This is a genomic window from Paenibacillus sp. S-38, from assembly GCF_049942825.1.
Taxonomy (GTDB): domain Bacteria; phylum Bacillota; class Bacilli; order Paenibacillales; family NBRC-103111; genus Paenibacillus_G.
The window spans coordinates 4,529,545-4,587,215 of record NZ_CP187970.1 but is presented as its reverse complement, the minus strand read 5'-3'; the positions used below and the strand labels follow the sequence as shown (position 1 = coordinate 4,587,215).

At 59.7% G+C, this 57,671-nt stretch carries 45 protein-coding genes (2 of these 45 only partly in view); 28 read left to right on the top strand and 17 right to left on the bottom strand.

Annotated elements, in window-relative coordinates; all coding sequences use genetic code 11:
- Window positions 1–72, top strand: partial view of a response regulator gene (locus ACP26L_RS20345; protein ID WP_426445838.1) — the end only. It extends 1,548 nt beyond the left edge of the window; only the last 72 of its 1,620 coding nucleotides appear in the window; its start codon lies off the left edge, out of view; the stop codon is at window positions 70–72.
- Window positions 73–166: 94 nt separating this feature from the next.
- Here the strand turns inward: ACP26L_RS20345 and ACP26L_RS20340 are convergent, their stop codons facing one another.
- Window positions 167–1,558 (bottom strand): MFS transporter, encoded by a 1,392-nt coding sequence (locus ACP26L_RS20340; protein WP_426445836.1) that lies wholly within the window; start codon window positions 1,556–1,558, stop codon window positions 167–169.
- Between the two features lie 256 nt (window positions 1,559–1,814).
- Here ACP26L_RS20340 and ACP26L_RS20335 point away from each other — a divergent pair, with 256 nt between their 5' ends.
- From ACP26L_RS20335 to ACP26L_RS20310, 6 genes are all read left to right on the top strand, one after another.
- The gene (locus ACP26L_RS20335; RefSeq protein WP_426455027.1) at window positions 1,815–2,684 is read left to right on the top strand and encodes an AraC family transcriptional regulator; all 870 of its coding nucleotides are present in this window, start codon (window positions 1,815–1,817) and stop codon (window positions 2,682–2,684) included.
- A gap of 447 nt (window positions 2,685–3,131) precedes the next feature.
- On the top strand, window positions 3,132–5,492 hold the full coding sequence (locus ACP26L_RS20330) for an immune inhibitor A domain-containing protein (protein ID WP_426455025.1): 2,361 nt from the start codon (window positions 3,132–3,134) through the stop codon (window positions 5,490–5,492).
- Window positions 5,493–5,740: 248 nt separating this feature from the next.
- Window positions 5,741–6,298: a glycosyltransferase gene (locus ACP26L_RS20325; protein ID WP_426445834.1), complete on the top strand. Its 558-nt coding sequence runs from the start codon at window positions 5,741–5,743 to the stop codon at window positions 6,296–6,298.
- Between the two features lie 293 nt (window positions 6,299–6,591).
- The gene (locus ACP26L_RS20320) at window positions 6,592–6,822 is read left to right on the top strand and encodes a hypothetical protein (RefSeq protein WP_426445832.1); all 231 of its coding nucleotides are present in this window, start codon (window positions 6,592–6,594) and stop codon (window positions 6,820–6,822) included.
- Between the two features lie 275 nt (window positions 6,823–7,097).
- On the top strand, window positions 7,098–7,649 hold the full coding sequence (locus ACP26L_RS20315; protein WP_426445830.1) for a histidine phosphatase family protein: 552 nt from the start codon (window positions 7,098–7,100) through the stop codon (window positions 7,647–7,649).
- Between the two features lie 565 nt (window positions 7,650–8,214).
- Entirely contained in the window at window positions 8,215–9,378 is a 1,164-nt protein-coding gene (locus tag ACP26L_RS20310; protein ID WP_426445829.1) for a glycerate kinase, read from the top strand.
- On the opposite strand, the gene ACP26L_RS20305 is transcribed toward ACP26L_RS20310, so the two are convergent.
- The 5 genes from ACP26L_RS20305 to ACP26L_RS20285 form a co-directional block, all read right to left on the bottom strand.
- Window positions 9,375–9,956 carry a CBO0543 family protein gene (locus tag ACP26L_RS20305; protein ID WP_426445827.1) on the bottom strand — a complete coding sequence of 194 codons (582 nt, stop codon included), beginning with the start codon at window positions 9,954–9,956 and terminating at the stop codon, window positions 9,375–9,377. The genes ACP26L_RS20310 and ACP26L_RS20305 overlap by 4 nt on opposite strands.
- 163 nt (window positions 9,957–10,119) lie before the next feature.
- Window positions 10,120–10,230, bottom strand: a complete 111-nt coding sequence (locus ACP26L_RS20300; protein WP_426445825.1) for an LPXTG cell wall anchor domain-containing protein — start codon at window positions 10,228–10,230, stop codon at window positions 10,120–10,122.
- 38 nt (window positions 10,231–10,268) lie between these two features.
- Window positions 10,269–10,487 (bottom strand): hypothetical protein, encoded by a 219-nt coding sequence (locus ACP26L_RS20295; RefSeq protein ID WP_426445823.1) that lies wholly within the window; start codon window positions 10,485–10,487, stop codon window positions 10,269–10,271.
- A gap of 136 nt (window positions 10,488–10,623) precedes the next feature.
- Entirely contained in the window at window positions 10,624–12,060 is a 1,437-nt protein-coding gene (locus ACP26L_RS20290) for a PLP-dependent aminotransferase family protein (protein ID WP_426445821.1), read from the bottom strand.
- A gap of 18 nt (window positions 12,061–12,078) precedes the next feature.
- On the bottom strand, window positions 12,079–13,143 hold the full coding sequence (locus tag ACP26L_RS20285) for a helix-turn-helix domain-containing protein (RefSeq protein WP_426445820.1): 1,065 nt from the start codon (window positions 13,141–13,143) through the stop codon (window positions 12,079–12,081).
- Between the two features lie 66 nt (window positions 13,144–13,209).
- Between ACP26L_RS20285 and ACP26L_RS20280 the strand changes: the two genes are divergently transcribed.
- The 11 genes from ACP26L_RS20280 to ACP26L_RS20230 all read left to right on the top strand — a co-directional run bounded on the left by ACP26L_RS20280 (window position 13,210) and on the right by ACP26L_RS20230 (window position 27,236).
- Window positions 13,210–14,238 (top strand): quercetin 2,3-dioxygenase, encoded by a 1,029-nt coding sequence (locus tag ACP26L_RS20280; RefSeq protein WP_426445818.1) that lies wholly within the window; start codon window positions 13,210–13,212, stop codon window positions 14,236–14,238.
- A gap of 13 nt (window positions 14,239–14,251) precedes the next feature.
- Window positions 14,252–15,628, top strand: coding sequence for an MFS transporter (locus ACP26L_RS20275; protein WP_426445816.1), 1,377 nt, complete (start codon window positions 14,252–14,254; stop codon window positions 15,626–15,628).
- Window positions 15,629–16,022: 394 nt separating this feature from the next.
- A complete protein-coding gene (locus ACP26L_RS20270; protein ID WP_426445814.1) occupies window positions 16,023–17,345 on the top strand; it encodes a pectate lyase family protein in 1,323 nt (440 codons plus the stop codon).
- A 136-nt stretch (window positions 17,346–17,481) separates the two neighbouring features.
- Window positions 17,482–18,465, top strand: coding sequence for a phosphotransferase enzyme family protein (locus ACP26L_RS20265; protein ID WP_426445812.1), 984 nt, complete (start codon window positions 17,482–17,484; stop codon window positions 18,463–18,465).
- Window positions 18,466–18,592: 127 nt separating this feature from the next.
- Window positions 18,593–18,982: a VOC family protein gene (locus ACP26L_RS20260; protein ID WP_426445811.1), complete on the top strand. Its 390-nt coding sequence runs from the start codon at window positions 18,593–18,595 to the stop codon at window positions 18,980–18,982.
- Window positions 18,983–19,404: 422 nt separating this feature from the next.
- Complete coding sequence (locus ACP26L_RS20255; RefSeq protein ID WP_426445810.1) at window positions 19,405–21,114, top strand: sensor histidine kinase; 1,710 nt, start codon at window positions 19,405–19,407, stop codon at window positions 21,112–21,114.
- Entirely contained in the window at window positions 21,111–22,610 is a 1,500-nt protein-coding gene (locus ACP26L_RS20250; protein ID WP_426445808.1) for a response regulator transcription factor, read from the top strand. The genes ACP26L_RS20255 and ACP26L_RS20250 overlap by 4 nt, the downstream gene beginning before the upstream one ends.
- Before the next feature lie 225 nt (window positions 22,611–22,835).
- Window positions 22,836–24,539: an extracellular solute-binding protein gene (locus ACP26L_RS20245; protein ID WP_426445806.1), complete on the top strand. Its 1,704-nt coding sequence runs from the start codon at window positions 22,836–22,838 to the stop codon at window positions 24,537–24,539.
- Window positions 24,540–24,890: 351 nt separating this feature from the next.
- Complete coding sequence (locus tag ACP26L_RS20240) at window positions 24,891–25,781, top strand: ABC transporter permease (protein WP_426445804.1); 891 nt, start codon at window positions 24,891–24,893, stop codon at window positions 25,779–25,781.
- 42 nt (window positions 25,782–25,823) lie between these two features.
- Window positions 25,824–26,708: a carbohydrate ABC transporter permease gene (locus ACP26L_RS20235; protein WP_426445802.1), complete on the top strand. Its 885-nt coding sequence runs from the start codon at window positions 25,824–25,826 to the stop codon at window positions 26,706–26,708.
- A 144-nt stretch (window positions 26,709–26,852) separates the two neighbouring features.
- Entirely contained in the window at window positions 26,853–27,236 is a 384-nt protein-coding gene (locus tag ACP26L_RS20230) for a VOC family protein (RefSeq protein ID WP_426445801.1), read from the top strand.
- Window positions 27,237–27,389: 153 nt separating this feature from the next.
- On the opposite strand, the gene ACP26L_RS20225 is transcribed toward ACP26L_RS20230, so the two are convergent.
- Window positions 27,390–28,343 (bottom strand): DMT family transporter, encoded by a 954-nt coding sequence (locus ACP26L_RS20225; protein ID WP_426445800.1) that lies wholly within the window; start codon window positions 28,341–28,343, stop codon window positions 27,390–27,392.
- A gap of 158 nt (window positions 28,344–28,501) precedes the next feature.
- On the opposite strand from ACP26L_RS20225, the gene ACP26L_RS20220 reads away from it, so the two are divergent.
- Complete coding sequence (locus ACP26L_RS20220) at window positions 28,502–28,978, top strand: MerR family transcriptional regulator (RefSeq protein WP_426445798.1); 477 nt, start codon at window positions 28,502–28,504, stop codon at window positions 28,976–28,978.
- Between the two features lie 164 nt (window positions 28,979–29,142).
- Here ACP26L_RS20220 and ACP26L_RS20215 read toward each other — a convergent pair whose 3' ends face one another.
- The 8 genes from ACP26L_RS20215 to ACP26L_RS20180 all read right to left on the bottom strand — a co-directional run bounded on the left by ACP26L_RS20215 (window position 29,143) and on the right by ACP26L_RS20180 (window position 39,936).
- A complete protein-coding gene (locus tag ACP26L_RS20215; protein ID WP_426445796.1) occupies window positions 29,143–31,659 on the bottom strand; it encodes a glycoside hydrolase family 2 protein in 2,517 nt (838 codons plus the stop codon).
- A gap of 4 nt (window positions 31,660–31,663) precedes the next feature.
- Window positions 31,664–33,277: a helix-turn-helix domain-containing protein gene (locus ACP26L_RS20210; RefSeq protein ID WP_426445794.1), complete on the bottom strand. Its 1,614-nt coding sequence runs from the start codon at window positions 33,275–33,277 to the stop codon at window positions 31,664–31,666.
- A complete protein-coding gene (locus ACP26L_RS20205; RefSeq protein WP_426445792.1) occupies window positions 33,258–35,027 on the bottom strand; it encodes a cache domain-containing sensor histidine kinase in 1,770 nt (589 codons plus the stop codon). The genes ACP26L_RS20210 and ACP26L_RS20205 overlap by 20 nt, the downstream gene beginning before the upstream one ends.
- Window positions 35,028–35,073: 46 nt before the next feature.
- On the bottom strand, window positions 35,074–35,952 hold the full coding sequence (locus ACP26L_RS20200) for a carbohydrate ABC transporter permease (RefSeq protein WP_426445790.1): 879 nt from the start codon (window positions 35,950–35,952) through the stop codon (window positions 35,074–35,076).
- 19 nt (window positions 35,953–35,971) lie between these two features.
- The gene (locus ACP26L_RS20195) at window positions 35,972–36,847 is read right to left on the bottom strand and encodes a carbohydrate ABC transporter permease (RefSeq protein WP_426445788.1); all 876 of its coding nucleotides are present in this window, start codon (window positions 36,845–36,847) and stop codon (window positions 35,972–35,974) included.
- 81 nt (window positions 36,848–36,928) lie between these two features.
- Window positions 36,929–38,257 (bottom strand): extracellular solute-binding protein, encoded by a 1,329-nt coding sequence (locus ACP26L_RS20190; RefSeq protein WP_426445786.1) that lies wholly within the window; start codon window positions 38,255–38,257, stop codon window positions 36,929–36,931.
- Between the two features lie 226 nt (window positions 38,258–38,483).
- Entirely contained in the window at window positions 38,484–38,993 is a 510-nt protein-coding gene (locus ACP26L_RS20185; protein ID WP_426445784.1) for a dihydrofolate reductase family protein, read from the bottom strand.
- 64 nt (window positions 38,994–39,057) lie between these two features.
- On the bottom strand, window positions 39,058–39,936 hold the full coding sequence (locus ACP26L_RS20180; protein ID WP_426445782.1) for an alpha/beta fold hydrolase: 879 nt from the start codon (window positions 39,934–39,936) through the stop codon (window positions 39,058–39,060).
- 130 nt (window positions 39,937–40,066) lie between these two features.
- On the opposite strand from ACP26L_RS20180, the gene ACP26L_RS20175 reads away from it, so the two are divergent.
- On the top strand, window positions 40,067–40,423 hold the full coding sequence (locus ACP26L_RS20175; protein WP_426455023.1) for a winged helix-turn-helix transcriptional regulator: 357 nt from the start codon (window positions 40,067–40,069) through the stop codon (window positions 40,421–40,423).
- Window positions 40,424–40,627: 204 nt separating this feature from the next.
- The gene (locus ACP26L_RS20170; RefSeq protein WP_426445781.1) at window positions 40,628–41,380 is read left to right on the top strand and encodes a MerR family transcriptional regulator; all 753 of its coding nucleotides are present in this window, start codon (window positions 40,628–40,630) and stop codon (window positions 41,378–41,380) included.
- 81 nt (window positions 41,381–41,461) lie between these two features.
- On the opposite strand, the gene ACP26L_RS20165 is transcribed toward ACP26L_RS20170, so the two are convergent.
- On the bottom strand, window positions 41,462–42,976 hold the full coding sequence (locus ACP26L_RS20165) for a response regulator (RefSeq protein ID WP_426445779.1): 1,515 nt from the start codon (window positions 42,974–42,976) through the stop codon (window positions 41,462–41,464).
- A gap of 53 nt (window positions 42,977–43,029) precedes the next feature.
- Window positions 43,030–44,805 (bottom strand): sensor histidine kinase, encoded by a 1,776-nt coding sequence (locus tag ACP26L_RS20160; RefSeq protein ID WP_426445777.1) that lies wholly within the window; start codon window positions 44,803–44,805, stop codon window positions 43,030–43,032.
- Window positions 44,806–44,978: 173 nt separating this feature from the next.
- Between ACP26L_RS20160 and ACP26L_RS20155 the strand changes: the two genes are divergently transcribed.
- The 7 genes from ACP26L_RS20155 to ACP26L_RS20125 all read left to right on the top strand — a co-directional run.
- On the top strand, window positions 44,979–46,325 hold the full coding sequence (locus ACP26L_RS20155; RefSeq protein WP_426445775.1) for an ABC transporter substrate-binding protein: 1,347 nt from the start codon (window positions 44,979–44,981) through the stop codon (window positions 46,323–46,325).
- Between the two features lie 76 nt (window positions 46,326–46,401).
- Window positions 46,402–47,274 (top strand): carbohydrate ABC transporter permease, encoded by an 873-nt coding sequence (locus ACP26L_RS20150; protein ID WP_426445773.1) that lies wholly within the window; start codon window positions 46,402–46,404, stop codon window positions 47,272–47,274.
- A complete protein-coding gene (locus tag ACP26L_RS20145) occupies window positions 47,274–48,104 on the top strand; it encodes a carbohydrate ABC transporter permease (RefSeq protein WP_426445772.1) in 831 nt (276 codons plus the stop codon). The genes ACP26L_RS20150 and ACP26L_RS20145 overlap by 1 nt, the downstream gene beginning before the upstream one ends.
- 252 nt (window positions 48,105–48,356) lie before the next feature.
- Entirely contained in the window at window positions 48,357–51,653 is a 3,297-nt protein-coding gene (locus ACP26L_RS20140; protein ID WP_426445770.1) for a non-ribosomal peptide synthetase, read from the top strand.
- Window positions 51,650–56,299 carry a beta-ketoacyl synthase N-terminal-like domain-containing protein gene (locus ACP26L_RS20135; protein WP_426445769.1) on the top strand — a complete coding sequence of 1,550 codons (4,650 nt, stop codon included), beginning with the start codon at window positions 51,650–51,652 and terminating at the stop codon, window positions 56,297–56,299. The genes ACP26L_RS20140 and ACP26L_RS20135 overlap by 4 nt, the downstream gene beginning before the upstream one ends.
- 21 nt (window positions 56,300–56,320) lie before the next feature.
- Window positions 56,321–57,583 carry a MupA/Atu3671 family FMN-dependent luciferase-like monooxygenase gene (locus tag ACP26L_RS20130; protein ID WP_426445767.1) on the top strand — a complete coding sequence of 421 codons (1,263 nt, stop codon included), beginning with the start codon at window positions 56,321–56,323 and terminating at the stop codon, window positions 57,581–57,583.
- A protein-coding gene (locus ACP26L_RS20125) for an amino acid adenylation domain-containing protein (RefSeq protein ID WP_426445765.1) crosses the window boundary here: on the top strand, window positions 57,567–57,671 show its beginning. Its footprint extends 4,560 nt past the window's final position; the window shows 105 of its 4,665 coding nt (coding positions 1–105); it begins with the start codon at window positions 57,567–57,569; its stop codon lies off the right edge, out of view. Before ACP26L_RS20130 ends, ACP26L_RS20125 begins: the two co-directional genes overlap by 17 nt.

The window sequence follows — 57,671 nt, the reverse complement described above, 5'->3', positions numbered from 1 at the left end:
CCGCAGTATTTCAGTGTGATCTTCAAAAAATACACCGGCAGGACCCCCTCGGAGTTCCGGCAGACGAGGTAACGTCCTGCAGGCGCCCGCGAACACAGCAAAAGGCTGTTCCCCTCGTCCTGAGGGTGAACAGCCTTTTCGGTATGGGATGTATTGCCAGACATGCTTACCCGCGGGAGGCCAGCTCCCTGACGATCTCCGCGTGCTTCTTGTCCGTCAGCTTGTACAGCAGGCCGATGACCAGAATGGCGATGGAGAGAGCGACGGCCGGATAGAGCAGCAGCAGTCCCTTGATTCCAAGCAGTGTACCGGCCTTCTGGGCGGCATTCGGCACGTACCCGATGAGGCCGAGCCCGATGCCTGACAGGAAGCCCGACAGCGACTGGGCCAGCTTCCGGGAGAAGTTGAACAGGGCATACGTGGTGCCTTCCTTACGCTCCCCGGACTTCCACTCGCCGTAGTCGATGATGTCGGAGACCAGCGCCCAGGTGATGCCGTTCGGAATGGAGATCCCGATGAAGGCGATGCTGGCCAGGATTGTGAAGATGTACACATTTGACGGAACGAAGAAGTTGACGGTATCCGCCAGGATGCTCACAGCCAGACCGAAGATGGCGGTCTGTTTTTTGCCGAACCGCTTCACGAGCCGGGGCAGGGCCAGTACGCCGATGAAGGAAGAGCCGATGATGATGAAGTTCATATAGGCCATCAGTTTGACGTTCCCCAGGTTGTACTGGGCGAAGTAGATGAGCATGGCTGATTTGAGATTGTAAGCCGAGATGGTGAAGATGGTCATCAGGACGAGCACGAGCAGCGGCTTGTTCGCAACGAACGTCTTGATCACGGACTTGACCGTCAGCTTCTCCTTGGGCGCACCGGTGACGACGATGCGTTCCTTACAGTTGCGGTACGTGAAGTAGAACGAGAGCACGCCGATCACTGACATGACCGCCATCACGACCGGATAGCCTACTTTTTCGTTGGAGAATAAAAGGATGAGCGGCATGACAAGCACACTGGTGAAGAAGAGCGCCCCGAGCGAGCCGGCCTGCCGGAAGGAGGCCAGGGAGGTGCGGTCGCCCGCATCCTGGGTCATCGACGCCCCGAGCGAGCCGTACGGAATGTTCACGAACGAGTAGCCGATGCCCCAGATCATATAGGAGGCATAAGCGTAGGTCAGTTTGACTGCCGGGGAGGCATCCGGCGAGAGGAACGTCAGCACGGTCAGGATGGCCAGAATCATGCTGCCCCAGACCAGGAAGGGCCGGAATTTCCCGCGCGATCCGATGTTCTTCCTGTAGTCAATGGCGGAGCCGACGACCGGGTCGCATACGGCGGCGAACAGCTTGCTCGCCAGGAAGATGCCGCCGGCACTTGCGGCGGGGATGCCGGCCACATCCGTGAAGAACTTCAGCAGGTACAGCTGCCCGAGGTCAAACATGAACCCGTTGCCGAAATCGCCAAGGCCGTACGATATTTTCTCCTTCGTGCTCAGCTTCGCGCTCTTCCCTTCGGAGACCGCGTCCGTGCCAAGGCCTGTTTTTATGGCCAAACTCATTATCCATCACTCCTTATGTTGATCGCTTGCATGTCATCTATGCCCCTGATTATAGAGAAACCCGAAAGATGACGATAGTAAGGATCTTATGAAAAGTGTTTGTGATTTTATGGATTCATAGGGACCGAGGGAAGGACGTCCGCACAGCGTTGATCAAGATGGAAAAGCTTTGCTGCCCTGCAGTTCCGCGCACGGATTGTCGGGCAGACTCCCCCGGCTCCTGCTAAGATAACGGTAGGAGGTGGGAACAGTGGGAATGCTGGAGAGCATGAACGCAGCCATGAACTATATAGAAGAGCATCTGACGGAGCCGATCGACTATAAGCAGGTATCGCGCATTGCACTTTGCTCGGAATACCATTTTAAGCGGATGTTCTCCTTCCTGGCGGGGGTGCCGCTGTCGGAGTATGTCCGCCGCAGACGCCTGACCCTGGCGGCCTTTGATCTCCAGAACAGTGAGATGAAGGTCATCGATCTGGCGCTGAAATACGGGTACGGCTCACCGGATTCGTTCACAAGGGCATTCCAGTCCATGCACGGAGTTACGCCATCCGACGCCAGAGTCCAAGGCCGGCAGCTCAAAGCCTATCCCCGGATGACATTCCAGCTGACCATTAAAGGAGGAAATGAAATGAATTATCGTCTGGTGGACAAAGAAGGGTTTCGTATCGTGGGGATCAGCAAAAGAGTGCCGATCGTATTCCATGGGGTCAATCCCGAGATTGCTTCGATGTGGCAGAGTCTCGACGCGGAAACGATCGGGCTCCTCAAAGCGCTCTCGAACGTGGAGCCGGCGGGCTTGATCAGTGCGTCCGTGAACTTCTCGGAGGGACGGATGGAGGAGAAAGGGGAGCTGGACCATTATATCGGCGCCGCCACGACGAAGGACTGTCCTCCGGGCCTGACCGCGCTGGAGGTTCCTGCCTTAACCTGGGCGGTGTTCGAAGCCGTCGGCCCATTCCCGGGCGCGCTCCAGGAGGTTTGGGGACGAATCTATGCAGAGTGGTTTCCTTCATCAAGCTATGAGCAGGCCGAAGGACCGGAGATCCTGTGGAACGAACACAAGGATGTCAGCACGCCGAATTTCCGAAGCGAGATCTGGATTCCGGTCCGGAAAATCGGGTAAACATCGAAGACACAATCGGGTAAAGCAGGGAGTAAGAGTCAGGGGAAATTACATGATCGGGAATACGCAGGGATGCCGCTGTGAAAGTTCGCAGCGGCTTTTTGCTGCTGGCCCCTTTTACGGAACTGCTCTATTGAATTGGAACCGGGGGATGGGCTGGTCCAACGCGGAATGATAGATTCCTGGATTTAACAGAATTTTCGCCAATAAGCCAGCACTTAGATGAAAATTGAAGGCATCCCGCAGGATGAACGCCGATGAGATTGGCAAAAGATGACGAAAAATAGCCGGTTTCGAGGTAAAATTTGGTTCTACCTGCGCAGGACCAGAGGCACTTACTAGAATATTCAAACTATTATTTAATTTCAATATACCATTGGTTAAATGTTAGAAAGAGTTACATGCACCACAGCTTACATCCTGGGAGGTTATAAGTTGAAGAAGAAAATGAAAATGACCGGCATCATCTTATCCGCCTGCTTAACCGCAGGACTTCTCTCCACCTCCGCACTCGGTGCGGAAAGCACTACCGGCGGTCCGCTCCTCGATGCCCCTCCGGTCGACCCCCATATCGTCGATGAGGAGCGCCTGGCCAAAGGCCTGATGAACCGGGGACTGCTGAGCAGGAATGCGACACCCGGCCAAATCTCCAAAGCGGTACAATCGTACATAGCGGCAAAGAATAACAAAGCGTTGAAGTCCCAAGTCAAGACGGCCGACGGTCAGCATGGGGAAGAGATAGACCGCAAATCCAAGGATTGGATTGCGAAGCAAAAAGCGAAGCTGATGACGCACTTGAATAAAGGTCACGACAATTTTAAAAAAGGTAGTCCGAACGGCCTAAACGTTCCGGCAGCGAGGCCTGCACCTTACAACGGCTCCGTCCGGCAGGACAAAGTGCTTGTTCTCTTGACCGAATACTCGGACTTCAAGCACAACCAGGTCGTTCAAGAGCCCGGGTATATGTATTCGAAGGATTTCAGCAGGGAGCATTACCAGAAGCTGATGTTCGGGAAGACGGACTTTACCCTGTTCGACGGCTCCCAGATCCAGACCTTCAAGCAGTACTACGAAGAGCAGTCCGGTGGAAGCTACACGGTGGACGGCTATGTATCGGATTGGCTGACGGTTCCTGGCCGTGCCGCCGAATACGGCGACGATAACCCGGCCGGCGGCAATGACAACCAGAGCCCGCTGGGGCCGCGGGATCTGGTCAAGGATGCGCTGAAGGCGGCAGCTGCCAAAGGCGTCAACCTGGCGGAGTACGACCAGTTCGACTTGTATGACCTCGACGGGGACGGAGATCAGAACGAGCCGGACGGGCTGGTCGACCACCTGATGATCATCCACGCGGGCACCGGACAGGAAGCGGGCGGCGGTCAGCTGGGCGATAACGCGATCTGGTCGCACCGCTGGACGCTGAACGGCGTGTATCCGGTTCCCGGCACAACGGCAAAGGTCGATTACTGGGGGGGCCAGATGGCCGCCTATGACTATACGATCCAGCCGGAAGACGGGGCTGTCGGCGTCTTCGCCCATGAGTTCGGCCACGATCTCGGACTGCCGGACGAGTATGACACCCAGTACACCGGGCAGGGTGAGCCGGTGGCCTCCTGGTCGATCATGAGCGGCGGCAGCTGGAACGGGCGGATTGCCGGCACCGCGCCGAGCTCCTTCTCGCCCCAGAACAAAGAATTTTTCCAGAAAACCATGGGCGGCAACTGGGTGAATCTGGCAGAAGTCGATGCGGCGGAGATTACCAAAAACGGGATCGCAGCCGTCGTCGACCAGAGTGTGACGAAATCGAAGAATCCCGGCGTGGTGAAAGTGAATCTGCCGGACAAACCGGTGCAGGGGATCCAGCCGGCCTTCGGGAAGCAGTACTACTACAGCACGAAGGGCGATGACCTGCATACGACGCTCTCCACTCCCGAGTTTGATTTGACGGGAGCGAAGACCGCTTCCTTTGACTTCAAAACGCTGTATGAGGTGGAGTTCGAGTACGACAGCCTGACCGTGACGGCCGTAACCTATGACGGCAAAACAACCACACTCGATGTGATCGGCGACGATGACACGAACGGGGATGCCAAGGCGGAGACGACGAACGGCGCGTGGGTGGACAAGTCCTATGATTTGACTCCGTTTGCGGGCAGCAAGGTGAGCCTCCACTTCGACTATGTGACGGACGGCGGACTGGCGCTGAACGGGTTCGCACTGGACAATGCCGCTCTGACCGTGGACGGCAAGGTCGTCTTCTCGGATGACGCGGAAGGCACGCCGGCCTTGACCCTGGACGGCTTCTCGGTGACGAGCGGACTCGAATACAAGAAGCAGTATTACTATCTCGAATGGAGAAACTATGCCGGCGCGGACCGCTCCCTTGCTTACAGCCGGGGCGTGAAATACAATACCGGTCTTGTCGTCTGGTATGCGGATGACAGCTACCTGGACAACTGGGTAGGGAACCACCCGGGGCAGGGCTTCCTCGGGGTCGTCGACTCCCATCCGGAGGCTTTGATCTTCAAGAAGGACGGCGTGGACTCCGTCGAACAAACGACGCGCTACCAGGTGGCGGATGCGGCCTTCTCCATTGATAAGACGCCGGCTTGGTACATTGATAACGAAACCCGCGGCGAGTACAACTATAAGCCGCTGCCGGGCGTAACTGAATTCTCGGACAGCAAGAGCTATATCAACAGCCGGATTCCGGATGCCGGACGCCTTGTGCCGAACTTCGGATTGAAATTCAAGGTCATCGGGGAAGCGAAGGACAACTCGGCCGGACTCATTTGGATTCATAAATAATACCAAGCAGCAAACAGCGGTCTGTTCCCGGAAGGAGGGGGAGAGGCCGCTTTTTTCGTTGACTGTCCACCCATGCATGAAGCGGTCACCATTTTCCATACTAGTACAGGCAGCTCATTTTCATGCAAAAGGAGAAGAGAAAAGTGAAATCTCAGTTACATAAGGCATGCCTGCTGTGTGCGTCCCTGGCCGTTGCCGCTGCCGCAGCACCGCTTCCGGCGCGAGCGGATGCCCAGGAACAAGTACGTATGGAAAAACTGCTGCCTGGCCAGTCGAAGGTACAGCTTGCGTTCACGTTGCGAAAGCTGTGGATGGAGCATTTATTCTGGACTCGAACCTACATCGTGAGTGCGGTCGACGGGCTGGCGGACCGGGACAAAGTGCTGGCGAGACTGCTGAAGAATCAGCAGGACCTGGGGGATGCGATCAAACCCTACTATGGGGAGGCCGCCGGCAATAAACTGGCCGAGCTGCTGCGGGAGCATATATTGATCGCGGGCAAGATTGTGGAAGCTGCGAAGCAGGCGAATGGGGCGGAGCTGGACCGGCTGAATAAGGAATGGTACCGGAACGCGGATGACATCGCCCAATTCCTGAGCAGCGCGAATCCGCATTGGAAGAAAGCGGAGCTGAAGGCCATGATGGAGAGGCACCTGCAGCTTGTGGCGGATGCGCTCCAGGCCCGGTTGAAACAAGATTGGGATGCCGATATCCGGGCATTCGATCAAGGAGAGGCGCATCTCCTCCACCTGGCGGATACTCTGGCCCAAGGAATCATAAAGCAGTTTCCCAAAAAGTTTCAATAGTTAATGAGCGTAAACTTCAACACGAAAAGCTTCAACTTCAAAATCGTAAGCTTCCCCCGGTCCCTTGCCCGGGTGGAAGCTTTTTTCGTGAGCGGTCAATCTCTGCTGAACGCCCCCCTTCACGATGGGGCGGTTGGCACAGCGGCACACACACCCAGCTCGCGATTCTCTCTCACGGATTATATATATGAGAGCGGTTAGAGATAGAGCGGCGATCTGTAGAGCGCACCCTCACACTAACCTTTTTCGGAACGGCGCTCCAGCTGAGCCGGCTCCTCTCGGGCAATCTCTGGATGTGCATCGGTTATCATCTCGCATGGCTCGAGTCCGTCCGGTACATTGCTGTACCCGGGGACGGGGCCATCACGGAGGTGGAATATGCATCTCCGTTCGGCTATGATCTGGTCTACATCGGCACGATTGTTCTCAGCGTGCTCGTTCTCCTCTGGTGGTCGATCCGGCGAGAGAAGCCTCCGGTAGATTGGAAGGCCGGGGAACCGGAAGGCGGGCAGGTATCGGGTTAACCGGTTAGACTGCAAGGAAGAAGCGACAGGGACAGGCGGCAGGCGGACCGTGGGGCCGCTCTAAGCGCATACGCTTGCATTTATATCTCACCAAGGTTCAATTCCGTCATCTTATATTGCTTATTAACATGCACTGTTCTTCTAGATCGGCGAAGCCGCTTATCTTGACAGAAGAAGGGGACCTCTGCGAATATATACAAGAACATTATGACATTTTTTGGTGGGTCCATGATGAAACCATTCGATGGACAAAGAGAGAGAAAGAGTGAGCGGGCATGAAAATCGGTTTGGTCAGACATTTTAAGGTCAAGAGGGGGCTTCCCGCTAAAGGGTGGATGACGGGTGAGGAGCTCACCCGGTGGTTCATGGAATACGATCAATCGGATGTGGAGATCGGAGCAGTGGAGATGAACGGGATCGAGTGGCAGCGCTGCTATGCCAGCGATATGCCGCGGGCGCGGATTACCGCCCAGACCATCCATTCGGGGCCGATCCGCTATCTGGAAGGTCTTCGGGAGATCCCTTATCCGGCGTTCGAACGGATCTCAAGACGCAGGCTCCCGATCATCGGCTGGCTGTTGTGGATGCGGACCGCATGGATGCTGGATCATGAGGCATTCCGGGAAAGCAGGGCGGGAGTTCGGGCTAGAGCGGCCCGGGTGTTGGACGAGATTACAGCCGAAGGAGAGGGAGAGAACATTCTGCTGGTCGGCCATGCCGCGTTCATGCAGGAGCTCTCCCGTGAGCTGCGCCGCCGGGGCTTCAAGGGACCGGGATTCAGGCGTGCGGCGAACGGACAGCTGTATCTCTTCGAACGCCAAGGATAAAGGAGACGCAGGAGCAGGCCGGGTAACAACCGGCCGTGAGCAAGCGGGAGGCTCTCATAAGATGAAACGGCCAGGTCTGCGGAAAGGGCGGACTTGGTTTTTTTTGAATTATAAGAAATTATATCCCGCCAGGGCTCGATTCTGCTGGCACGGGAGCCGTCTATGAAAATAGCGGAAGCACGGTGCGTTATTCCCACTTCGCAATGGTACCCACCAGAAATAAAGGAACTCAGATTCGCTATCGTAGGGAGCGACGCGGTTTCCAGGCCCGTTTCCTTCGAATAAGGCATTTGAGTTCCGCTATGTTTCGGGAAATACCGGGAAATACTTCAATAAGATACCACACTTCCGCTATTTCAAAAACGAGCGTTGGGGCGCTCCAAGCAGGGAATAGATGAGACGGGGATGGGTAATCGGTTATCGGGTCATTGCGGGAACATTGGATTTAATCGATTCGTCCATTGTGTCAAGAAAGACGCTCTTGTCTTCATTATTCTACAAAGCAGGGGATCCGCTCCCTATTCTCGAAAGGTAAGAAGACAACCGAGTTGAGGAGGAGAAGCGCTTGCTTATTGTTGTAGCTCCGGATTCCTATAAGGGCAGCCTGAGCGCTGTCGATGCAGCGGAGGCGATGGCGAAGGGGATCCGTTCGGTGTTCCCTGAGGCCGGGATCGTGAAGATGCCGATCGCTGACGGGGGAGAAGGCACCGTACAGGCGCTCGTCGCAGCCACGGGCGGAACCCTCATGAATGAACAGGTCCCAGGCCCCTTAGGGGCTGAGGTCGACGCAGTTTGGGGTATTCTAGGGGACGGCACCACCGGTGTGATCGAGATGGCGGCGGCGTCCGGGCTGACCCTGATTGCTGCGGAGAGCCGGAATCCACTGATGACGACGACGTACGGAACCGGGCAGCTGATCCGGACGGCGCTCGATCACGGTCTGCGCAGACTGATCATCGGCCTTGGGGGCAGCGCGACCAACGACGGAGGAGCCGGGATGGCGCAGGCGCTTGGCGCAAGGCTCCTCACGGCGAGCGGGGAAGAGCTTCCGCCCGGAGGAGCGGCCTTGTCGGAGCTGCATGCGATAGACCTGTCGCATCTCGATCCCCGGCTTGCGGAGACCGAGATCCGGGCCGCCTGCGATGTCGATAATCCGCTGTGCGGACCCCGCGGGGCCTCTGCGGTCTTCGGTCCGCAGAAGGGGGCCGCGCCTGACATGGTGGACCGGCTGGATTTGGCGCTGCGGCACTACGCCGGCATCGCACGGGCGGCAACGGGACGCGATGCCGCCGAACATCCGGGCGCGGGAGCCGCAGGTGGGCTTGGAGCCGGCCTGCTCTATTTTACGAATGCCGAGCTGGTGCCCGGGATCCGACTTGTACTGGATGCCGTCAACTTCGCAGACACCGTGAAGCATGCCGATCTCGTCGTGACGGGGGAGGGCTTGACCGATTACCAGACCGCTTTCGGCAAAGCGCCGGCCGGTATAGCCGCGGCCGCAAGAGAGGCGGGTGTCCCGGTCGTTTGTCTGTCCGGGGGGCTCGGGCAGGGGGCGGATGACCTCCTGAACCACGGCATCGACGGCTTGATGAGTATCGTACCCAGACCGATGGACCTTCCGTCGTGCATCGCCGCAGCCGGAGAGTTGGTGGAGGCCGCCAGCGCACGCATGTGCCGGCTGATTGGGATCGGCACCAGACTGCAAGCCCGAGGAGGAAGCGGCAGCTAGGCCGTCCTGTGAATGACGGATCTCATCAGCCATCTGAAGATGGCGGTGAGCAGCATCGCTCCGAACATGACGAACAAATAGGCCAGGAAGAGATAAAAGAAATTCATCCATTCGTAGAGCATGAACAATCCGGCCAGCGAGAGGAGAGGCTTGATGACGAACGCGAAGATCGCACTGGTCGCCGTCAGGTACAGCAGCTTGGATTTGTGGCGGTGCACGGTCCACTGGTACACCAGCATATAAAACACCGGCACCAGAGAAGCATCGATCATGAGGCTCATCGGAAGAAAGGGGAGCACTTTGTAAGGATAATCCCAGAGCCCGCGGGTCACGCCTAAGTTATCCGTATAGAATGTAACGATATGGATACTGTATCCAAAGAACCCCATATGGAACGCCTTGCTTCGGTCGAGCATGTAATAGAGCAGAACCAAGGGGCCGATGAGCAGCACCACACAAGTCCAGAACTCCCAGGTCGTCGGGATGGAATAGTGAAGCCAATAATCCATGTGCTCCGCCGAGTACTGTTTTTTCAACTGTCTCAAGTGTTCGAAGGAGGCTTGTTGATCCGCCGTCATACCGACCATCCTTTTTTCATCAGATATGGTAAGTATTTACCAAAGGAGCCGCTTGAATTCAAAAGATTTGGCCGGAGCCCGCCCTGCCGGTGAGGACAGGCGGACATGCGGAAGAGCCGCGGAGGCAGTCCCTCCACGGCTCGGTTCAGGATGGATCCATGCTCTAGAACAGATCCTTATTTTTCTTATAGAACACCCATCCCGCCAAAAACATCAAGCCCATCAGCGTATGGACGCCGATCAGCATAAACCAGATTCCGAACGGTGTATACATTCAGCCTCATCCCTCAGCAGTCTGTCTTAAGTAGCCACTTACGAATTCGATTGGACGATATAAACGATCAAGGCCGCATAGCCGAGCAGGATGACGGCAATATAGATCCAGGTCAGCCGGGACCAATTCCCCTTCGTGCGCTGATCGTACTGCGGGTTGCCTTCCCGGTTCTTCTTGGACATGCCGACCAGCAGCGTAGCCACAACAGCGAAGAGCATGACCGTAGCGAATAAAATATAGTAGACGTACAGCTCCATTGTTCGATCCCCCGTCTGTTGATTCGTGTGTAGATTATGATTGATCCTGCCCTTACAAGAAAAACTATATCAAGAACATCCGCACGTGTAACCATCCATTCCGCCGCGAATTCCACCAGCCAAATTCAACAGTTGTTCACAAATGCAGGGCGCGAAGGGCCTGTGCGATGCCCTTAACCCCGTCCGCCACCGTACCCTCCGGTGGTCGCGCAAAACTGAGCCGCAGGAAGCCGGGTCCGGAGCCGTATACCGCTCCCGGGGTATAGATGACGCCCCGTTTGACCGATTCTTCGAGCAGCTTCAGGTCGTCGGCCGGCCGGACCAGGGAGCACCACAGATTCAGTCCGCCGCGGGCCGCCGTATACTGCACCTCACCGGACAGCTCCTCCTCCAGAGAACGGATCAGGAGCTCCTGCTTGCGGGCGAGGGCCTGCCGGAGGAAGACGAGATGCTCGGCGAGCATGCCGGTGCGCATGAACGCATTGGCGGTCCACTGCGGGAGGACGCTGAGGCCAAAGTCGATTTGCTGCCGGGCATCCGCAAGGCGCTGCACCACGCTGTTTGGGGCGATCAGCCAGCCGATCCGCAGCCCCGAGGCGGCGATCTTGGACAGGGAGCCGATGTAGAGCACCGTGCCGTGTTCATCGATGGATTTGAGGGAGGGAGGGGGCGTCCCCTCAAAATCCGTGAGACTGAACGGGTCGTCCTCGACAATCGGGATGCCGAGCTCCGCGGCCAGGTTCAACAGAGGCAGCCTTTTGTCCGGGTGAAGGGTCGTTCCCGTCGGGTTCTGGTAGTTCGGATTGAGGAAGACCATCTTGATCCGGTGCTTCCGGAACAGCGTCCCCACATCCTCCGGATCGATCCCATCCTCGTGAACAGGCAGGGGGAAGATCCGCAGGCCTGCCGATTGGAACATCGATAAGGAGCAGCAGTAGGAAGGGTCCTCTACCGCCACGGCATCCCCCGGAGCCAGCAGGCATTGAAGGATGAGGAACAGCGACTGCTGGGAGCCCGAGGTGATCAGCACCGAAGACTCTGTTGTATGTATGCCCAGTTCCTGCCGCATAAATCCTACAAGGGTTTCCCTTAGCGGGTAGTAGCCCTGAGGGTCGTCATAGCCGAGGTGCGCCTCAAACGGAACTTCCCTCATCAGGCGCTGGATCTGCTCATTCGGGAACAGGTCGGCCGACAGCTCCCCGCTCGCGAAGTTGATAACGGCGGGCCTCTCCTGCAGCACCTCCCGGATCCGCCGGAGATAAGGGAGGCTCTGCGCGAAGGTGCCGCCCTGGACATAATCCCGCCAATTCGGGGAGAGGCCCGGCCGGTGCTTCCAGACTCCCCTGCTGACCCTCGTGCCGCTGCCCACCGAGCTTTCCACGATCCCCTTGGAGCGCAGGTCCTCATAGGCCTGCACCACGGTGCTCCGGTTCACCCCCATCCGTTCGGCCAGCCTGCGTTCGGAAGGCAGGATGCTGCCGGGCGGATATTCCCCGAGATGGATGCTGCGCTCCACGTGCTCCGCGATTTGCTGATACATCGGTTTTTTGCTGCTTCGATCCGGTTTCCACATGTGTCTGTCCCCGTTTATCTACTGAAATGTATGCGGATGCTTTCCTTCCGGCGGAATCTCCGAGCTCATCCGGCGCAGCTCGTTAGGGGTCATCCCGCATCGCTGCTTGAAGAGCCGGTAAAAATGCTTCATGTCCTGCAGTCCCACTTCCTGCGCCACCGTCTGAATGCTCCAGTCCGTATCAAGGAGAAGATCGCAGCTCTTGCGGATCCGTACATCCTGCAGCATCTGCGTGTAAGTCCGGTCGGTCTCCGCCTTGAATTTGCGCTGAAAATGCCGTGCCGATATCCCGATGCTTCTGCAGAATTCCTCCACGGGCATCGGATTCTTGTAAGCCTGATGAATGTAGTCCACGGCAAACTGGATCGGATTGGCTGCGGTCCTTGGGGCTGTGGCGGCTGGCGTGGTCTGCCGGATGCGGGCCAGCATGTCCATCAAATAAATATAAAGCTTGTACCGGAACCCGGTCTGCTTCCAGCTCAGCTCGAGCTTCAGCGCATACATGAGCCTCGCGAACTCGCCCGCCTGTTCCTTCACCTTGATGCAGTCCGGGCAGCTGCGGAACAGGTCCGTGATCTCCGCCATATCCTCGAACACGAGATGGCCGGACAACCCTTGGGGAGGGACCAGCACCTCCTCCTGGAACAGGCAGTTCAGGATCTCAAGGCTCGAATTCCTTTGCGGCTGGAAGACATGCTCCCGGTCCTTCGGAATGAAGAGGAGATCGCCCTTCGCAACGGGGATGGCATCTCTTCCAGCTGCAAGCGTACCTGATCCTTCGGCGATATAGGCGATCTCGTGGAAGGGATGTGTATGCACATGGAAATGACGGTCGGCCTGCACGGGATGGAAGGAAATCGGGGTCCCGTCCGTAAACGCATGCTCTATGGGATAAGGCCGCAGGGTTGAGCCCATTCGTCTCCATTCCTCCTTTGATCTGGCCGTCTTCGGCTTTGTCGTCTTCGGCTTTGTCGTCTTCAGCTTTGTCATCTTCAGCTTTGTCGTCTTATAGTAACCAACTTTGGCGGACGGTGCAACCGGTCCCGTGTCGCAATCCCCTAATCGCCCGTCGTCCCAGACCATAGGTCGGACCGGGCTCCTTCAGGTAGACTGGGTGAGTACACCAACACCTGAGGAGGAAATGAAGGAATGACTGTCATCAGTACAAGATTGCCCCAAGAAATGAGACCTTATCTGCTGCGTTCCGGGGATGGCGAACGTTATGTCTTCGGAAGGCAGGTCGCTTCGGTGATGGCCAGCTCCCAAAGCACGGGAGGCGTATTCGAGATGGTGGTGCTCTCCGGATCCAAAGGAGAGGAATTCCCGCTGCACCGGCATGCCGGAAGCTATGAGTCCGTCATCGTGCTCGAAGGCAAGCTGGAATTCCTGCTGAACGGCACGTATCACCTGCTCACCGCAGGCGATTATGTCCACATCCCGCCGGGCACCCCGCATGCTTACCGGATGGCGGGACACCGCACGCGTCTGGCCTCTTACACGGTGCCGGGCAGCATCAGCCGGGTGTACTCGATTCTCGGCATCCCGTACGCTCCGGTGGAGCATCCCGTGAAGCCGGTCGGCGCCATTACCGGAGAGCTGCTGGAGCAGGCCTCCGCAGCTGCGGACATCGAGTTCCTCGCCGGTCCGATGCAGTGGGGCTCATCCGCCATGATAGAGGGCGGTGCTATCCCGGCGGAGGTCGCTCCCTATGTGCTTGAGAGCGGGGAAGGGGACCGGCTGCTGACGGCGGACCAGCTGCACAGCATCCTGGCGTCGCAGAAGAATACGGACGGCGGGTACATCTTCGTATCCTCCATCGGTCCGAAGGGCGACCCGATCGTCGAGCATTACCATGAGCACCACACGGAGACCTTCTTCTGCACGAAAGGGGAGATGACGATGTGGGCGAGCGGGGAGGAGATCCGGCTTCAGCCGGGCGACTTCCTGCACGTGCCGGCCGGCACCCTGCATTCATACCGCTTGGATGCGGACTACACCCAGGTCGTCGGCCTGCTCGTCTCCGGCCTGTTCGAGCCGTTCTTCCGCACGCTCGGCGACCCGTACGAGGATCATATCTTCCCGTCCGAGCCGGGCCCGCTCCGCATGGACCGCGTGCTGAGCATCATCCACGAACTGGATCTCAAGGTAGTGGCGAAGTCTCCACTGGACCGCAAGTAAAGGAAGGAACCCCATGGAAAGCAGCCATCATAGACCCGACTCTTTCAGAATCATTTGGACCCTTGCTTTCGCCATGGTCATCTCGGTGATGAACTCCACCATGTTCAACGTAGCGCTTCCCGTGCTCCGCAAGGAATTCGGCTTGACCTCCTCCGAGGTCAGCTGGGTCGTCACCGCCTACATTATCGTCTATGCCGTCGGATCGGTCACTTACGGCAAGCTGGCGGACAGGTTCCCGCTCAAGAACCTGATCACCGCGGGGCTGGTCCTCTTCGCGGCAGGCTCCCTGCTCGGGCTCTTCTCCACGAGCTACTGGATGATCATTGCCGGCCGCATCCTGCAGTCGATGGGAGCCTCGGTGATCCCGGCCTCCTCCATGCTCATTCCCATGCGGTATATCCCGGGCGAGAAGCGCGGGCGTGCGCTCGGCATCACCTCGGCCGGCATGGCGCTTGGGACGGCAATCGGACCGATCATCGCCGGCTTCATCATCGGGCTGGTCAGCTGGCGCTTCCTGTTCCTGATCTCGCTGCTCGTGCTGGTGTCGCTTCCGCTCTTCCGCAGGCATCTGCCGGAGGAGAAGAGCCAGCCGGGCCGGACGGATCTGGCGGGAGGCCTGCTGTTAGCCGCGGGCATCGCGCTGCTGCTTCTCTCGATTACCCAGCAGAGCTGGATGCTCTGCGGACTGACCGTGGTGGTGTTCGCCTTGTTCTATCTCCGCATTCACCGGGCGGGCGATCCGTTCGTCGCTCCCGGCATCTTCCGGAATAAGAAGTACACGGCCGGCTTGATCATCGGATGCATGATCCTCACGCTCAATCTGTGCGTACCGTACCTCGTTCCGCAGATGCTCAGCTCCGTGAACGGCCTGTCCTCCATGGAGACGGGGCTGGTCATGTTCCCGGGTGCGCTGCTGGCCGCGCTGCTCGGCCTGGTCGGAGGCCGGATCGCCGACTCGAAGGGGAACCGGTTCCTGGTGGCCTGCGCGCTGCTACTCCAAGCGGCGTCCTATCTGCTGTTCTCCACCTTCACCGGTACTTCGACGATGCTTGTCGCGGGGCTGCTCATCCTGACCAACACCGGGCTGACCTTCGCGCAGATCGGGATGGCGGGAACGGTGTCCCGGACGCTCACCAGCCGGCAGACCGGGGTAGGCATGGGCATCTACATGATGGCCAGCTTCATCACCGGAGCCATCGGCACGACCCTGATCGGGGCGGTGCTCGACAGCGGCGGATCGTCCGCCTCGCTGAACCCGGTGTATCAGGGACAAGGAGGCGGTGCCTTCAGCAGTGTCTTCCTGATCTTCGCCGTCTGGATCATCGGCGTTGTCGCCCTTTACTTTACGGTCTTCCGCCAGAGCAGGGAGACCGCCGTCCAGACAAGCTAGCCGCTAGGCGGACGGCAGGATGATCCGGATAATCACTCTTTTGGATTAGCTGGCGGGAGACATCCGAAGATCAGCTTGGTTTTGCAGAGCATATCGTACGAAAGAAAGCCGTATCCGCCTTCAGGGATGCGGCTTTTTTGCCGTATTAGCGGGCGCAGTACGGCAGGCTGGAATGCGGGGAGGCCGAAGTTGAAAATGAGTTATTGCTGTAATTTGCCAATTCAGGTATAAGAAAGAAGCGCCAATGGGGCCGATGATGTTCCGCCGTAACGGGCAGCCCCAACGAGCAGCCGTAACGGCGCGCCGATACTCCGGAAGAACCATCCGGAGAGAGGAGGGGAGCGGAAGAGAGCGGAAGCAGCGATGATTCTAATGAAAAGAAGGAGGAATCCCAATGATTGCATCGTTCAAAAAAGGCATGTCCCGTAAGCTCGGCACCTCGATTCTCAGCTTTGCCCTGCTGCTGACGGCAGCGACCGCAGCACCGTCCGCCCTGCTGCCCGCGGCAGCGGCGGCCTCTGTGTTTCCCGGCGCTGAAGGCTATGGGGTGGATACGCCGGCAGGACGCGGAGGGACGATCATCAAGGTCACGAACCTGAACGCCGACGGGGCGGGCTCCCTCAAGGCGGCTCTGGCTGCCAAAGGCCCCCGTATTATTGTGTTCGAGGTCGGAGGCGTCATTGATCTTGGCCGGCAGACGCTTGTCGTGTCCGAGCCCTATGTCACGATTGCCGGACAGACAGCGCCTTCCCCGGGGATCACGCTGATCCGGGGCGGGATGCAGATCAAGACGCACGATGTGCTGATGAAGCACATCCGGTTCCGGATGGGCGATGCCGGTGCGGCCAAGGGCAGCGGCTACGAGCCCGACGTATCGACGTACGGTGCCAATGCGTACAACATTGTCGTCGATCATTGTTCGTTCGCCTGGGGAGTCGACGAGACGCTGTCGGCTTCCGGTGCCCGGTTCGACGGACCGAACGGCACCTCCCGGAAGCTGACCTTCAGCAACAATATCATCGCCGAAGGCCTGCATGACTCCGTACACGAGAAGGGACCGCACTCCATGGGCACCCTGATCCATGATTATGTGACGGATGCGGCGGTCGTCGGCAACCTCTTCGCCCATAACTATGAGCGCAATCCATGGTTCAAGGGCTTCGCCACCGGGGTGATCGTCAACAACGTCATTCACAATCCCGGCAAATGGGCGATGCGGCTCGGCTATGTCCCTGGAGAGTGGACCTCGTCCACCATTACACCGCAGGGGCCTAAGGTCAGTATCGTGGGGAACTACATGAGGCATGGGGCGGATACGATCGCAGGCCTTGGACTTGTCGGCACGAATTCGAACAGCGGCGAAGCTTATATGGCGGACAACAAAGCGGTGGACCGCTCGGGACAGGCGGTGCCGCAGACGTTCGGCGGTGTGAAGCTGCTCAGCAGCAAGCCGTCCTGGCCGTCCTCCGGCCTGACGGTCCGTCCGTCGAGCGAGGTGCTGGCGCATGTGACGCAGCATGCGGGAGCCCGGCCGAAGGACCGGGACGCGGTGGACAAGCGGATCGTGTCCGATACGCTGAACGGCACGGGCCGCATCCTGAACAGCCAGAACGAGGTCGGCGGCTATCCGGCCGCCACAGCGGTCACGCGGAAGCTGACGGTCCCGGCGACCGGGATCGACGAGTGGCTGCACCAGTTCTCGGTGGAGCTGGAATAGGCTAGGAAGCGATCCGGAGCCTGACAGGGAAGATGCCTGTCAGGCTTTTTTAATTGGACCCAAAGTCTCCCTGTAAGCACGCCTTACGAAAGCGTAAGATCGAGAGGAGGAATACCAAAGTGAAGGAGGAATGCCTATGCTCCCATTAAAGTACCTGTTCCACAATGAAGACCTGGCCCGGATGCTCCTGGAGCATTGGAAGTATGACCCGGAATCCCTGGTGATGTTCAAGCACTACCGGATCTCCTCGAATGCGATTTACCCGTTCAAGTGCGAGGGGAAGACGCAATTGCTTCGGTTTGCTCCTGCGGTGGAGAAGAAGAAGGAGCAGATCTCGGCGGAGCTGGAGTTCATCGCTTATCTCCGGGAGAACGGGTATGAAGCCCTGGAGCCCGCACCTTCTCGGGAGGGCGAGGTATGGATCGAAGCGGAGACGCCTTGGGGCGGATACTACGCCTCCGTATTTCACCGGGTGCCGGGTGCGCCGATACACCGATCGAACTTCAGTGATGCGGTGATCGCCGCGCATGGGAAATCGCTCGGGAAGCTCCATCGGCTGTCGTATCGTTACACGCCATCAGGAACCCCAAGATGGTCCTGCTTCGATGTGCTGGACTGGGTGCAGGCGCTCCTGTCGAAGTTTCCATCGGAAGAAGCGGCTGTAGGGGAAGCCGCCAGGCTGAAGGAGTACTTTTACGGGCTGCCCGATACCGGCTGCCATTACGGCCTGATCCACTATGATTTTGAGTACGATAATGTGTTCTTCGACGAAGCCTCCGGTGTGTGCCATGCCATTGATTTTGACGACGCCATGTATCACTGGTATGTCATGGACATCGAACAAGCGCTCCACAGCCTGCGGGACTATATCCGGCCCGAGTGCATCTGCCGGAAAAAGGAGATGTTCATCCAGGGGTACCTATCGGAAAATGAGCTTCCCGAGGAGTGGGAGTCCATCCTGCCGGCCTGCAGGCGGTTCGCCGATCTCTACAGTTATGCACGCGTGCTCCGGGCGAGTAACGAGCAGTGGAAGCATGAACCTGAGTGGCTGCTCAAGGTAAGAGCCCAACTGTCCAAGGTCCTTGAGGAGCGTTCCGCCGACTTCGGGAAAGAGCTCTAGGTCACGCATGATGTTCCCGCGGTTGTGTCAGCTGAATAGTACAAAAGGCCGTATACACAGGAATGCCGCCGTGTTCCTTCCCGTGAGGGAAGACGTGAAGCGAGCGAATCAGGAGGATGAGGAAACCATGGAGAAAGTCAAAGCGAGAATTGAACATTCACTGACCGTGCTGCTGGTATCCGATCTGCAGCGGTCCATGAAGTATTATGAAGAAGCCCTCGGGTGCGAAGTCAATGAGCACTGGGCGGTCCGGGATGAGTTTGGGCCCGGCTTCAATCTGATTCAGGCGGCGGACCCGGGGGACGTCAGACCGAACAAGGGTACATGGAATACATACGCATACGTGAAGGCCCACGAGGAACTGGATCTGCTGTCCGAGGAGTTCCAAGCGAATGGCGCATACATCGCCACCGGGCCTAACGTGACCGAGCATGAGTGGGGAGCATGGAAGGATTTTGCGGTGCAGGATCCGGACGGCTATCTCATTGGGTTCGGTTCGGGGAGCAGGAACGGGTAAACGCATCGAAGGGGAACGGGAGAAGGACAAACGGGAAGCAGCTTCCCAGGACAATCTGACATCAACCCCATAGGGCTGCCGGTAACCACCGGCGGTCTTGTTGGCGTTTGAGGCGGACACGTGCCTATCTCAGCATAACAGCATACGTCGGACCGGCTTACAGCAATCTGGCGGTGAGCGAGAATGATTTTCTCCTTGTGACCATTTTTGCTCGATTTTGCCGCACAGACCGGGGTATCATAGAGCAGGGCAGGTGGGGGCCGAAGCCACTGTCCCATCGGGGGGACTTCGTTTCTTTATCGGCATTATTACGGTACCGAACAAACGCAATGAGGAGAAAGGAGCGGTTTATGAGCAGCACGGTACGCAGCAAATCCACAGTATACCGATACTTGCAAGGGCTTACATTGAAAAGGCGGATCATGATCCTTTTTCTGGGCAGCTCCCTGATTCCCTTCCTCAGCATAGGGGCGATCTCTTACTCTACCATCTATTCCATGCTGCAGAACAAGATTCAATCCGGGATTGTCAGCAATCTGAAGGGCGTGGAGCAGTCGCTCGAGAACACGCTGACCAACCTGAACCATGTCTCCCAGCAGCTGGCCTTTGACGGGTCGGTGGGACGGAAGCTGGATCTGCTGCTTGCGGCGAAGGAGCCCTATGAGCGCTCCAGGCTGACGGAAGAAGTGAGGAACGAGCTCAGCCTCATCACCTTTACGAATCCGAACATCGGACTGACGCTCTATTATTTTCAAAAAGAGGGTACGACGCTCTTCGAGAACATGGGCGTGAAGGACGGCTTTGCCCCGGAGAAAGCCCCGCTGCTCGGGCACTACAACGGGATCTCCTACTACGGCCCGCATCCCAGCAGCAACCGGTTCGTCAACCAGATCGTGCTTTCTGCGCTGCGCCGGGTGGAGCTGCCCGAACGGCAGGATGTGTACGTCTACATCGAATCGGGCTTCCGGCTGACGAGCGGGATTCTGACCGGGGACGGCTTCGGGGGGAAGGTGGCGCACCTCATCCTCGATCATGACGGCCGGGTCGCTTACAGCCACCTTCCGTCTGTGTTTCCGGTCGATTCAGTGTTTCCGGGCTTCACCATGGACGGGACGTCAGGCGAGCATGCGGGCCACTATTGGTTCCGGGAGAAGAGCAGCCAGGGCTGGAGCGTGCTGTCGGTCATTCCCGCGGCGGATTACAACCGGGAGATGAACCGATGGTGGACCCAGGTGCTGCTCAGCTCCCTGGTGTTCCTGGCGATCTCGCTCCTGCTCGGATGGCTCCTGTGGAAAATGGTGTACAAGCCGCTCGGCACCTTTCACGGGGAGATCGAGAGCATGGAGCAGCAGAGCGGGCAGGGGCAGACCGAGGCGGAAACGGCCGCCTCGCTGGCTCCGGCGACTCACATTCCGGAGTTCGACGATCTCCTGGAGCGGTTCCGGGGGATGCGCGGCCAGATCTGGACCCTGTTCGCGGAGGTGGAACAGAAGGAGAAGCGGCGTGCGGATCTCGAGGTCGAGAAGCTGCTGTACCAGATCAACCCGCATTTTCTCATGAACACGCTGGATACGGTGCACTGGCTGGCCGTCCTGCACGGACAGGGGGAGATTGACCGGCTGGTGCAGTCGCTCAATAAGCTCCTCTATTATAACCTCGGAAAGCTCGGCCAGCAGTCGACGATCCGCGAAGAACTGGATGCGCTGCAGCAGTACTTGACCCTGCAGGAGATCCGGTACGACTTCAAGTTCCTAGTCCGCATCGAAGCGGATGAACGGGTGCTCGGCACCCCGATCCCGCGGTTCCTGCTGCAGCCGCTCGTCGAGAATGCGCTCTACCACGGTTTGGACGACAAGGGGCGTATTGAGGTCGATGTGCGGCAGGAAGGAGACGCCGTGCAGATTGCCGTGCAGGATAATGGTGCGGGCATGAGCGAGGAAGCGGTCCGACGGCTGCTGGAGGAACGCCCGCCCGAGGAGAGGCGTGTGGGGATGGGCATAGGGATGAACTATGTCAAACGGATGATGGAGATCCATTACGGCGAGGGGGCCGGGCTCGCGATCCGGAGTGCTGCGGGTGAGGGCACCCGGATTGAGCTGAGGCTGCCGCTGACAGGGGAGGACAACACATGATAAGAGTGCTGGTTGTGGACGATGACAAACTGGTGCGCAAGGGGCTGATTGCCGCCATGCCGTGGCAGGAGTGCGGGATGGAGGTCGCCGGGGAAGCCGCGAACGGAATGAAGGCGCTGGAATTCTTGGAAGCGCATCCGGTCGATCTCGTTCTGACCGATCTGGCCATGCCGGTGATGACAGGGATCGAGCTGATCCGCGAGGTACGGCGCAGAGGCCTTCCCGTACATATGGCCGTGCTGACGCTGCACCAGGACTTTGAGTATATCCAGGAAGCGCTGCGCCTCGGGGCGATCGATTACATCGCGAAGGTGCAGCTCGAGACCGAACGCTTCGAGGAGGTGCTCGGGCGGATCGCCGCGCGGATTCGCGAGGTGCAGGCAGGGCAGCCGGCGGGCGAACCGGACGCAGGCAGGGGAGAAGGCCAGGGGGCGGACTGCGGCGCCGCCTTCCTGACACTGCTTCCCGACGCGGACGCGGCATGGCTGCCGGGGCTGCTCGCCGGCGCCGGGGAGGCGCCTGATGCGCCGCAGCTGCAGGAGCTCGAGCGCGGCCTGTGGCTGTGGCAGCCGGCCGCCGGGGCCGATGCCGAAGCGGAGGCTGCGCTGGCCCGTGTGGCGGAGCAGTGGCGGCGGCAGCGGCCTGCGCCCGGCTGGGCGCTGCTCGAGCTGGCCGGGCTGCGGCTGAGCGGCCCGGGCGAGGTGCAGCGTGCCCTGCGCGAGTACAAGGACCACTGCCTGTTCCGCGACATGCGGCAGGACGGGCGGCTGCCGGGTCCCTTCTGCCCGGCGGAGTGGGCGGCCCGCGGGATGGAGTCGGCGGGGGAGCCGGAGACACCGGCGGGCGGCGTGTCCGCCGGGCGGCCGGCCGAGCCGTGGCTCTCGCCCGAGTGGATCCACAGCACAGCCCGGTACGCGGAGCTCAAGCAGCGGCTGGCGGCCTCCCGGATGGCCCCGGCGGCGCTGTATGCCCTGCTTTACACGCTGGCCGGCTCCTGGGGCCGGTTCTACCGCGAGGTCGCCGGACTCGACATCCGGCCGCCCGCTGGCATGGTATACCGGTACGAGGCCATGCAGTGGCTGGATGAGATCCGTGCCGAAGTGCGGCAGGCGATGGACCGCTCCGCGCATTCGGAGGAGGTCGTGGAAGCCGTGATGAAGAGCGTCCACTTCATCCATGAAGAGCTGGGCGGGGAGATGACAGCACAGGAGGCCGCCCGGCGGGTGCATATGAGCCGCAGCCATTTCAGCGAATGCTTCAAGGCGATCGTCGGCTGCACCTTCAATGAATACTTGAGGAAGGCGCGGATGGCTAAGGCGGAGGAATACCTGATCCACACGGATAAGCCGGTACAGTGGATCGCCGAGAAGACCGGATACCTCGACGAAAAGTATTTTCGCCGGACCTTCCGCGAGGTGACCGGCCTGCTGCCGAGCGAATACCGGCAGGCGAGAAGGCAGGGGGGAGCCGTGTCGGCGGACGGGGGGGACAAATGACGGTACGTGCGGGCGTGAGCGGAAGATACGGTGCGCGAGGCTGCTCCGAATCCGGTGAGGCACCGGGAAGGCGGTCAAATGTCCCCCTGAACCGGAGACCCTGAGCCATCCGGAAGAAGCTAACGGATATGGTACCCTATGGATGTAAGCCTTTGCAGTGAGATGATTCTGAACCGCACGTATTTTGATCCTCCTATTCATATCGAACAGAAAGAAGGGGTATTCATGCGCAAGTTTCGAAGAGGTCTTCCTATGCTGGTAGCTGCCGGCCTCCTGACCGTCACCGCGTGCAGCACACCGGCCGAGAAGCAGCCGGCCGCGTCCTCTGAGCCGAAGCCGGCCGCAGACAAGAGCACTGCCGCTGCCGCCGATCCGTTCGGCAAGTACGACCAGCCGGTCACGATCACGATCGGCAAGAGCGTCGATCCGACGGACAAGAGCCTGCCGGCAGGCGACACGCCGGAGAGCAACCAGTACACGCGCTACGTCAAGGAGCACCTGAACATCGACTCGAAGCTTGTCTGGCAGGCCGCAGCGGGCAAGGACTACGACCAGAAGGTCAACCTGTCCATCGCGAGCAACGATCTGCCGGACACGATGGTCGTCAACGACACGCAGCTGCGCCAGATGGTCAAGGCAGGCCAGCTGGCCGATCTGACGGATGTATTCGCGCAGCATGCCTCGCCGGCGGTCAAGAGCATTATCGAGTCGACGAAGGGGCTTGCGACCAAGGCGGTTACCTTTGGCGGCAGGATGATGGCCATCCCGAACGTCACGACCGAGTCGGATATGGTTCATCTGATGTGGATCCGCAAGGACTGGCTGGATAAGCTGGGCCTGCCTGTGCCGAAGACGATTGACGATCTCGAGAAGACGGCCAAGGCGTTCGTCGAGCAGGATCCGGACGGCAACGGGAAGGCCGACACGATCGGGATCACGGGCCCGCAGGCGGGCGGACTGCTTCATGCGAATTTCATTACGCCGAACAACAACAACTATGGCTTCGACCCGATTTTCTCCTCGTTCCATGCTTATCCCGGCTTCTGGCTCAAGGGAGCGGACGGCAAGCCGGTCTACGGCTCCATCCAGCCGGAGACGAAGGAGGCGCTCGCCAAGCTCCGCGACCTCTACGCCAAGGGCCTCATCGACAAGGAGATGAGCGTGCGCAAGGACACCTCCGAACTCATCAAGGGCGGCAAGTCAGGGATCTGGTTCGGCATGTGGTGGGGCGGCTACGGTCCGCTCGGGGATGCGATCAAGAACGATCCGAAGGCGAACTGGCAGGCGTACGCGGTACCGCTGGATGCAAGCGGCGAGTTCACGCCGCACATGGGTACGCCGTCCAACCAGTTCGTGGTCGTCCGCAAGGGCTATGAGCATCCGGAGGCGGCCATGAAGATGATCAACCTGCTGCTGCGCGACGAATCGAAGTTCGACGTCAAGGTGGCGATCGCGAACTACCCGCTGCGCCTCGTGTTCGCACCGATGGACGAGATGGACGTCACGCTGAAGATGCTGCGTGAGGTGCTTGCCGGCACGAAGAAGCCGGAGGAGCTCGATCTGCCGGGCTACAAACTGCTTAAAGCCGACGCCGAGAACGTCAAGAAGGTGAAGCTTGAACCGTACGACAAGGTGGATATTCAGTACTGGAATCCGGAGGCGGATCTCGGGGTATGGAAGCGGATGTATTCGACCTTCGTCGGGGTGGCGGCGCTCGAGAAACCGTACAAGAAGACCTACAGTGTGACTTACTCGCAGACAAAGACGATGGAAAGCCGCTGGGCGAACCTAGACAAGCTCGAGAAGGAGACGTTCCTGAAGATCATTATGGGGGCCGCGCCGCTCGAGACCTTCGACCAATTCGTGACGAACTGGAAAAAGCAGGGCGGGGATCAGATCACTGCCGAGGTTGAGGAAGCATCGAAGTAAATGCTCGTAGTTTCGTTTTTGCGCTCCGTTATGCTTCGCATAAAGGTCGCTGTCAAAAACGAAATACGTCGCCGGGCAAGTAAAAGATCAAAAAAGAAATGCATCGCCTGGCGGCTAAAAAGATCAAAGATGAAGTGCTCGTAGTTTCGTTTTTGCGCTCCGTTATGCTCCGCATAAAGGTCGCTGTCAAAAACGAACTACATCGCCGGCAGGTAAAGCGAAAAACGAACTACATGCCCGGCAGCTAAAAAGATGAAAGCTAGTTATTTCAGGAAACTGTGGATGCAGTCGGGCATCCCCGCGGGGATGCCTGGCCGCTCACAGAATCTATAGCAGGAAAGGTGCTCTGCCATGAGAACGAAAGGATTCGTGAAGCATTACTACCTGATGCTGCTTCCCGGCATGATCTGGCTGACGCTGTTCAGCATCGTGCCGATGTTCGGTATCGTCATCGCTTTCCAGGACTACAATCCGGGGCTCGGGATCCTGCACTCCGAGTGGATCGGACTGGAGAACTTCCGCTACATGTTCTCGCTCGGCGACAGCGGGCTGGTGTTCCGCAACACGATTGTGATCGCCGTAATGAAAATCATCGCCAACCTCGTCGTCCCGCTGATCTTCTCGCTGATGCTCCACGAACTGCAGCTAGCCGTGATGAAGAGGTGGGTGCAGACGATCGTGTACCTGCCGCATTTTCTGTCTTGGGTGATCCTGGCCGGGATTCTGCTCGACGTCTTCGCCTACAAGGGGCCGGTCAACCAGATCCTGTCCGTCTTCGGGGTGGAGCCCATCCTGTTCTTCGCCAGGGCCGACCTGTTCCCGTTTCTGATTGTAGGCAGCGATGTCTGGAAGGAGTTCGGCTTCAACACGATCATCTTCCTCGCGGCGCTGACAAGCATCAATCCGTCGCTGTACGAAGCGGCGGCGATCGACGGGGCGACCCGCTGGCAGCGGCTGCTGAACGTTACGCTGCCCGGTATCGTCACGACGATTATTCTGCTCGCGGTGCTCAGTCTCGGGAACGTACTCAATGCGGGCTTCGATCAAATTTTCAACCTGTACAACCCGCTCGTCTACTCCACTGGAGATATTATCGATACCTGGGTGTACCGGACAGGGCTGGTCGACCTGCAGTACGGCCTGGCTACGGCCACAGGACTGCTGAAGTCAGTGATCTCCTTCATCCTGATCACCGTATCGTATCTGCTCGCCTCCAGGTTTGCGGGCTACCGGATTTTTTAATGACCGGCGTGTTATGTATGAGAAGAAAAAGGGGGGACCGTTATGGTTCGCGAAACGACCTGGGGTGACCGGGTATTCGACGGCGCACTGGTGGTGCTGCTGGCGGGAGCTGCGCTGCTGTGCGTGCTCCCGATCTGGTATACGCTGGCCGTGTCGCTCAGCGACAATGCGGCGGCGTCGGCCGGAGAGGTCCGTCTGTGGCCGGTCGGCTTCAATCTCGGCTCGTACAAGGAGATCATGGGGGACGCCAAGTTCTTCGGCTCGTTCTGGATCTCGATCCAGAGGGTTGTGCTTGGAGCGGGGCTGAACCTCATCGTCACCATCTTGATGGCGTATCCGCTGTCGAAGACGACCAAGGATTTTCCGCTGCGCAATGTGTTCATGTGGACGCTGGTGTTCACGATGCTCTTCAACGGGGGACTGATCCCCTGGTACCAGACCGTCAAGTCGCTCGGCCTCATCAACAGCATCTGGGGGCTCGTGCTCGGCAACAGCGTGCCCATGTTCAATGTCATTCTTGTCGTCAACTACTTCCGCAATCTGCCGAAAGAGCTGGAGGAGGCGGCGCTGGTCGATGGAGCAGGACCATGGTACATGCTCTGGAAGGTGTTCGTGCCGCTGGCGGTCCCCGTGCTGGCTACGGTGACGCTGTTCAGCATTGTGTACCACTGGAACGAGTTCTTCAACGGGCTGGTCCTCATGTCGAAGGCTGAGCATTACCCGCTGCAGACGTACATCCAGCAGCTCGTCGTGATCATCGACGCCACGACGATGAACGAGGACCAGATCAAGCGCATGAGCGAGCTGTCGAACCAGACGCTCAACGCGGCCAAAATTTTTATCGCCATGATTCCGGTGCTGATCGTGTATCCGTTCCTGCAGCGGTTTTTCATCCACGGGATTACGCTGGGGTCGGTGAAGGAATAACGTTATCCGCAATCCAAAAGAAATGGAGTCCCCCGCCGTATTGTATGCTGAGATGGATAGGAAATCATCGCGTGCCGATGAAGTGTCAGTCCAGTGTCAATCGAGTGTCAATCTAGTGGAGGTGTGACCGTGGGTGTTCTTGGATTGAAAAAGATCGATGTGATAACCGTATTCGTGGAGGACCTGCAGAGAACCAAGGCGTTCTATTGTGAAGTCTTCGGTATTCCATCGGTGTACGAAGACAGCAATTCGGCCGTCTTCGACTTCGGCAATATGAGCATCAATCTGCTTAAAATACCTGCAGCGAGGGAGCTGATCGAGCCGGCGGCGGTCGCAGATCGCGAAGCCGGGGCGCGGTTTCAGTTCACTATCCGCGTGGAGGATGTGGACGCCGTATGCTCCGATCTGTATGAACGAGGAGTCGCGCTTCTGAGTGGCCCGGTGAACCGGCCATGGGGCGTACGGACGGTAAGCTTCATAGATCCGGCCGGCCATATTTGGGAGGCGGCACAGGAGCTGCCTCAGTAGGGATCCGGAACGGCCTGTAGCAATACGGGCTGCTTCACAGCACAACAGCGGCAGCCGGGAGCATGGTGATGTTCCCGGCTGCCGCTGTTGTTATCGGACATCCTGATAAAGGCTGTTCGAGTAAAGGCGCCGTATCAACGGAAAGACAGATCGTCACCGCTGGGCAGAAGGAGGGGTTGTGTCAGGACGACCTCCCGCGGATAGCGTTACGGCTGCCTTGCGCTCCGCCTTCCGGGAAGGCAATGAAGCGACCGCGACGCCAAGGAGGACCAGCAGCGTCCCAAGTACCTGAACAGCAGTGATTGGCGTGCCGGACAGCATCGAGATCAGCATCGTAACGAGCGGCACGAGGTTGAAGAAGATCGCCGTGCGGCTGATCCCGAGCTCCGCAATCCCCCGGTTCCACCACAGGTAGCCGAGCACGCTGGCGAATACCGCCATGAAGGCCACCGCGCCCCAAGCGCTCCAAGGGATCGAGGAGAGGGGAAGCGGGCCGGTGCTGCCCCCTGCGGCCAGCATCAGGCATACCGCACCGACGGTCATGGTGTAAGCCGTGGTCGCCAGGCTGCTGGAGCCGCGGATGAACCCCCGGCCAAGCACCCCGTACAGCGCCCAGCACAGGTTGCCGCCGAGCAGCAGCAGGTCTCCGGCAGAGAAGGACAGCGTGCCGATCACGTGCCAGGAGCCCTGCGTAATGACGAGCAGCACGCCAACCAGGGAGAAGAGGATGCCGGTCCCCTGCCGAAGCGAAATCGGGTCACGCAGAATCACGCGTGCGAGCAGGGCCGATACCAAGGGATTCGTGGCCATGATGAGTGCGCCGTTCAGCGGCAAGGTGGATTTCATGCCCTCGAAGAACAGGATGTTGAACCCGAATACACCGACCACACCCAGCAGGACGAACATCGGCCAGTTCTTACGCAGTGCCTCCGTATTCATCCGTTCCTTGGCGAATAAGAGGACAAGCAGCAGGAGAGCGGCGAACCCGAATCTCCAGGCGGCGGCAGCCGGGGCCGCAAAAAAGTGGACGGCATACGAGGCGAGATTAAACGAAGCTCCGATGAACACGGAAACGAGCAGCAGTCTGGCGACCATGGGAACCGACATGGGTAATACCTCCTCCAATCAAAGTACACCCAGCTTACAAGTTAGAGTCAACTGGAAGTCAAGAGGCGTAAGGAAATATTTTTCAGACTTGACTTCGAGTCAGCTCTAAGTTGTATGATGGTTTCAAAACCGATTTTGGCAAAGGAGTGTCGGGTACCATGCTCACCATCAGTCAAGTGGCGGAGAAGACGGGGCTCACCCCTTATACACTGCGCTATTATGAGAAAATCGGCGTGTTGAAGGTGCCGAAGCGCCGGGAAGGCGGGGCCCGCACCTATTCGGAGAGCGAAGTGACGCTGATTCAGTGCCTGAACGGTCTCAAAAAGCTGGGGATGTCACTCGAGGAGATTACGGAGTTTTTTCGGGACGGCTGCGTGATGGAGAAAATACAGCAGGGGGAGCACCCGGCGAATCTGACCCCTTCATTGAATAATCGCATCACCATTCTGTCGAAGCATCTGGCCGGACTGGAAGCGAAGCGGCAGGAGCTGGATCACATCATTGCCCTGACCCAGGAAAGGCTGGCGGTGTACAGTGAACTGGTTGAGGAGGCCGCCGGATCATCCCGTGGGCATAACTTGAGCGAGAGGCAGATCCATCCTCCTGCTCCTAAGGGAAAAGCGGCACATCTTTGAAGGGTTGGCAGCAAAGCAGCCGCAGCCGGGGACATCGGTTCCAGTCCCCTGGCTGCGGCTGTTGTACGATAAAGAGCACCGGTTATCCAGGCGCGAAGCTTATCATTCTCATGCCTTAGCGTCCATACCAAGCTTGAGCGAAGGAGGTATGACCGGCCCGCTTGCTAGTCGCGATATAGGTTCAAGGCACTGACCCGGAGCTCGCTCCAGCGGATCGCTTCCCCGGCTGCGGAACGGATCTGCACCGTCCGGCTCTCGCCGGCGAGCAGGTCGAAGAAGTTGTCGCTGAAGCGAAGATTTCCCTGCGGCAGGTCGAGCTTCACCATGCGGACGTGGCCGCCGCCGGAGGTAATGCGGACCGAGCCCGCCGCTTCATCCCGCTGCACATCGAGCTTGACCGGGGTCAGCTGGAGATCCTTCTGATCCCGCAGGTAGACCAGATTGTCCGGCGCATCCCAATCGGCTGTGCTTACCTTGACGACGACGGAAGCCGGGTCCGCCCCCTGCAGGATGTCTTCTTCGCTAACCGTGAGGAGGCGTACCGCCGAGTTGGCACCGCAGTGCGCTTCGGCTCTGCAGCTGTAGAGCCGCTCCCCGCCGAAGGTATACACCTCAAGCTTCACCTCGCCATTCAGCGGGTTCAGGCTGTCGTTCACCACCCACAGGTGCAGCGGCCGCCCGGGCTCATGATCGACGGACAGCAGCAGGGGGTGATAGAACTTCTTCGCATAGTGAAGCGATGCCTTCGGCAGCAGCTCGTAGTCGATGAGTGACCAGCTGGTTCCCGGCCAGCTGTCGTTCAGCTGCCAGATGAGCGAGCCGCTCGTGCGGTGCTTGTTCCGGCGGTAGTGCTCGATGCCGTACTTAAGGCCTTCCGCCTGGGTCAGCATGGAGAAATTCATATACTCCTCGATATCCCGGGGGATGCCGGTATAGCCCTCCATGAGCAGGATGCCCTTCTGGTGGTTCGTATCCTTGTTGCGGTATGCCATCTCGGCGCTGTTCCAGAAGAACTGCCCCTCCGGAATGTTCTTCTCGAGGGTGTACCGGTTGGCGGAGGCATGCATGCCGAATTCGCTGCTGAAGAGCGTGAAGTCCTGCTTGTAATTCTTGAACGTCACGCCTTCCACACTGTAATCGAGCAGGGGAACCTCGCCATGCCGGCGCGGGTAGACCGAGCCGTGCCACACCTGCCAGTTGTGGCGGTCGCCGACGTCCGGATCGTTGGCATCGCTGCCGCCAAATGGGGAGGAGGGCCAATAGGCGCGGCTGTCGTCCAGTTCCTCTAGCGCCTGCGGGATGAGCTCATGATAGATCGCTTCCCCGTAAAAAGGACCGGTGATATCGCCGCCGGCCGACTTCATGTCATACAGCCAGTCGATCTCGTTATTCCCGCACCACAGCGCGAGGGAGGCGTGATTGCGCAGCCGCCGGATGTTATACTCGACTTCCCTGCGCACGTTCTCCATGAAGTCGCGGTTATAATCCGGGAAAAGGGCGTTCGCGAACGCGAAGTCCTGCCACACGAGTACGCCCCGCCGGTCGCACTCCGCATAGAACACGTCCTTCTCATAGATGCCGCCGCCCCAGACCCGCAGCATGTTCATGTTCGCTTCCACGGAGAGATCGATGAGATCGCGGTACCGCTGCTCCGGGATGCTGCCGATGAAGTGATCGGCGGGGATCCAGTTCGCTCCCTTCGCGAACAGCTTGACACCGTTGAGCAGGAAAGCGAACGCGTGCTTCCCGTGTTCATCCTTCAGCTGAAGCTCGATGGTCCGGATGCCGAAGGGCTCCTCCCGCCGGTCCACCAGCTCTCCCTCCGCGTACAGCCTCACTTCCAACCGGTACAGGTAGGGCTCGCCGAGATCATGTGTCCACCACAGCTTCGCCTCCGCGATCTCCAGCTCGAAGGCTTCCCGGCCCCCGGCATGCTCTGCTGTGCCCACGGCAGCGAGATGACCCTCCGCGTCCAGCAGCCGCACCTCGCAGCGCAGCTCGGCGTTCCTGCGGAAGGCGGCCGTCTCTACATCGACCTTCACGGTGGCACTGGTGCCTGTAATCCCCGCTGTCCTGGCGAAGACACCGTCCAGCCTGGCCAGCCGGTGACGCTCGAGACGGACGGTTCCCCAGATCCCTGTAGTCACCATCCTTGGCCCCCAATCCCAGCCGAAGTTCATGGCGGCCTTGCGCAGCCACGGCCGCTCCTTGGTATAGGAGGACCACTCGAAGAGCGTCTTATCCCGGTTGTACAGGTGGATCGGGTCGAATCGGACGGCGATCGTATTCTTCCCGTCCCGGAGAATCCGCGTCACATCAAAGACATGGGCCATGAGCATGTTATTCGTTGTCCCGATCTCCAGGCCGTTCACATAGACCGTCGCGAAGGTATCGAGGCCCTCGAAGATCAGCTCGTGCTTCTCACCGATGCCCGCACCAAGCGTATAGTCGAAGGAGCGGCGGTACCACCACTCCTTCTGCTCGATCCAGCGGCACTTGAGATCCTGATGGCCGTAATACGGATCCTCGATCAGTCCCCGTTCGATCAAGGCGGTATGCACGTCGCCGGGCACCTCTGCCGTCATCCAGAACCGGTCATCGAGCCATGCGGATGCCGTCTCAAGCGGACGGGCTTCACCCGCCTCGAAGTGCTGCAGTCTCCATAAGCCTGACAATTCCATATTCTCATCTCTCCCTTAGCTGATCTGCAAAATCAATTGCGGAGGAAGGCGCCGCATGCCGGGCCGCCGATTCCTCCCGGTATTCGCTCGGCGTCCGGCCGGTGAACTTTTTGAACACCTGGCTGAAGTATTTGATATCCTCGAAGCCGACCGCTCCGGCGATCTCGGCCACTTTGGCCGGGGAGCCCGTAAGGAGCTCCTTGGCCCGCTCGATTTTTTGTCTTGTGACGTAATCGCCGAAGGTCATCCCGGCTTCCTTCTTGAACACTTCGCTGAGGTGGCTGGGATGCAGGTGGACATGCCGGGCCACCTGCTGGAGACTGACGTCGCCTCCCAGGTGTTCCCGGATATAGGCCATCGCCCTCCGGGTATGCGCTGCACTGCCGCCGGCCAGCCGGTGGTGATACAGCTCCATTACCGACAGCAGGTGCTGGAACAAAGCGTCCTTGAGCCCCTGGCCGGGGCTGAGAACCAGCGTCCGCACCTGATCGGCGGCCGCACCGCTCTGCCCTGTAGCGGCCAGCACCCGCTCGAGCCACCGGTGGGCGGAGAGGGCGGCCGAACGGATCAAGGCTTCGATGGATTCGACGGTCGCCTGCGGATCTTCAAGCTCGGGCTGGAGATAGCGCTGCACCCAGCCGTTGAGTCCGACGGAATCCTCCTCAAGGAGGATGGCGGACAGCTCTCTTTCCTCCTCCAGCGTGCACACCGTCCGCCCGCCCCGGCGCCCGGATATCTGCGCATAGTCAATCAGCGTCTGATCCAGCAGGGTCTTGTAGCCCATGGCGTATTGGGCGGTCAAGTACGAGGCATGAAGGTCTTCGGGCCGCTGGCCGCTCCTGCCGGCAGCCACGCATACGCTGCATTTTAGCAGACGTTCGATCTTCGGCACGACGGGGAGCAGGGAGTCCAGCGGGGAAGGCACATGCCGCTCCCTTCGGAGGGCCAGGATGATCCGCTGCTTGAAGATCAGCGTCTCTCCCTGCAGAAGCTCGTTCAGCATATTATGGACTGCAAACAGGAGCAGGGAGGAGGCGGAGGGGGAAGCGCCCCAGCCAGCGGCCGTTAGAACGAACACCTGCATCCCGCCTTCCGCCGCTTCCACCGGGCCGAACAGATGAGGCAGATAAAAGGAGAGCAGACGGGGATCGGCGGCCGTGGTTTCGCCCTCCATGATCCACTGCTCGAAGAGGCGGCCCCGGATTTCTCTGTTTTTGTAGTCATCCTGGTTCCGGCTCTGCCATTTGTCCTCGATTCGCTGTTTGACCTGAAGCACGGTCTTGATGATTTCCTCGGGCCGGCTCGTCTTCAGCAGATAATCGGAGACATCCTGCCGGATCGCCTGCCTCATATAGGCAAAATCGTCGTACCCGGAGAGGATGACCGTCTCCAGCTCGGGCAGCATCTCCTTGGCTTTTTCCGCCAGCTGCAGACCGTTCATTTTCTTCATCCGGATATCCGTCATGAGGATATGGGGGCGCTCCTCCGGAATCCGCAGCAGCGCTTCCTCGGCCGAGGCCGCAGGCGTCAGGAGCTCCAGCCCGAGCTCCTTCCACTTGATGACCTTCGCCAGCCCCGTACGAATAATGACTTCATCGTCAACGATCAGGATCTTCATGGGGTTCCTCCATCACCGGTATAGAAAAAGACACGCAGGTGCCGGCGTCCGGCCGGCTCTCGATCACAAGGCCGCAGCCGGCTCCATAATGCAGCTCCAGCCGTTCATGCACGTTGCGCAGCCCGTAACCGGCATCCGCCTCACCGGCTGCCGGCCTGCCGCCAAGGCCCTCCTTCACCTCGCGCAGGCGCTCCTCCGTCATGCCGGCCCCGTCGTCCATGACCTTGAAGCTCACCACCGTGCCTTTTTGCTCCGCACAGATGGAGATGACGCCCGGGGTCGCCTTGTTCTGAATGCCGTGAATCATCGCATTCTCCACGAGCGGCTGGAGCAGCAGCTTGAGCATATAGGTCTCGTTCAGCCGCTCATCGACGATGAAATCCACTTTGAATTCATCCGGGAAGCGGATGGATTGGACCTGCACATAATTGCGGATGTGGGCCAGCTCCTGGGCGACCGTACAGAACTCCCTGCCTTTGTTCAAGCTGAACCGGAGAAAATCGCTCAAGGCCCCCACCATCTGCGCGATGCGGTGCTCCTCCGTCAGCAGGGCGATCCAGTGAATGGAGGAGAGCGTATTGTACAGGAAGTGGGGGTTGATCTGCGCCTGCAGAGCCCGCATATCCGCTTCCTTCTTGCGGGTCTCGCCCTGGATCAGCTGGGTCTTGAGCTGCTCGATGTGGGTGCCGAGCCGGTTGTAGCTCCGGGCGAGGCGGCCGATCTCATCGCGGCTCTCCTCGGGGTACCGGGGCAGCGGCGCATCCGGATCCACCTTCGAGAGCAGCCGGGTCAGCGCGCTGAGCGGATTGGTGACCCGCTGGATGACGAACAGGGTGAGGGCGGCATTCGCCGCGATGGCAATAACGATGGCAATGCCTGTGAGCAGCAGGATGTAGCGGTTCTGGGCGCTATACATCTCGGCGGGAATGACGCCGAGGATCGTCCAGCCGAACAGCGGCTCCTTGACATACAGGACGCTGGTCTCCTCCGGTCCTTCGCCTAGTGTCCTCTGTCCCTTGGGAGCGGTACCCATTCCCGCAGCCAGGCCGGGGAACAGCGACTCCGCGGAGCGGGACAGCCAGCTTTTGTCCGAGGCGGATAGGATCTCCCCCCCTCCGTTCAGCAGCGCCACCCGGCCGTGCCCCTGCGCCAGCTGCGGCTCCGACCAGATGCGGGAGAGCTCCTGCTCATCCAGCGTGATGGACAGCCAGCCCAGCGTCTGGTAATGATTGTAGCTTCGGAAAGGCCGGATGAAGGAGAAGACGTTCCGCTCCCCCAGGTAATTTTCGATCGAGTACAGGTCCGTCCACATCTTATCCTTCACCTGCCGGATGTCGACCCGATCGCCGAGCTCCGACTTATAGATCGTCGAAGTGGACAGGGGCGTCATGCCGCCGGCCGGATAGATGGTGATATCCGAGATATAGTCCTTGGAATGGACGAGATTCGTCATCGTGCCGAGAATCCGGACCTGGTCTTCGATGTTATCGTCGGGCCGGCTCATATAGGCCTGAATTTCCCGCTGACCGATGAGGAAGAGGGACATGTTCTCGACATCCTCCAGGATAAAACGAAGCTTGGCCTCCATCTGGGACAGGGTGTCGAGCCCCGCCTGCTTGGCTTTCTCTTCTGTGATGCGCGATGACGTCGTGAAAGCAAACGTACCCAGGAACAGCAGAGGCAGCAGGGTCGTGACGAGCATGATCAGCGTAAGCTTGCGCCGCAGAGATGAGCTTAACCATTGCCGCATACCTGTGTTCCTCCCGGGTCGTTGTTGTGGAATCGATGGGCTGGATTCAGCCTTTGACCGCGCCCGCCGTCATGCCTTTCATCACCTGCTCCTGGAAGGCGAGATAGACTGCGATCGTCGGCAGGATGGCTATGGTCATGGCGGCCAGCGTCAAGCCGTAGTCGGTCTGGTAGCCGTCAGCGAAGTTGGCGATGGCGAGCGGCAGCGTTTTCAACGTACTTTTGCTGATGAATACAAGGGCGAACGAAAAGTCGTTCCAAAAATGCAGAAAGCTGAGAATGATGACGGTGGACAGCGCCGGCAGCGAGATCGGCAGCATGATCCGCCAGAAGACGCCCCACAAGCCGGTTCCGTCGATATAAGCCGCTTCTTCGATCTCTTTCGGCACCGAAGTGAGATAAGCGGTCAAGACGAAGATGGCTGTCGGCAGAGCGAAGGCCGTGTAAGGAAGTATAAGGGCCCAGTACGAATTGAGCAGCCCGATCTGCTTCATCAGAATGAAGAGCGGCACCAGGGTGCTGTGGATCGGAATAAGCATGCCGATTACGAAGAAGGTCAGGACGGCCCCCTTGAACCGGAACGGAAGGCGGGCCAGCACATAGGCCGCGAGGGAGGTGACGAATAACGTCAGGATCAGCGAAGCTCCCGATACGATGATGGAATTGAAGAAGGCGATCCCCATCTTCGAGGACTGCCAGGCCGTTACGAAGTTGGTGAACTGCCAGGAAGAAGGCAGGGCGAACGGCCGGTTGAAAAACTCCGCATTCGTCTTGAACGAAGAGATAACGAGCCAGAAGAGCGGATATAACGTTAACATAGCATAAAGCGTCAGGAACGTCCAAAGGGTTCCTTGCTTCCACGCGCGGGGAAAACGGCGTCCTCCGGCAAGGGGAGCGGGCCTCGGCTGTACGGCGGTCGGATGCATGGGAGGTTCCTCCTTTCGGTTACCGGCGGGATTTGCGGCTGGTGAGCCATTGACTGAGACCGATGAAGATCAGCGAGATCAGGACAATCGACGTGGATATCGCGCTTCCGAAGCCGTAGCGGTAGGATGAGAACGTCGAGTTGTACATATAGGTCGCGAGCAGCTCCGTCGCATGCGCCGGTCCGCCCTTGGTCATCACATAGACGAGGTCGAAGGACTTCAGGCTCCCGGAAATGCAGAGGATGATCGCGATCTGCACGGTGCTCCAGATCATGGGAAGCGTGATGGAGAACAGCTTGCGTGCGCCTTCCGCGCCATCGATCTGGGCCGCATCGTGGATGTCGCCGGGAATGTTCTGGAAGGCCGAGATGAAGATGATGAGATAGAGTCCAACGAAGCTCCAGACCAGGGGAGGGGCAAGAGCAAAGATCGCAATCTTGGCATCGGACAGCCATTCGAGCTTCCAGTGCGGCAGACCCGCCTTATCCAGCAGAAAATTCAATATCCCGATCTGCGGGTGGTAGATATACTGCCAGATCATCCCGATGACCACGGAGGACAGCACCATGGGGACGAACACGGCGGAGCGGATGAACCGCTGCAGTGCATTGCTCTTATGCAGCACAATGGCGAGGACCAGGGCGACGGGGAGCTGGCCGAAAACCGAGACGAGGACAAAGATCACGTTGTTCTTCAAGGCGCGCCAGAAGATGGGATCCTGGATGATCTCGGCGTAGTTGCGGAGGCCGATGAATTTGGCCGCTCCGATCCCTTTCCAGTCGAAGAAGCTGTAATAGCTGGACCAGATGACCGGGACGAACACGAAGAGGGCATAAATGAGCAGAGCGGGGGTGAGGCTGAGCACAACAAACCGGCGCACGGCAATCGTATTCACGGGGTTCACATCCTTTGGCTCGTAAAGTGGAACCAGCCCTGCCACCGCAGTGGAGGGCTGGAAGGTTCGGGGCCTCGCGCGTTATTTGCCAAGCGCTCCGGCCTGTGCATCCTGGATCTTCTTCGCGACAGCCTCGGGACTGCCGCCCATCAGCAGTTCCTGCAGGCTGTTGTTAATGACCTCGACCGCAGCGGAGCTCAGCTTGGCGTCATAGACCGGACTCAGCTTCGTCGTTTTCATCAGCTCGTTAAGCTCCACGAACAGCGGATGCGCTTTGGAAGGGTCGAGCTCGATCTTGTAGCTGACCAGCGTGCTGCTGTTCAGCGTCGCCTGCTGGCCTTCCGGACCGGCCAGCGCATAGAAGAGCTTGAGGGCGGCATCCTTCTTGGCGCCGCTCAGGGATTGGCTCACGCCAAGGCCCGTGCCGACCACGCCGGAGGTCGACTGCGCTTCGCCTTTTCCGCCGGGGATCGGAGGGAGCAGGGCTACGTGGGTCTGAGCCAGCACCTCTTTGGGCGCGTTCGCGACCACGTCGGCCATCGCCCAGCCGCCGTCAATGAACATTGCCGCTTTCCCCTGGAAATACAGCTGTCTCATCTGGTTCTGGTCGATGCTGTTGAAGCCGGTCTGGAACGCCTTGGCATCGCCGAGCTCCTTCAGCCGGTTCAGGGCCTCGATGAACTGCGGGTCCGTGAACTTCGCGCCGTCCTGCTTCACGGCCTTCAGGAACCAGTCGGAGCCCGTCACCCGGTCGGCCAAGGCGCTGAAAATCGTGGACTGCACCGCCCAGTTGGCCTTGTTGCCCAGCGCGATCGGGATGACCTGCTTGTCATTGAAGGTTTTGACGGCGGCGAGCAGCTCGTCCCAGGTCTTCGGCACGCTGACGCCGTGCTGGTCGAACAGGGCCTGGTTGTAGTAGATGAAGGAGCTCGGCGACAGGTTCATCGGTACGGAATAGATTTTGCCGTCCACGGTGTATCCGTCAAGAGCGTTCGGAATGAAGTTGTTTTTCCACTCCGGCTTGGAATCTAGGAATTCATTGACCGGCTGGAGCAGATTGCCCGCGACGAACTCCTTGGTCATGGCGTCCGGCCACATGACGAACAGATCCGGCATCTCGCCTGCGGCGGCCACCGTCTTCAGCCTCGTCTTCAGGCCGTCCGTCGGCAGGCCTTCAACCTCGAGCTCGATATCGGCGTTGGCCGCCTTGAAGTCGTCGAGGATTTTGCGCATCGCCACCGCTTTGGCGTCCTGTCCGGACCAGTTATGCCACAGAGTCAGCTTGACCTTGCCGTCCGCGCCGCCGGATGCGGAGCCCGAGCCTTCCGCCGCCGGATCACCGCCGCCGCAGCCGGCGAGCAGTACGGACACAGCCAGCATAGTGGCTGAGAATGAAGTGATTTTTTTCATGATTGCCCTCCTGTATTCCTGAGTCGTGTATATATCTATTGTACGAAATCTGCCGGATTCCGGTAGGAGAGAGAGATCAGGAGGAGGGTAGAAAATCATCGGATGAGACAAGTCGAGTGTTCAAACTCACCGATTGAATGCAGCAAGGCCGCCCTGAACGGCGGCCTGATAGCTTGGTTTCATGAAAGATTGAAATAAAACTGCCGTATAAGAGCATCCTGATGCGCTATTTGCCAACCGCATACCGCAGCTGTATGACGCCGCCGCCCAGCGCCTTGCAGTCGAGAAGCTCGACGTCCTTGAACGTATACTTCTCCTGATCGATCAGGAGATTTAAGCCTTTGCCTTCCAGTACGGGAGCGATGACGAAGATGATCTCATCGACGAGCCCGGCCGCCAGGAAGGCGTTATGCAGGTCCGCGCCTCCGGAGAGGAGGGCGGCGCGATGTCCCCGGCGCTCCAGGAAGGCGAGAGCGTCCTGCGGCGAGCGAGCCACAGTGACGCCAGGCATAGCCTCCGCGCTCCTCGATACCACGACGATGTCCAAACCGTCTACGGCGCTCACGCCTCCCCCGGCCAGCATCGCCTCGAACGTACGGCGGCCGACGACGAAATTGCCTGCAGCCTGGGCTTGTGTCAGGAAGTCGGCGAAAGCCTCCGGCTTGGGCGGGTTCTCGGGACTGGATTGCGCATAGTTGCCGTTAGCGGTTAAGGCTGCCCATTGAATAGTTTTCATTGAAACTCCTCCTTGGAGATGGAAATGGAATTGGAAATGGAAGTGGAAAATGGGAATTGGGATTTTAGATTATACTCCGTTGATGGACGCTCCGGATCGCCGCTGCGACACGGTCCGGCCGATCCTCCTGTACATAGTGCGAAGCGTCCTCGAGGATCTCAGTCTCGTGATTGTTCAGATAGCTCTGCCACTTCCGCATCTCCTCAAGCGGGAAGCCGGCACTGTCCTTTGTTCCCCACAGGATGTGTGCAGGCAGGTGGGAGAGCTGCCCGAGTCCCGCTTCCAGCGCGGCGAGCCACGGCCCGGCCTTCCGGATCTGCCTCGGGAAGACCCAGGTCGGCTTCCGGGACGCCGGCGTGGGGAAGGGAGCGGTATAAGCGTGCCTCAGGCTGTCGGTTACTTTGCTCTTGTGGTGAATGCCGCTCGGAACAATCACCCGGGCAAAAAAGTTGCGCCGCGTCTGCAGCCAGTACCCGAGGGGCCAGCCGCCCATGGCCAGTGAAAACAGTCTCATCGGGAGGCGCTTCGCGGGCCAGGCCCAAGTATTCATCACTACAAGGCCGCGAAGGCTCTCGCTGTGCTGCACCGCATGGTTGAGGCCGACCGGTCCGCCCCAGTCCTGGACCACGAGGATGAAGTCCTTGAGATCCAGGCGCCGGATCAGCTCGGTGACGGCTTCGCTATGCTCCTGCGGCGTATAGCCGTAGCCGGTCGGGGCTTTGGACATGCCGAGCCCCGGGTAATCGGGTGCGATAAGGCGGAATTGGTCCCGCAGCTCCTTGATGATATTGCGGTACAGGTAGGACCAGGTGGGGTTGCCGTGCAGAAGCAGAACAGCCGGCCCCTGTCCTTCGTCAACATAATGAATAAATCCGTCACGGTAAGGCAGCCAGTGGTCGCGGAACGGATACTCCGCCGAATCCACTTGGAACGGTCTTTTCATGTCAGCCTCCTTAGGCCCTGGAGGGCGTCAGTTATTTTCTCTTTTCCAATCATAGCCAGCCATGGTACATTTGAAAAGTAGTTACAAAAAGGTGCAGTAGTTTCACAAAATGAACTACGGAGGGATGACGATGATCGACCGGAATTGCCCGGATGTCATTGAACCCGTTCTGAAGCTGCTCGACGGCAAATGGACGCTGCTTCTCCTGCGGGATTTGTTCAACGGGATCAAGCGGTTCGGCGAGCTGCGCCGTTCCCTGCATCCGATCAGCCCCAAGACGCTGACCGACCGGCTGCGGCTGCTAGAGGAACAAGGCATTGTGACCCGCACGCTCTACCCCGGTGTGCCTCTGCACGTCGAGTACGAGCTGACCGAACGCGGGCAGCGGCTTCAGCCGATTTTTGCCGCCATGCGGGCATGGGCCGAGTCGGAGCTCACCTGCACGGGCAAACAGGCGGACACATGGGATACGGCCGCAGCAGAGTAAGGAACAACTCGCTCTCGGAATAACGGAACGGCAGCATGAGTAAAACCATGCGGAAGAAGGCATGAGTCCGATTAACCGGGCCCATGCCTTTTTGCTGAACCTACCCTGGCGGATGCTCGATAAGGTCAACGAATGGAAAATCCGGTCTTGACTCTCCTCTTAGGGAAGACCTTACACTGCGTAAAGAAGGGAGGGATACACAGATTGTTATATACGGTCAAGGAAACGGCCGATTTGTCGGGCGTGACGATCAAGGCGCTCCATCATTATCACAAGATCGGTCTCCTTAAGCCCAGGGAGATCAGCGAAGCAGGATACCGGCTGTACGGCAGGGAAGAGCTGGAGCGCTTGCAGGAAATCTTATTGTACAGGGAGCTGGATTTCTCCCTCGATGCGATCAAGCAAATCCTGGATCGCGATACCGACCGGCTGTCCATTCTTGCGGGGCAGGAGGGGATGCTTCTTGACCGCAAGCGAAGGCTGGAGGCGATCATTGGAACCTTACGTCAATCGATTGCCAATTTGAAGGAGGGAATCCCCATGGATGACAAGGCATTGTTCAAAGGGTTTGAAACTGTGGAAGCGTGGAACGAAGCGCTGTCCGGACAAAATCATCATTTGAAAGAAACGTACGGGATGGAGCCGCTTGAGGCAGCCCCGGCCGATGTTCAGGAAATGAATGAGCAAGCGCTCGAAGCCATGACGTTCATGAATGCGATGGCGGGTGCTTTAAGGGAAGGCACCAAGCATACGGACGAGAAAGTCAGCCGATGGATCGAATCCCATCTGGCATTTATGCAGAAGCACGGACATCCGGCAGCCCCGAAGGATTTTGCGGCGCAGACCCAGTTCTTCCTGCAGGATGACTTCCACCTTGGAATGCTCGAGAACCAGCAGACCGGGCTGGCGTATTATCTTCATGCGGCGGCGCAAGCGTACGCGGCTGTCCATCCCTAAATCACCCGCGTCCCCCATGGCGCGAAAAAAGCTGGCAGCCCTTCATCAAGCAGGGCTGCCAGCTTTTTTTGATCCCCTTCCTTAAACGGTCGGTCTGATCGCTGACCTGTACTCGGATGGGCTGCAGCCGGCGAACTCCTTGAATACCTTGGAGAAGTAATGCTGGTCATGAAAGCAGAGCGCATCCGAGATGTCCTTGATGAACATCTGCGGGTGGACTTCCATCAGCCGCTTCGCCTCGTGGATTTTCAGATCGAGATAATGGTGCACGAATGTACGCTGGGAATACCTCTTCATGATCCGGCTGATGTAGGAGGGGCTGACATGGAATTTGAGCGCCAGGTCGTTCATCGTCACCTGCGCATACAGATTGGTCCGCAGATGCTCGTCAATCTTCTGGAACAGCTCGCTGCCGCTCTTGCGGTTCGAAGCCTGGAGCTCATCGAAGCATTCGCCGGCCAGAGCCAGCAGCCCCGAGCAGAAGTCGCCGTAGCTCGGCCGCCCGAGAAGCCGCCCGGCCTGCTCAAGCACGTTCCTGCCGCCCCCCTCGGCGGCTTGGGGAAGCGCACCCTCGAACGCCCCGGCGAGCCGCATTACAAACCGCTCGAGCCCGGCAGCGGGGAGAGCGGCTTCCTTCCAGGCGCTCAGCTGCCCGGCAAGCTGGAGCAGGAAGCGGTCCTTCTGCAGCCGGCGGATCATCTCGGTGTAGACGTTGCACAGCCGCTCGATGTTCTCGCCCTGGGGCTGTGCAGGCTGCAGGGGTTGGCTGAGATCCAGCACCACCGGCCTGCCGAGGGTCAGCCGCTCCTGCAGATGCCGGGACAGCTTCGGATATTGGTCCGGGATTTGCCGGGGTTCTGCAGGCTTCGGGCTGTAGGCCACCGACGCTTCGAGGCCGAGCTCCGACAGCACCCGCTTCAGGATCTCGAGCAGCTCCGGAGCAGGAGGGGACGGCTCACCTATTGAAGCCCTCGAGAGGATAAGAATCTCACCGTCCCTCCGGGTCGGGTACACCCCTACGCGGTCATCCCCCCAAGCTCCCGCTAAGGCGGACCGGATCGATACGGGGTCCCAGCGGACGGTGGGGGAAGTGAAAAGCTGCCTGCGCAGCACCCACAGCCGCTGGGGCTCCTCCAAGATCGAGGTGTCCAATGGGGGAGAAACGCTGGCTGCGGGGTCTATGATGCCATCCAGCACCGAAGAGCGGTCCGCCGCCCGCTCCTCCTGAAGCCGGTCTACGACCCGCCGCATCACCTCTATCAATTCGCCGGGCACGACAGGCTTCAGCAGGTAGTCGCACACCTGCAAGTTCAGCGCCCTGCGCGTATATTCAAAATCGTTGTATCCGCTGACGAGCACAGCCTTCAGTCCCGGATGGGTTTTCTTGGCTTCGTCGATGAGCGTCAGCCCGTCCATCTTCGGCATCCGGATGTCCGTGATCAGAATATCGACGGGCAGCCGGCGGCAGAGCTCCAGCGCTTCCTCTCCGTTTGCGGCCGCGGCCGCGACTTCAACAGGCAGGCCGGAGGCGGCCAGAAGCGCTCTCAGGTTGCGCTGAATCGGTTTGCTGTCCTCCGCTATGATCGCTTGAAACATAAGGCTGCACCTCCTTTCCTGGAGTATCAGAACGCAGGCGGTTATCCTGGAATCTAGTAGAAGTCTCGAGTTAGGGAAGCAATGATCTGAATGGTGGCCCCCCGGCCGCCGGCATGGTTGTAGAGATTGAAGAACAGCCGGTTCCTGTACATGAGCTGCAGCCGGCCGATCGTATTCACGATCCCCATCCGGCCGATCCCCGCAGGAAGTCCTTCCTGTTCCGTCTCCCCAAGGGACGGGCCTCCGGTCTTCTTCAGAATCTCCCGTATACTGGATTCCTCGAAGCCGCTGCCGTTATCGGAGATCTCGACAGCCCACAGCCCGTTGTACAGCCTGGCCTTAACCTCAATGTGCCATGGTGGGTCGGTCCGGTTGAAAGCGTGCTGGATGCAGTTCTCCACGAAAGGCTGGATCACGAGGCGGGGCAGCAGGATCGATTCGGCCGCCGGCTCGATGTCGAACGTCCAGGTGAGATCCTCCTCATACTGGTGGCCGATCAGCGTCAGATAGTGGCGGGTATGTCCGATTTCCTCTGACAGGGTCACATGCTCGTAAGGCGAGGACACGACGTACCTCAGGTTCTCGGACAAGCTCTTGCACATCTCGCTGACGGCCTCCTTCTTGTCTTCCTGGGCGGCGATGCTGATCAGGTACAGCACATTGTGAATAAAATGCGGGGCGATCTGGGCCTGCAGCGCGGAATGGCGCGCCATGGCTTCCTTGTGCACCGCGAGCTTCTCCCGCTCGATCGAGTCCTGCAGCCGGTCGAGCAGCTCCTGGAACGCCTCGCTGAGCAGCAGCAGGTCGTTGTTATGCAGCCGGCTGTCCTGCTTCAGGCTCAGGTTGCTGTAATTCAGCCGCACAATCTGGCTGCGGATGCGGCGGATCGGCAGGACCAGGCTTTTTGAGGTGAGGTAGATATACAGGAACGAGAACAAGGTCAGGGAAACCAGGAAGATGATCGCGACATTCCGGACCGAATTGACCGAACCGAGCACGGATTCCGCCGGCTGGACGACAAAGACGGTCCATTCCGTAAGGGCCGAGTGATGATAGGCCACGTAATTGCCTTCCGCATCCTTGTAGATGCCTTCGCTGCGCAAAGGGAGGACACCGCTTCCATCAAGCGGCGTGCGGTCCGCTCCAGGGGGGGCCGTCACCAGAGTCCCGCTCCTGTCGACGACATAGACGCTGCCGATGCTCCCGGCCTCCGCGAGGGACTGAATCTCCCCACGGTCCAGCTGGATGGACAGATAGCCGTAAGCGGTCCCATTCACATCCACGATCGAACGGATGAAGGAGACCGGCTGGCCTGCAGGCGCATAGAGAATATAATCGCTGTTCTCCAGCCGGCTTCGCAGGTCTTCGCTGCCCAGCACAGGCTCCAGTGTGGGCATGTCGCTGTATCCCACATAGGAGGCGAGCCGTTCTCCGCGCACATTGTAAATGACCATATCATGGATGTTCAGGCTCGGTCCGATGGCCTGGAACATGAGGTTGCTGAGCACCCGCTTTTTCTGGAGGTCATCCATGGTATAACCGGGTTTCTGGAGGGCGGCTTCGTACAGGAAAGAGAACACGTCCCGGTTGGACAAGAGGCGCTGGGACAGCTGGTTCTGGATGGCGATCGTATTGTCCAGCCCGCCGCTCACTTTGGACGCCGTCAGGAGCGTATCCTGAACGGTTCGTTCCTTGAGCGGCTGGATCACAAGGAGCTGCACATACACAAGGAAGCACCCGAGCACGAAGACCAGCAGCAGGAAGAAGGTGGCGAAGAGCTTCGTCTGGAGGCTGAATTGGAGCGGCTTGCCGCCGGTCCAGCGGTTCATACAGGGCACACCTTCCTTTCCGGGCGGGACAAGTTTATACCTACTATACCACCGGTCGGAAGCGCGGCATATGCGCCGAACGGTTCATAATAATACACGGCGAGTGTCAACCGTGAACATGTACTTTGGGGGGAGGGGGGCCTATAATGAGGTCAATAGCCAGGCTACAACAAATGAGAGTAACGGGGGAGTGCAGCTTGAAACAAGCGAATTGGAAGGTTGCCATAAGTGCATTGACATTCTTGACAACGCTTTCCATGGCGGGATGCGCGTCCGGAGGCAGTCCGGGTACCGGGACGGCAAGCACGGGAGGAGCGGACAATTCTTCCTCAGGCAGGGTAACGATAGAGTTTGCGCTGGGCAAAAGCTCGGAGAATGCCGCTTATGCGAGTAAGGAGCTGCTCGATGAGTTCGAGAAGAAGACGAACATCCACGTCAATATCCAGATGCTGCCTTCGGAGCAGATCTCGACGATTATGCAGACGAAGCTTGCTGTGGGGGAAGTTCCGGACCTCATCCTCTACAACCTCGTCAGTGCGGAGAGGGAGCTTAATCTGGGCAAAAACTTTGAACCCTTGGGCGGGGAGCCCTGGGCCTCGAGACTGATCAATAAGGATGTCCTGTCGTCGAACGGGAAGCTCTATGCGTTTCACCTGAATCAGGACGCCGGCCAGCAGGGCATGGTGTACAACGAGGATATCTTCAAAGAGCTGGGGCTGTCCGTTCCGAAGAACTATGAGGAGCTGCTGGAGGTCTGCGAGAAGATCAAGGCCAAAGGCATTACGCCGATCTTCATGCCGTTCAAGGATGCCTGGGCGACCAATATCTGGACTGCCGCCGCCCTGGCCGATTACGCCAAGAAGAACGATCCCAAGCTGTGGGAGGATCTCACCACGAACAAGCGCAAGTGGACCGACATCCCGGCGTTCGAGACGGTTACCCAGCAGCAGCTCGACCTGTTCAAGAAAGGATATACGAACAAGGATGTGCTCAGCGACAGCTACGATATGGCCGTCGGCAAGTTCCTCAAGAAGGAAGTCGCGATGATGGCGATGGGCGACTGGCTCATCAATGACGCCGTCCAGAAGGACCCGAACATTCACCTGGGTCTGTTCGCCATCCCGTCTGCAGAAGGCGCCGATATGGGGATCAGCCCGCTCGGAGGGCAATTATTCGTGCCGAAGAAGGCCAAGCACTTAGCGGAGACGAAGAAGTTCCTCGAGTACCTGGCTTCGCCCGAAGTCGGGCAGAAGATCGTGACCGCGAACAAGTATATCTCCAATTTCAAAGACATCCAGACGCCGGAGCTGCCGCCGTACAAGCAGGCGATCGTGGACAACTACATCAAGACGAACAAGACGACGCTGACGATGGACGCCTATCTGCCGGTCGATATTTCCGAGCTGTGGAAGGGATACCAGGATATGTACGCGGGGGGCAAAACGCCGAAGGACGTGTACGCGGCCTGGGATAAGAAATTCGGCCAGCTCATGAAGGACAAGAAAATGCCGGGCTTCTAAGACAGCGAGACACCGGCTGGCAGGCGGGATGGAGCATAAGGGCTTCTTTCCGCCAAATCGGATGGAGTGTGAGACCATGAGTATTACAAAGCGGTTGTATTCTTATTATCTGCTGCTGCCCGCCCTGCTGATCTACGTGGTGTTCTATGTGCTGCCGACGCTCATCGGCCTGTTCTATTCCTTCATGGATTGGCGGCTGGACTCGGAGACCATCGAGTTCAACGGGCTGTATAACTTCGAACGCATCTTCACCGACGAGACGCTGCTGCTGGCGATCAAGAACACGGTCATCTTTGCGGTGGTGACCGTCATCGGGAAGAACGTGCTGGCCATCCTGCTGGCCGTTGCGCTGAACATGAACCTCAAGACCAGGAATGCGCTTCGGGCGATCTTCTATGCACCCTCGATCGTCAGCGTGCTCGTGATCTCGCTTCTGTTCACGCCGATGCTGCGTTCGGAGGGTCTGTTGAACGAGATCCTGGATGCCGTAGGCCTCGACTTCCTGATGGCCTCCTGGCTGACCGACCCGTCGATCGTTATGCTGACGATCAGCGGTCTGTCGATCTGGCAGTATACCGGCTTCCAGATGGCGATCTATCTGGCGGGCCTGCAGTCCATCTCCAAGGATTATTACGAAGCGGCGCGGATCGACGGAGCGGGAAGCTGGAGCAGCTTTGTCCATATCACCCTTCCACTGCTGTGGCCCGCGATCAATATCAATGTCATGCTGACGCTGATCGGGGGGCTCAAGGTGTTCTCGGAGGTGTTCGTCCTGACCGGCGGGGGACCGGGCAATGCTTCCCAGGTGATCGGGACCATCATTCTGCGGGCGTTCGGTGAGGGGAACTGGGGGCTCGGGACGGCCGTCAATACGCTGCTGTTCATCGCTGTGACGCTCATCTCCATTCCGCTGCTTCTCTATATGCGCCGCAAGGAGGTGCAGGAATAATGATATCTCTGCGCAAAATCGACTGGAAAGCCGGCCTGGTGGAGGTCCTGCTGATTCTCCTGGCCCTGACCATCATCGCGCCTCTCTTGATCATGATCCTCGGTTCGTTCAAGACGAGTTCGGAGGTGCTGGACTTCTCCCTGGCGTTCCCGCGCCAGTGGATGTTCTCGAATTACGCACAGGTCATCGAGCAGGGCGGCCTGCTGCGGGCCTTCTGGAACGGTGTGCTGATCTCCGGCGTCTCTTCGGTGCTCAACATCATCACGACCTCGGCGGCCGCCTTCGTGATGATCCGGCGCGATACGAAGGTGTCGAATCTGATCTACCTGTTCTTCTTCATGGGGCTGATTGCCCCCATGTCGATCATTACCACGATCCGGGTCGTCCAGTGGCTCGGTCTGTACGGCACGATATCCAGCGCCATTCTGATCTATACGGCCATGAACAGTGCCTTCAGCGTCTTCCTGTATGCGGGCTTCATGAAGTCGATCCCGAGAGCGCTGGATGAGGTCGCTTTCCTGGAGGGGGCGAACATCCTCGATATTTATACGCGGGTGATTTTCCCGCTGATCGTTCCGGTGAACGCCACCGTGGCGATCATGGTCTTCATGTCGGTATGGAACGACATTACGATCCCGATCTACTTCCTGACGGACAGCTCGAACTGGACGATGCCGCTGTCGGTCTACAACTTTTACGGCAAGTTCAGCCGGGATTGGAACCTGGTGTTCGCCGATCTGACACTGACCTCTCTGCCGGTGCTGATTCTGTTTCTGCTCGCGCAGAAGTATATTGTCAGCGGCATGACAGCCGGTGCCATCAAAGGGTAAAGTCCGTGAGGAATCAGGAAAACAGGGGAACGGCAGGAGTGCGGTTACGATCCGCGCTTCTGCCGTTGTTTGCATATATTTATTAACATTTAACATCTGGGTTTATTTGGATATGGTATGATAGGTTTCAGAATTTCCCCGCATGCACAACTCACCCATCTCGTCTATCTCATCCATCACTGCCTTCTACTAACATGTTGATCCCTACGCCGATAGCGGCAGAATGCCCAAGGAAAGATCAGGGAGGAGCACATGAACACCACCGTTTCACCGGAAATGTATTCGCTTACGAATGCGCAGCAGCGCGTATGGTTCATGCAGCAGCTGCATTCCCATTCCAGCTTGATGAACATCGGACTCTTGTTAAAACTTCGTGCCCCTGTACAGACCGGCCTGCTTGAGCAAGCCATATTGCTTTTTATTCGCGAGAATGAGTCGCTGCGGCTCGTGCTAACCCCACAGCACAGCGGAGATCCACGGCGCTATACGCCACGGCAGTATCTTCAGCACGCGCTGACTCCCTGCATCCCGGTTCTCGATTATCAAAAGGAGTCCGATCCCGCCGAAGCGGCGAGAGCCTGGGCCGCCGGGGATCTTCGTCTGCTCTTCAATCTGGATGACGGGTTCCTTACCCGGTTCACGATTCTGCGGATTGCTCCCTCCGAGACCTGGCTGTATATCAAAGCCCATCATATTCACGCGGACGGAGCCGCACTCACTTATGCCGGGCGCGAGATTGCCCGGATCTATCTGGAGCTCAGCCAGGGGGCGGACATCCCCTCCGAAGAGAAGCCCGTATACACCGATGCGGTGGAACGGGAGAGAAGTTATCTCGAATCCGGGCGGTATGAGCTCGATGCCCGTTTCTGGGAAGAGCAGTTCGAGGGCCAGCCGGAGCCCCTGTTCCCGGTGCCGGAATGGAGCGGCACCTCTCTGCAGAGCGGCCGATGGGAGACCGTGATCGGTCCCGGCCTCCGGTCGCAGATCGACCGCTTTTGCAGTGATGCCGGGATAACGGCCTATCACTTCTTTCTTGCAGCGGCGTATGTCTGGCTCTACCGGCTGACGGGCCGGCGGGATCTCACGCTCGGCGGCATCACATCGAACCGGACCCATCCGGCGGACAAAGCCACCTACGGGATGTTCGCGAATACCCTGGCCATCCGGCACCGGTCGGAGCCGGGGAGCAGCTTCATGGAGCACTGCCGGTCCGTATCCAGACAGTATACGCGACTGCTGCGCCATCAAAAGTATCCGTTCAATCACCTCGTTGCGAAATTGAGGGAAAAGCATCCGAACCTGGGGAAGGTCTATCAGGTGGGGATCGAGTTCCAGATGATGGACAGCGGGGAGGAGGAGGGGATCCCCTTCGACCTCGAGCCCCTCTTCAGCGGGATGCTCGATGAGGAGCTGGTCGTGCATATCAAAGATTATGGCGCGCAGCAGTCCTACGGCGTGATCCTGGAATACAAGCTCGCCACGTTCGAGCAAGAGCAGATAAAGGATTGGGGCGGCCGCTTCATGAGGCTGCTGGAAGCGGCTGCTGCCTATCCTTCGCTGCGGCTGGCGGAGCTGCCGGTCCTATCCGCTGAGGAGAGGCGGCGCATCCTGGTTGACTTCAATGCCTCACCGGATGAGTCTTCCGCAGACGACACGGTGATCGGGCTCTTCCGGGAGCAGGTCCGGCGCACGCCGGACGCTGCGGCGGTGGAGTGGGGCGGAGCGTGCGTGACCTACCGGGAACTGGCGGAGAGGTCGGAGCTGCTGGCGGGTGTGCTTCGGCATCACGGGCTGAAGCCGGAGGATACGGCGGCGCTGCTGCTCCCCCGGGGCGTGCAGCTGATCTCAGCGATGCTTGCCGTCATGACGGCCGGCGGGGCCTACCTGTCGGTTGATCCCGATTATCCCGAGGATCGGATTCGTTATATGCTGCAGGACTCTGGTGCGAGGCTGCTGATCTCGGATGAAGCGACGGTAGAGCGGCTTGCTTCTGACGGCATGCACGCATGGGGGGAAGGGACCCGAATCCTCACGCTGGAGGGGATGCTCAGCGGCATGGAAGCCTGCCAGGGCAGCCTTCTTCCCGAGCCTCCCGCCGGGTCGCTCGCCTATCTGATCTACACCTCCGGGACGACCGGGCAGCCCAAGGGCGTCGAGATCGAACACCGCGGGCTGGCTCACCTGATTGGAGCCGAGGGACGCGTAATGGGCTTATCGGGATCGACAAGAATGCTGCAGTTTGCCTCCAGCTCCTTCGACGCGTCCGTAGCCGAGATCTTCCCCGTTCTCTGCCATGGGGGCACGCTTGTGGTGGAGCCACGGGAAGCGCTGCTGCCCGGAGAACCGCTCCTGAGGCTGATCCGTGACAGCAAAGTAAATACCGCCTGCTTGACACCCTCCGTGCTGACCCAATTGGCGATGGAGCCTGACTGGCAGGAGTACGCCGCAGGCCTGCATACGGTAGTCACCGCCGGGGAAGCCTGCCCGGACGAACTGGCGGCCGCTTGGGGAGAGGGACGCAGGCTGATCAACGGCTACGGGCCTACGGAAGCCTCCGTCTGGGCGACGTACCAGGAGTACGAGGAAGAACGGCCGTTTCCTATCGGGAGGCCGTTCGGCAGGTCGCAGATCTATCTGCTGGACGAGAACCTGCAGCCCGTGCCGCCGGGGATCACCGGCGAGCTGTATATCGGCGGCCCGGCTCTGGCACGGGGATACCGGAACCGGCCGGAGCTGACCGCAGGGCGCTTCATACAGCTCGAGCTGGGGGAGGGCTTCAGCGGGCCGGTCCGGGCCTATCGGACAGGGGATCGGGCGAGATACAGCCCGGATGGCTGTATCGAGTACTGCGGCCGGACGGACCATCAGGTGAAGCTGCGGGGACACCGGGTGGAGCTCGAAGAAGTCGAAGCCGTACTGGAGGCGCACCCGCACGTGGTTCAGGCCTGTGTGACCGTAACACGGGAGGAGCCGGGGGGAGGTGAGGTTTTGTCCGCTTATATCGTAGGGGGCGGTTCGCCCAAGCCGGACACCGAAGTGCTGCGGGAATGGCTGCGGGAGAGGCTGCCCCGTTATATGGTGCCTCACCGGCTGCGGTTCCTCAGCGAGCTGCCGCTTACCGCGAGCGGCAAGGTGGACCGCGCGCGCTTGAGTGTACACACGGGGGAGGAGAAGCCTCCGGAAGAGGCTGCGCCCTTCGATGATGAGTTTCAATCGGCCTTGGCCGAGATCTGGAGGGAAGCACTCGGGTGCAGCTCCCTTAGACTGACGGATAACTTCTTTGATCGGGGAGGGGACTCCTTCCGTCTGCTTCACCTGCACCGCCGGGTCCGGGAGAAGTGGGGCTTCTCACTCTCCGTTCCGGACCTGTTCCGGTACCCGACGATTCAGTCCCTGGCCCTGCATCTGGCCGTGCTGAAAAACGGCGCAGCCCCTGTGGAGGAGGCTCCGGAACGGCGGGAGAACCTCACGGCTCCAGGGCTGACAGTAACCCGCAAAGCCGAAATGGAGAGACAGAAACGACTTCGAAGGAAGGGAAGAGAACAATGACCGAAGAGCATAAAGAGCCGGCCGTCCACGGCGTGGCCATAATCGGGGCGGCCGGAAGGTTCCCCGGGGCATCGACCTTGGAGCAGTTCTGGGACAATCTGGTCTCCGGGCGGGAGTCCGTCACCTTCTTCAAGGAGCCGCAGGAGGGACGCATCCATGCGGCGGGAGTGCTGGAGCAGGCGGCCGCGTTTGACGCGGCGTTCTTCGGCATGTCCCCCCGCGAGGCGGAAATGACGGACCCGCAGCACCGGGTGTTCCTCGAATGCGCCTACGAGGCGCTGGAGTCTGCCGGCTATCCGCCTGAACGCTGTACAGGGAAGGTCGGCGTCTATGCGGGTAGCGGCCAATCGGGCTACCTGAAGCATGTGGAGAGCCATCCGGAGCTCGTCGAAGCGCTGGGCTCGTTCCAGAGCGCGATCGGCAGCGGACCGGACTTCCTCACGACCCGGGTATCGTACAAGCTGAATCTGCGGGGGCCGAGCATCGCCGTTCAGACGGCGTGCTCCTCTTCGCTGGTCGCCGTGCATCTGGCCTGCCAGGCCCTGCTCACCTACGAATGCGACATGGCGCTGGCGGGCGGCGTATCCGTCAAGGCTGACCAGACGGAAGGGTACGATTATCAGGAGGGCGGCATTCTCGCGCCGGACGGGCACTGCCGGGCGTTCGACGCGGAGGCCCGGGGGACCGTGGTGGGCAGCGGCGGCGGAGCCGTGCTGCTGAAGCGCCTGGAGGACGCGCTGAGCGACGGGGATACCGTGCTGGCCGTCATCCGGGGAACCGCGGTCAATAACGACGGATCGAACAAAATCGGATACACGGCGCCCAGCATCGGGCTGCAGAGCGAGGTGATCCGTGAGGCGCTGCTGGTGGCCGAGGTGGACGCCTCCACGGTCACTTATGTCGAAGCCCATGGCACGGGTACGGCTCTCGGTGACCCGGTCGAGGTCGCCGCTTTGACCGACGCTTACCGCACCCATACGGACCGGCGCCAGTACTGTGCCTTGGGTTCGGTAAAGACGAACCTGGGCCATCTCGACAGTGCGGCCGGCATCGCCGGGCTGATCAAGACGGTCCTCTGCCTGAAGCACCGGACACTTCCGCCAAGCCTCCACTTCCGGGAGGCGAATCCGGAGCTTGCTCTGGAGAGTTCTCCTTTCTATGTGAACAGTGAGCTTAGGCCATGGCAGCCTGGAGAAGGCCGTCCGCTCCGCGCAGGCGTCAGCTCGTTCGGGATGGGCGGCACGAATGCGCATGTTGTCCTCGAAGAGGCGCCCGGCCCAGGCAGGCGTGCCGAGAAGGAGGCGTCCGGGGCGGAGCCGCACCTGTTCGTGATCTCTGCCCGTACGGAGGGAGCCCTTCGCCAGAGAACGCAGGACTTGATTGGCTTCCTGAAGCGTGACGGGGAAGCCGGGCTGCCGGACATTGCATATACACTCGCAGCGGGCAGAGCCGCCTTCGGGCAGCGCAACGCCGTGACTGCATCCACACGCGACGAGCTCCTGGCCCTGCTCAGCGACAGCCTGTCTGCTTCTCCACGCAGCGGGAGCGGAGAGGGGGCTGCCGGGGGGGACACCGGCGTGATCTTCCTCTTCTCCGGTCAGGGGACCCAGCATCCCGGCATGGGGGCGGACCTGTACCGGTATGCGCCGGTGTTTCGTCAGCTCCTTGACCGCTGTGCAGAGCTGGCCCAAGCCTATACCGGCGCTGACTTCCGCGAGCTGCTTTTACCGGCACCGGACCAAGCGGACCGGGCCGCTGCCGAGCTGCGCCAGACGGTTCATGCCCAGCCGGCGCTCTTCAGCCTGGAATATGCCCTCGCCAAGCAGCTCGAAGCCTGGGGCATCCGCCCGAGGGCGATGATCGGCCACAGCATCGGCGAGTTCACCGCCGCCTGCATGGCGGAAGTCATGTCCCTCGAGGATGCCGTAAGAGTGGTTTGCGCGCGGGCGCAGCTGATGCAGCAGCTGGAGAGAGGGGCGATGACCGCCTGCCAGCTGCCGGAGGAGAGCCTATTGACCGCCGCCGCTTCTGCAGGGGTACGGATCTCCATTGCAGCAGTGAATATGCCGGAGTCCTGCGTGGCGGCAGGCAGCATCGAGGATATGGAGCGCCTGGAGGCTTATTTGGGTGCAGATGGGGTTGCATTCAAGCGGCTGCAGACTTCGCATGCCTTTCACTCCCATATGATGGAGGACTGCCTGGATGCCTTCGCCGAGACAATGAAGAGCATCCGGCTCCAAGCTCCCCGGCTGCCCTATATCTCCAACGTAACGGGGACATGGATCGCGCCGGAGGATGCGGTCGATCCGCGGTACTGGGGACTGCATCTGCGACGGACCGTCCGCTTCGCCGAAGGCATCGCCTCCCTTGCCGGCAGCTTCGAGGGGGCCGTATACCTCGAGGTAGGTCCGGGACAGGCCTTGGCTTCGATGGTCAAGAGAATTCTTGGCACGGATGCCGGGCGTCATGCCGGAATTTATTCCGCGCTGCCCTCCGCTGCATCGGGCCAGTCTTCCTACGCGAGCCTGCTGCAGGCCGTCGGCGCGTTGTGGTGTGCCGGAGCTGCGGACCCGGCGGCGCTCTACCGTGACCGGCAAGGCCGCCGGGTTCCCCTGCCCACTTATCCATACGAACGCCAGACCTACTATCTGCCGAAGAGGGAATCAGCGGAGACCGAGGCCAAGACGGCGGGAGCAGACCGGAGACCGATGGAAGAATGGTTCTATGCACCGGTCTGGAAGATGACCCCGCTTCAGGCAGGCCGGACCGCCGGTGACACGGTGCAGCTGCCGCTGTATCTGCTGTTTGCCGATCGGGGAGGACTTGCCGGGGCGCTTCGGGAGGAGCTCGTCCACCAGGGGGGCGAAGCCGTCCTCGTCGAAAGTGGAGAAGGGCATGACGGCAAAGACCGGTTCGTGCTCGCGTCGGACGGAGCGCAGGCGTATGAAGATCTCCTGCGCAGAGTTCGCTCGGCCTTCGGAAGGCTGCCGGACAAAATCGTGCACCTTTGGAACACGGATGCACCGCCTGAGGAGAACGCATCCTCCCTTAAGGATGATTACCAGGCAGCCCAGAGCAGCGGGCTGCACAGTCTGATCTCCCTGGCGCAGGCGCTGGGGATGCAGGAAGCCGTTCAGCCGGTGGAGCTCATTGCGGTGACATCCCGGCTGCTGCAGGTGGCCCACGAGCCGGTCATTCGCCCGGAGCGGGCCGCGCTGCTGGGCGCCCTGCGGGTGATGCCGCAGGAGTATGGGCAGCTCCGCACCCGGCTGATCGATGTCGAGCCCGGCGGGGCAGCAGGCCTCCATCGCCCAGATAGCGCCCTCGGGCGGAAGCTTCTTCAGCAGCTGGCCCATGAGATCGTTGCAGATGCGTCCGACTTTGTGACGGCTTACCGGGGACCCTTCCGCTATACCCCTTCCTATGAGGAAGTGAGACTTCCCGGAATCGGAGAACACAGAGGTTTGTTCCACAGCGGAGGTGTCTATCTGGTTACCGGGGCGGCAGGCGGCATGGGACTGCCGGTCTGTGAAGCGGTTGCCCGGGAAGTCCAGGCGTCCTTCATCCTGCTCGGAGACCCGTCCTTTCCGCCGCCGGAAGCATGGGATTCATGCCTGGAGGATGCATCGGTCCCCGCAGGCACCAAGGACGTCATTACCCGGATCCGGGCCTTGGAATCGTCCGGCTCCCGCATCCTGTATGCTGCGCCGGATCTGACGGATGAGAGCCAAACGGACCTCGTCCTGCAGCTGGCGGAAGCCCGGTTCGGGCGCATCGACGGAGTGCTGTTTGCATCCGAGCCTTACAGCTCCGGTTTGATGCAGTGGAAGGACCCTGCACAGACCGTAGAGATCCTGGCCCCGCACGTGCTTGGACTGACGGTGCTTTCCTCCCTGCTGCGGGACCGGGCCGGATTCATAGTACTCTTCTCGCGGACGATCTCGATTACGGGGGGCATCGGGCAGCTGGATTTGTGCGCCTACGGCTCCTTCCTGGATGCCTGGGCGAGAGCCCAGTCGGCAGCCGGTCTGCCGGTGGTCTCCATCAGCTGGAGCATGTGGCAGGAGGATGTCTGGCTGGAGCGGATGGCCGGCATTCCGCAGGGGATCCGGGAGAAGCTGGAGAACCTGCAGTCGGCCTTCGGCCTCTCCGCTTGGGAAGGGCTTCGGGCCATCGAAGGGCTGACCGCCGCCGGACTGCCCCAGGCGGTCGTGTCCACACAGCACTTTGAGGAGGCAAGGAAATCCTGGGCATCCCTTCACGAGCCGGGAAGGGCAGCGGCCCCTGCCGCCCCATTACCGGAGGAGCCTGCCGAACGAACTGCGCCAAGAAATGAGGTGGAACGGACGCTCGCCGGGATGTGGGAGACGATGTTCGGCGTCAGCGGCATCGGGATTCATCAGAATTTCTTCGAACTCGGAGGCAATTCCCTGCACTCGATCCAGCTCGTAGCTCGGCTGCGGCAGACCTTCCACGGCGGAATTCCCATGGACATTCTGTTCCAGTCGCCGACGATTGCCGAGCTGGCTGAGGCGGTTGCATCGACGCAGGCGGACCGGGAGCAGCTGGAGGAGATCGAACGCCTGCTGAGGGAAGTCGAATCGATGTCGCAGGAAGAGCTGATACAGGCACTGGAGAAAGCTTAGTCGACAAGGAGGGGATACGCTATGACCAGCAGCCTGCAGGACAGATGGGCAGCCTTGTCGCCCGCGCAGCGTGAACTGCTCGCCCGGAGGTTCAAGGAACAGGGACTGGAAGCCGTGCCGCTGGATGACCGGCGGCAGTCGGGCCAAGGGGGCCGCCCGACGGGGGCGGAACCGGCCTTCGTGCCGAAAAGGAGCCGGAGGGAGGAGACGATGGACTTCAGCCTATTCTTCTTCTCCGGCGACGGATCTACGGAAGAGGGGCAGAAGTACCGGCTGCTGCTTGAGAGCGCAGCTTACGCGGACGAGCACGGGTTTGCCGCCGTGTGGACGCCCGAGCGGCACTTCGAGGATTTCGGGGGGCTGTACCCGAACCCGTCGGTACTGAGTGCGGCGCTGGCGGTGCTGACCCGCAGGGTGGAGATCCGGGCCGGCAGCGTCGTGCTGCCGCTTCACCACCCGATCCGGTTCACGGAGGAATGGGCCGTCGTCGACAATCTGTCCGGCGGCCGCGTCTCCGTCGCCTTCGCGACGGGATGGCACCCGGCGGATTTTCTGCTCGCCCCCGTGCAGACTCCCGAATACTACGCGGACCGCAAAGGGGAGATGCTCCGGGCGATCGGCGAGGTCCGGCGCCTGTGGAACGGCGAGACGCTGGAGTATACGGACGCTGCGGGGGCGGTTCATGCCGTGCGGACGCTGCCTAGGCCGGTCCGTGCTCCGCTGGATGTGTGGATCGCGACCAACGGCAGTACGGAGACGTACCGGGAGGCGGGCCGGATCGGTGCCCACATCCTGACCGGGATCACCGGCAGCAAGTTCGCCGAGCTCGAGGAGAAGATTGCGATGTACCGCGAGACGCTTCGCGAATCCGGCTATGATCCGGATTCGAGGAAGGTCGCGCTCATGCTGCATACCTGCCTCGGGGAGAGCAATGAAGTGGTCAAGAGCAAGGTGGCCGCTCCGCTGAAGGCCTATCTCAAGACGTTTATCAGCCAGCAGCGGAACATCCTGAACGATTACGCGACCCTGTCGGAAGCGGATCTGGAGGTGATTGTCTCCCGGGCGTTCGAGCTGTACTACGAGGAAAGCGGGCTGCTGGGCACCCCGGACAAGTGCGCGAAGCTGGTGGAGACGCTCAGGGATATCGGCGTCAATGAGATCGCGTGCCTGATCGACTTCGGGGTGGATCATGCCGCCGTCCGTGAGAGCCTGGAGCATTTGAGCGGATTGAAGGAGCGATTTTCTATAAAGGAGAAGAGGATACAGGATGAAATCGATTCATGACCGGATCAAAGAGCTGTCACCGGAGCACCGGGCCTTATTCGAACGGAAGCTGAAGGAGCAGCAGCTCGACGCCGCGAAGCTTCCCGGC

Coding starts and splice junctions, on each gene's coding strand:
- ACP26L_RS20190 (WP_426445786.1), bottom strand. CDS start 38,257: ATGAAAAAAATCACTTCATTCTCAGCCACTATGCTGGCTGTGTCCGTA.
- ACP26L_RS20335 (WP_426455027.1), top strand. CDS start 1,815: ATGCTGGAGAGCATGAACGCAGCCATGAACTATATAGAAGAGCATCTG.
- ACP26L_RS20325 (WP_426445834.1), top strand. CDS start 5,741: ATGGAAAAACTGCTGCCTGGCCAGTCGAAGGTACAGCTTGCGTTCACG.
- ACP26L_RS20290 (WP_426445821.1), bottom strand. CDS start 12,060: ATGTGGAAACCGGATCGAAGCAGCAAAAAACCGATGTATCAGCAAATC.
- ACP26L_RS20175 (WP_426455023.1), top strand. CDS start 40,067: ATGATCGACCGGAATTGCCCGGATGTCATTGAACCCGTTCTGAAGCTG.
- ACP26L_RS20340 (WP_426445836.1), bottom strand. CDS start 1,558: ATGAGTTTGGCCATAAAAACAGGCCTTGGCACGGACGCGGTCTCCGAA.
- ACP26L_RS20295 (WP_426445823.1), bottom strand. CDS start 10,487: ATGGAGCTGTACGTCTACTATATTTTATTCGCTACGGTCATGCTCTTC.
- ACP26L_RS20130 (WP_426445767.1), top strand. CDS start 56,321: ATGACCAGCAGCCTGCAGGACAGATGGGCAGCCTTGTCGCCCGCGCAG.
- ACP26L_RS20200 (WP_426445790.1), bottom strand. CDS start 35,952: ATGCATCCGACCGCCGTACAGCCGAGGCCCGCTCCCCTTGCCGGAGGA.
- ACP26L_RS20235 (WP_426445802.1), top strand. CDS start 25,824: ATGGTTCGCGAAACGACCTGGGGTGACCGGGTATTCGACGGCGCACTG.
- ACP26L_RS20285 (WP_426445820.1), bottom strand. CDS start 13,143: ATGGTCTGGGACGACGGGCGATTAGGGGATTGCGACACGGGACCGGTT.
- ACP26L_RS20320 (WP_426445832.1), top strand. CDS start 6,592: ATGTGCATCGGTTATCATCTCGCATGGCTCGAGTCCGTCCGGTACATT.
- ACP26L_RS20280 (WP_426445818.1), top strand. CDS start 13,210: ATGACTGTCATCAGTACAAGATTGCCCCAAGAAATGAGACCTTATCTG.
- ACP26L_RS20260 (WP_426445811.1), top strand. CDS start 18,593: ATGGAGAAAGTCAAAGCGAGAATTGAACATTCACTGACCGTGCTGCTG.
- ACP26L_RS20250 (WP_426445808.1), top strand. CDS start 21,111: ATGATAAGAGTGCTGGTTGTGGACGATGACAAACTGGTGCGCAAGGGG.
- ACP26L_RS20270 (WP_426445814.1), top strand. CDS start 16,023: ATGATTGCATCGTTCAAAAAAGGCATGTCCCGTAAGCTCGGCACCTCG.
- ACP26L_RS20240 (WP_426445804.1), top strand. CDS start 24,891: ATGAGAACGAAAGGATTCGTGAAGCATTACTACCTGATGCTGCTTCCC.
- ACP26L_RS20225 (WP_426445800.1), bottom strand. CDS start 28,343: ATGTCGGTTCCCATGGTCGCCAGACTGCTGCTCGTTTCCGTGTTCATC.
- ACP26L_RS20220 (WP_426445798.1), top strand. CDS start 28,502: ATGCTCACCATCAGTCAAGTGGCGGAGAAGACGGGGCTCACCCCTTAT.
- ACP26L_RS20255 (WP_426445810.1), top strand. CDS start 19,405: ATGATCCTTTTTCTGGGCAGCTCCCTGATTCCCTTCCTCAGCATAGGG.
- ACP26L_RS20180 (WP_426445782.1), bottom strand. CDS start 39,936: ATGAAAAGACCGTTCCAAGTGGATTCGGCGGAGTATCCGTTCCGCGAC.
- ACP26L_RS20155 (WP_426445775.1), top strand. CDS start 44,979: ATGAGAGTAACGGGGGAGTGCAGCTTGAAACAAGCGAATTGGAAGGTT.
- ACP26L_RS20140 (WP_426445770.1), top strand. CDS start 48,357: ATGAACACCACCGTTTCACCGGAAATGTATTCGCTTACGAATGCGCAG.
- ACP26L_RS20150 (WP_426445773.1), top strand. CDS start 46,402: ATGAGTATTACAAAGCGGTTGTATTCTTATTATCTGCTGCTGCCCGCC.
- ACP26L_RS20205 (WP_426445792.1), bottom strand. CDS start 35,027: ATGCGGCAATGGTTAAGCTCATCTCTGCGGCGCAAGCTTACGCTGATC.
- ACP26L_RS20185 (WP_426445784.1), bottom strand. CDS start 38,993: ATGAAAACTATTCAATGGGCAGCCTTAACCGCTAACGGCAACTATGCG.
- ACP26L_RS20315 (WP_426445830.1), top strand. CDS start 7,098: ATGAAAATCGGTTTGGTCAGACATTTTAAGGTCAAGAGGGGGCTTCCC.
- ACP26L_RS20275 (WP_426445816.1), top strand. CDS start 14,252: ATGGAAAGCAGCCATCATAGACCCGACTCTTTCAGAATCATTTGGACC.
- ACP26L_RS20265 (WP_426445812.1), top strand. CDS start 17,482: ATGCTCCCATTAAAGTACCTGTTCCACAATGAAGACCTGGCCCGGATG.
- ACP26L_RS20135 (WP_426445769.1), top strand. CDS start 51,650: ATGACCGAAGAGCATAAAGAGCCGGCCGTCCACGGCGTGGCCATAATC.
- ACP26L_RS20330 (WP_426455025.1), top strand. CDS start 3,132: ATGAAAATGACCGGCATCATCTTATCCGCCTGCTTAACCGCAGGACTT.
- ACP26L_RS20300 (WP_426445825.1), bottom strand. CDS start 10,230: ATGTATACACCGTTCGGAATCTGGTTTATGCTGATCGGCGTCCATACG.
- ACP26L_RS20210 (WP_426445794.1), bottom strand. CDS start 33,277: ATGAAGATCCTGATCGTTGACGATGAAGTCATTATTCGTACGGGGCTG.
- ACP26L_RS20305 (WP_426445827.1), bottom strand. CDS start 9,956: ATGACGGCGGATCAACAAGCCTCCTTCGAACACTTGAGACAGTTGAAA.
- ACP26L_RS20215 (WP_426445796.1), bottom strand. CDS start 31,659: ATGGAATTGTCAGGCTTATGGAGACTGCAGCACTTCGAGGCGGGTGAA.
- ACP26L_RS20145 (WP_426445772.1), top strand. CDS start 47,274: ATGATATCTCTGCGCAAAATCGACTGGAAAGCCGGCCTGGTGGAGGTC.
- ACP26L_RS20165 (WP_426445779.1), bottom strand. CDS start 42,976: ATGTTTCAAGCGATCATAGCGGAGGACAGCAAACCGATTCAGCGCAAC.
- ACP26L_RS20160 (WP_426445777.1), bottom strand. CDS start 44,805: ATGAACCGCTGGACCGGCGGCAAGCCGCTCCAATTCAGCCTCCAGACG.
- ACP26L_RS20245 (WP_426445806.1), top strand. CDS start 22,836: ATGCGCAAGTTTCGAAGAGGTCTTCCTATGCTGGTAGCTGCCGGCCTC.